Raw genomic sequence first — 57,671 nt, forward strand, 5'->3', positions numbered from 1 at the left:
CAGAAGTGAAACGCCGTAGCGCCGATGGTAGTGTGGGGTCTCCCCATGCGAGAGTAGGGAACTGCCAGGCATCAAATAAAGCAAAAGGCCCAGTCGAAAGACTGGGCCTTTTGCTTTTCTACTGCAGCACCAAGCATGACGGTCGCACTCAAATCATTTTCCCCTGATGCGTAGTCCTTTGAGCATCAATAAGCTTAAGCACCATAGAACGTGAAAGGTAGCGATCAAGCCGTTCCTCTTCAAAAGCCAGACATCAAGCTCACTAACTTAGAAGTGAAAAGCGTAGCGCCGATGGTAGCATGGGGGTCTCCACCTGCGAGGGGCTGTAACTTCGGGCAAACAAGCAAGTACATAAGAAGCAAAGAACCGCTCGCATGTAAGCCAGTATTAGCTGGCGTGTCCCGGAATTTTTTAAGAAGCGCGCTCAGCCAGCTCAGTGATATCGGTAGCCAAAGAAATAAAGTCGGAAATGAACCTTTTGATAAGCATACTTCAGGACGTGCTTCTGCTTCGGCAATAAAAAAGGCCACCCGTATGAAGTGGCCTGTAATAATCATATAGAGATCAATGAATAACCTGCGACAAAAACGCGCGGGTACGTTCTGATTTCGGATTCGCGAAGAACTCTTCCGGCGGTGCTTGTTCAACGATTTCACCCCGATCCATAAAGATCACGCGATCGGCAACGGTACGCGCAAAACCCATTTCGTGGGTGACACACAACATCGTCATGCCGGACTGCGCCAGCCCAATCATGGTATCCAGCACCTCTTTTACCATCTCCGGATCCAGCGCTGAAGTTGGCTCATCGAACAGCATGATTTTAGGCTTCATACATAATGAACGGGCGATCGCCACACGTTGCTGCTGACCACCGGAAATCTGCCCCGGAAACTTATGCGCATGCTCGGCAATGCGCACACGTTCAAGGTAATGCATTGCCAGCGCTTCAGCCTCCTTTTTGGGCATCTTACGTACCCAAATCGGTGCCAGCGTGCAGTTTTGCAAGACCGTCAGATGCGGGAATAAATTAAAGTGCTGGAACACCATTCCCACTTCCTGGCGGATCTTTTCGATATTACGGATATCTTCATTTAACTCAATACCGTCAACGACAATGCGCCCTTGTTGATGCTCTTCCAGATGGTTAATGCAGCGGATTGTTGTCGATTTTCCAGAACCGGACGGGCCACAAAGCACAATGCGCTCGCCCTGTTTCACATTGAGATTAATATCTTTTAGTACATGGAACTGCCCGTACCACTTATTCACATTTTCGAGCGTAATCATCGCGTCGCCAGATTGCATAGTTGTATTACTCATGGGGATCCTCAGTGCGGTGTACGCCCGGTGTTAAAGCGCTTCTCCAGATGCTGGCTGTAGCGCGACATGCTAAAACAGAAAACCCAGTAAACTAAGGCAGCAAAAACATAGCCTTCGGTGGACATCCCCAGCCATGCAGGGTCGACCGTGGCTTGCTGTACGCTGCTGAACAGATCAAACAGGCCGATGATGATCACCAGACTCGTATCTTTGAACAGGGCAATGATGGTGTTCACAAGTCCCGGGATCACCAGCTTCAGCGCCTGCGGTAAAATCACCAGCCCTTGTGTTTTCCAGTATCCCAGCGCCAGAGACTCCGCCGCTTCATATTGTCCCTTTGGCAGCGCCTGCAAGCCGCCACGCACCACTTCCGCCACGTAAGCGGACTGAAACAAGATCACGCCAACCAGCGCACGGATCAGCTTATCGATACTGGTGCCTTCCGACATAAACAGCGGCAGCATTACCGAGGACATAAACAGCACGGTGATTAAAGGAACGCCGCGCCAGAACTCAATGAAAATGACCGATAACACGCGAACCACCGGCATTTTCGAACGGCGTCCCAACGCGAGCAAAATCCCCAGTGGCAATGCGCCAGCAATACCAACAGAGGCGATGATCAATGTCAGGGTCAAACCGCCCCACTGGCGGGTTTCAACACGTTCCAGCCCCAGGAAACCGCCAAACAACAACCACCACACGACAAGCGGATAAATCACCGCCCAGCAAGCGATATAGCGCCCGCGACGCGGCAGCGCCTTCCAGAACATCGGTGCGATAGAGAGCAGGCCAACGAGCAGCGCTACATTAATTCGCCAGCGTTGATCATGCGGGTAGAGGCCATACATAAACTGGCCAAAACGCTCGTGGATAAACACCCAGCACGCACCCGCTTTCGTACAATCAGCGCGCGTCGAACCAAACCAGTTCGCCTGAAATAGCGCCCAGTCCAGCAAAGGGGGAATCAACTCCCACATTAACCACAGACACAGAAGCGTCAGCAGCGAGTTTGACCAACTGGAGAACAGATTTTTACGTACCCACACTATCGCGCCATTGCTTCCGGCGGGTGTCTGGCGCGTGGAGGGAGACAGGATTGCTTTTGTCATCAAGGTTCCTTAGCGCTCAATCAGGGCAATACGGCGGTTATAGATGTTCATCAGCAACGAAATCGACAGGCTGATGAGCAAGTAAACCGACATGGTAATAGCGATAGTTTCAATCGCTTGCCCGGTCTGATTCAGCACCGTACCGGCAAACAGCGACACCATATCCGGATAACCAATTGCCGCTGCCAGCGAGGAGTTTTTTGCGATATTCAGATACTGGCTGGTCAGTGGAGGAATAATCACGCGCAGCGCCTGTGGAATAATCACCTGACGTAATGTCACTGGATTAGGCAAGCCGAGCGAACGTGCCGCTTCGTGCTGCCCATAGGGCACTGACTGAATACCTGAACGGATAATCTCAGCGATGAATGCGGAGGTGTAGACCGACAGCGCAATGGTGAGCGCGGCGAGTTCGGGGATCAGCACCATACCGCCCTGGAAGTTGAAGCCGCGCAGGTGCGGAACGTCCCAGTGCAGCGCTGCGCCAAACACCCAGTGCGCTACCAGCAGCAGCAGAATAATCAACCCCAGCGCGGCAGGCCATGTCCGGCGCAGCTGCCCGGTTTTGATTTGATGCATTTTATTAAAGCGAAACAGACCGACGGCGATAGCCACCGCCACGATTATCGCGCCCAAGAACGCCAGCATGCCCTCGCCCATTTGCGGGGAAGGGATATACAAGCCCCGGTTGCTCAGAAACACCAGCTCCATCGCGTTGACCGCCTGGCGCGGGCCGGGTAGGTTACGCAGCACGGCGAAGTACCAGAAAAAGATCTGCAACAGCGGCGGGATATTACGGAACGTTTCGATATAAATGGTCGATAGCTTCCGCAGTAGCCAGTTTTCCGACAGGCGGGCGAGACCAAGGAAAAAACCGAGGAACGAGGCGAACACAATACACAGCGCTGAAACCAGCAGCGTATTAAGTAAGCCCACAAGAAATACACGGCCGTAGGTGTCACCTTGTTCATAATCAATAAGATGCTGAACAATACCAAAACCGGCGGCGCGATCCAGAAAGGCAAAACCGGAAGTGATACCGCGGTTATTCAGGTTAGTAACGGTGTTGTGTATCAAATAAATGGCGACAACGACCACGGCGACAATCGCAAGGATTTGAAACAGCCAGGCGCGAACCGCAGGGTTAGAAAGGGAGATGGCACCTTTCACGGTTGGGCGGCGATGGGACATAGGAAAACCTCAGTAACCATGACTCTGGGCTGGGCGCCACGTAAGCGTAGCGCCCGTTACAGCACTTACGTATTAGCGCACTGGCGGAGCGTACTGAATACCACCGTTGTTCCAGAGGTTGTTCTGGCCGCGTTTGATTTTCAACGGGCTTTCAGAACCGACGTTACGTTCAAAGATCTCTGAATAGTTACCGACTTTCTTAATGATGTTGTAAGCCCATTTGTTATCCAGCTTCAGATCTTTACCGAAGTCGCCTTCTTTACCTAACAGGTGCGCCATATCCGGTGTTGCTGGGTTAGCGGCTTTCTCATCAACGTTTTTCGAGTTAACACCCATCTCTTCCGCGTTCAGCATGGCGAACAGCGTCCAGCGAACAATCGAGAACCAGTCATCATCACCACGGCGAACCACCGGCCCCAGCGGCTCTTTCGAGATCACTTCCGGCAACACGATCCACTCTGCCGGGTTGCTCAGTTTGATCCGCAATGCATACAGCTGCGACTGGTCGGAAGCGAGCGTGTCGCAACGGCCCGATTCCAGCGCTTTCGCGGATTCATCGGAACGGTCGAATGTCACCGGCGTATATTTCATTTTGTTGGATTTAAAGTAATCCGCCACGTTCAGTTCAGTATCGGTGCCTGCCTGAATACAAACGGTTGCGCCGTCCAGCTCTTTAGCGCTTTTCAGGCCCGCTTTGTTATGGGTCAGGAAGCCGATACCGTCGTAATAGGTGACGCCAGTGAATGACAGGCCCATGCCGCCATCGCGGGAAGAGGTCCAGGTGGTATTACGGGAGAGCATATCCACTTCGCCAGATTGCAGGGCGGTGAAACGCTCTTTGGCCGTCAGCGGGGTATATTTAACTTTCGTGTCGTCACCGAATACGGCGGCGGCAACGCCGCGGCAAACGTCCACGTCGATACCGGTGAATTTACCGCTCGCGTCCGCGTAGGAAAAGCCAGGCAGACCGTCGCTGATACCGCATTGTACGAAACCTTTCTTTTTAACGGCATCCAGCGTTGCGCCCGCATGTGCCTGATTTGCGACAGCAAATAGTACACCGGCAGCGGCCAGGCTGGCGATCATCATCTTTTTCATAATGCATCCTGTGTGGCGAAAATTTATCGTTATATAAGGCGTTCGGGAAACGCCTGAACCTGTCTGTGGCGATGGCCATACTCTTTAAAGCAAAGGTAGTGCCAGTTTTGCGCGTGGCGTTATTTGGCTAGCGCAGGCGCAATATTGAGAGTGTAGACAGGAAAAAATAAAACCATTGCCCCGTTGTGGTGCAAAAATACAACCTGCGCCACAAAACAGAGCAAAAAGGGGAGCCGCTAAGAGGTTAATAACAGATAAGTTTCTTGCGTGAATATAAGCAATATATTGATTGGTATCGCTTTGTGAAATGGGTCACGCAAAAATAGACAAAAAAAGATAAGCGGGGAAACCTGTCGGCTCAGATGAAATGATATTCGTGCTTATTTTTTAATTTCTGCCTGCTAATGGGGCTGAAAATTTACTTATGCAAAATTAACTGCACCTTAATAAAGCAAAAGCGCGGCGAACCGCGCTTTTTATAAGTATTTGCCTTTTTAAAACTATTTAGTCAACGCTACGATACCGAGCGTCAGACCGGCAATCGCCGCTGCGCCACCGGCAATGGCTCCGGCTGTTTCCCAGTTATCCTGTGTTGTGCCTTTCATACAGGTATTGGTATGTACCAGACGACCTTGATCGTCATACACCGGTACACAAGGAGAATCGTGGGCACAGCCTGCCAGGAATGTCGCCAGTAATGCCACGGAAATGAATTTTTTCATAATATTACCTCGAAATAATCACGATCCCCGATATCAATAATAGCGATACCTGTCCAGAACCGATAAGCCATATTTTACCATTCGCGTGCGCGAATTCCCCGGTGCAATAATCTCAAATTATGTGCTTTGTAAAAATCATGAAGATAAAACCGCGTCGCGGGTTAAATAGTGCAGAAAAGATGAAGGGTGAAATAAAAAATTCTGATGCAATGCGTAAGCGCTTGATTAAATAGAGATGTCCATGACATTATTTTTATAAGAATAATCTAGTTTGCGACTTTGGTAAAACAAAAGCGCCTGCTGGCGCTTTATTTAAATCAATCTGACTTCAGGAAAGCGTCTCGGGCGGAGGAAGTTTATTTCCGTAAGAAGTAATAGATTCTGCACTCACCGGTTTACCTAATAAATACCCCTGCAGCGTATTGCAGCCCAGCTCGGTAAGGAATTTTTGTTGTTCTTCCGTTTCCACGCCTTCTGCCACAACTTTTAAATTCAGTGTCCTGGCTAACGCCACGATGGCGGAGACGATGGTGGCATCTTCACCTTCCCGGCTTAACTCGCGAACAAATGCACGATCGATTTTTAATTCGCAGGCCGGAAGACGCTTCAGATATAACAGGCTTGAGTAGCCTGTACCAAAATCATCGATTGAGGCTTGAACGCCTGCATCTGTCAGCTCCGTCAACACGCGCACACTCTCATCCGGGTTGCTCATTGCGGTGGTTTCGGTCACTTCCAGGATTAATTTTTGCGGTGGCACATCATGCTTTTTCAGCGTCTCCATAATCGTTTCCACCAGGGTACTCTGCTCAAACTGCAGGGTGGAAAGATTCACCGCCACTGACCACTCAAGGTGCCCTATTTTGCGCCATTCGCCAAGCTGACGGCAGGCTTCATCCACTACCCAGTTACCGAGCGGCACAATCAGGCCGGTTTTCTCCGCCAGCGGCAAAAAAACATCCGGTGTGAGCACGCCCTGGTAGGGATGGTGCCAGCGCAGCAGCGCTTCGAATCCAATAACTGGCCCCGCAGGCGCTTTAAATTTGGGCTGGTAAACCAGCCGGAACTCCTGGCGCTCCAGTGCCATCCACAGATCATTAAGTAACTGCAACTGTGTTTGTGCCAACGTGTTCATCGACGGCTGAAAGAAGTGGTAACCGTTACGGCCCATATGTTTGGTGTGATACATCGCCGCATCGGCGTTGAACATCAGTTCCCGTTCGTTCTTGCCATCGTGTGGATAAAGCGCAATACCGACGCTCAACGTCACCATCACATCATAGGGATCGATAGTGAAAGGTTTATCAATCACGCGAACCAACGAACTGGCAAGCGTTGCCGCTTCATCTGGCGCGCTGACTTCCGCCAGCAGAACAAATTCGTCACCACCAATGCGTGCCAGCGTGTATTGCCCTTTTAATTTTTGCGTCAGGCGATCGGTCACCGCGACCAGCAATTTATCGCCAACATCGTGACCCCAGGCATCGTTGACAGTTTTGAAACCATCGAGATCCATAAACATCAGTGCGAAGAAAGAGCCTTCGCGTTTGGCTTTGTTGATGGCCTGTTCAAGGCGATCTTCCAGCAAAACGCGGTTAGGCAAACGCGTTAAGGTATCGTGCAACGCCAGCCGCGCCAGTTCACGGTTCGCAGCCGCCAGTGAGGTCGCCAACAGCGAAGTTCGCGCTTGCAGACGCGCATCGAACATCGACACCAGTAGCGTAATACCCAGCACTGAGAAAGCCATCATGCCGACCAATACGGCTAACCAGTTATTGTTAAAACCGTTATGGCCCATAACGTGCTGATGAGGGATTTGAGCCGCCATCATGCCGGTGTAATGCATACCAGCAATGGCGATACCCATTAAAATTGCCGCACCAAAACGCATCAACGCAACCTGGGCCGCTTCATGACGTAAATGGAAGGTGAGCCACAGTGCGGCGAAAGAGGCGACCAGCGCGATCACTAAAGATAAGGCGACCCAATTCAGATTCCAGATGATTGCCGGGGAGACCTGCAGCGCCGCCATGCCGGTATAGTGCATCGCTGCAATACCCAGGCCCATGACAATTGCGCCAGGGATCAGGCGACGCAGATGCAGATACGGGGCGCTCACCAGCCACAGCGCGAATAACGAAGAGCCAATCGCGATTACCATTGAGAGAGCAGTAAGAATCGGTTCGTAGCGCATATTCATCGACATGTTCATTGCCAGCATGCCGATAAAGTGCATCGCCCAGATGCCTATTCCCATCGCTACGCCGCCGCCGCTGAGCCAGATCCATGACGATCCCTGGCTGCTGGTGGAAACACGGCCTGCCATATTCAGGGCGGTATAAGAGGCCAAAATGGCTACGATAAAAGAAACAACAACAAGGATATAGTCGTATTGGCTATCCAGCATGGTGTCATCAACTCATTCACTAAGGGCGTTACGCATTACTACGATCGGACTGGCGAAAAGGGCTGAGACATTAGCATCGTATGGAGATGGCTCAAAATGATTTAAATCCCTGCGTTAATCAGGGTGATGGCTGCATTTTCGCGAATTTTCGCTACAAGCAACCACTTACAGATTATTGCAGTTAACCAGTTTGAGCGGATTTACGGAATTCATATTGCGGCACTTATCGATCTCGGTGGTCATATACTCAACCCAGTACATGATTAAGCTATCCAGCATGAGGATCGACAGGGCGAAAGCCACCAGCCACCAATACTTGCGAATCATTCCGTATCTCCCTTTCTTGCAACCATTTGTTGAAATATACACGAATCCGCAACCCCGGAATGACAGGGAAAGCGGGGTTTTTAGCGCTATTTCAGGCAATAAAAAAGGCGCTTTCCCATGCCGGTTAGCGCCTTTTTATCAATACAACTCACTGATTAAAAATCAGTTCATGCCGTATTTTTTCAGTTTTTTACGCAGCGTACCGCGGTTGATGCCCATCATCAGCGCCGCGCGGGTCTGATTACCACGGGTGTATTGCATCACCATGTCCAACAGTGGCTGTTCTACTTCAGCCAGTACCAGCTCATACAGGTCATTAACATCCTGACCATTCAGTTGAGCAAAATAGTTCTTCAGTGCCTGTTTTACCGAGTCACGGAGCGGTTTTTGGGTTACCTGATCCTGAGAGTTAACGGTAGAAACGGTCAGTACGTCAGAATTTACGCGTTGTTCGAACATAGTTCTGTCAGCTCTTTATTTCTGTTTACGCAAAATTTTCGAAGTATGCCTCCAACGCCTCCAGCTGTTCGCTGGCATTCTCAATGGCGTTGAATGTGCGCCGAAACTGGTCATTCGGAGCGTGCTCCTGGAGATACCAGGAGACGTGTTTGCGTGCGATTCGGTAACCTTTTGCCTGACCGTAAAAGTCATGCAGTTCCCGAACGTGCGCGCAAAGCAAGCGCTTAACCTCTGCCAAAGGCAGCGGGGCCAGCAGCTCCCCAGTGTCCAGATAATGCTGGATTTCCCGGAAGATCCAGGGTCTTCCCTGAGCTGCGCGGCCTATCATCAGGGCATCCGCCCCTGTATAGTCGAGCACAGCTCTGGCTTTAAGCGGGTCAGTAATGTCGCCATTCGCGATAACCGGAATGGAAACTTTCTGCTTAACTGCCCGAATACTGTCGTACTCAGCGTCTCCGTTGAACAAACAGGCGCGGGTGCGTCCATGAATGGTCAGAGCCTGAATACCACACTCTTCAGCCAGTTGGGCAATTTCTACGCAGTTACGGTGTTCTGGAGCCCAACCCGTGCGAATCTTCAGAGTGACAGGAACATCCACTGCATTAACTACCGAGGTCAGGATCGACTTCACCAGATCCGGGTATTGCAGCAGGGCGGAACCTGCAAGCTTGCGATTCACTTTTTTAGCCGGGCACCCCATATTGATATCAATAATCTGGGCGCCGCTTTCCACGTTAATACGTGCGGCTTCCGCCATTTCATCCGGGTCGCTGCCGGCAATTTGCACGGTGCGAATACCGGGTTCATCAATGTGCACCATCCGCAGTCGGGACTTGTCGCTTTCCCACACTTGCGGGTTAGAAGACATCATCTCGGATACGGTTAAACCGGCTCCCATCTCGTAGCACAACGTCCGGAATGGTCTGTCAGTAATGCCAGCCATGGGCGCTGCGATCAGGCGATTTCTGAGCTGGTGGTGTCCGATGCGCATGAGTTAAGAAATGACCATACTGTGACTGCAAGGCGGCGTATATTACGCATTTTTTGCACGAGATGAAAGGCCAAACTTTGAGCAATCCTCTGTTGTAGATCAAGGAATAGCCAGTCCACCGGGGCAATAAGCGTATTAAATCATGTTTTTCATAGGGTTATGCAAAAGATAAAAATTTCACATAACGCATAAATTCGCACAAGTTATCGTTTTTTCACGGGTGATATGCGGCTGAACTGCTGTTTTTTCAGACAAAAATGACGATTTTTGCGAAGCTGCTCGCAGTTTTCTCATCGGCATTTTGGCTGCTTTTTTCGACAGTTCAGCGCACTGGCTCCGCGAAACGTGGCCCGCAGGCCGCGTTCAGTTTTACCTTTTTTGTCCCGTGATACGGCACCACTCTTCTTTCTCGACCACCGGGTCAAGAGTAAAGAGCTCTGTATAGGCTTCGCATACGCTGTCTGCCTGGCTGGCAAGGATACCTGAGAGCCCCAGCAAACCGCCCTCGACGGGCAATACGCTGATTAACGGCGCCAGTTCACGCAACGGGCCAGCCAGGATATTGGCGACCACCACATCGGCTTTCATCGCGTCTGGCTGGTCTTTCGGCAGGTACAACTCGAGACGCTCGGAAACACCGTTGCGCTCGGCGTTATCACGGCTTGCCTGGATCGCTTGCGGATCGATATCAATACCGATCGCTTTTGCCGCACCCAGTTTCAGGGCGGCGATCGCAAGGATCCCGGAGCCGCAGCCAAAATCGATCACCGTTTTGCCGACAAGATCCAGACCATCGAGCCATTGCAGGCACAAAGAGGTGGTTGGGTGTGTGCCAGTGCCGAATGCCAGACCCGGATCGAGCATCACATTCACCGCATTGGCATCCGGAACGTCGCGCCAGCTCGGGCAGATCCACAGGCGCTCGCCAAAGCGCATCGGGTGGAAGTTATCCATCCATTCGCGCTCCCAGTCCTTATCTTCCAGTTGCTCAATTTTGTGGGCGAAACCTTCACCGAGCAGCGGGTGAAAAGCGAGTTGGGCAACAACTTCTGCCATCTCGGTTTCCGCGTCGAACAGGCCGATAACGTCGGTATCTCCCCACAGCCGGGTTTCACCCGGCAGCGGTTCAAATACGGGCGTGTCGTGCGTGTCCTGGAAGGTAATGGACACTGCGCCCGCTTCCATCAGAGCATCGCTCAGATCTTCCGCATTCGCGCCGGTGGTGTTCAGTTTCAGTTGGATCCAAGGCATGGCATAACTCTTTATTCATTAACAGAAATAGTCGGGGTTTGCTGTGCGGGTTGACCGAAACGGTTACCGACAATGAAGGCCAGCAAACTTAACAGCAGCGAGGGCACAATCGGATGGAAGCCCAGGTACTGAATATTAAAGGTGGCGAGCACGGCATACAGCGCACCGCCAACAATCATGGCGCTGAGCGCGCCGGTGGAATTAGCGCGATCCCAGTAAAGACCCAGCACCAATGGCCACAGAAATACCGCTTCAAGCCCGCCAAACGCCAGCAGGTTCAGCCAGATGATCATCTCTGGCGGACGCCATGCGGCCAGCATCATCAAAATACCGAGTACCAGCGTTGTAATGGTGGAAATGCGTTTTAAGCGTGGCTCATGACGAATTTTAGTCGGCTGCGCGCTTAACCACAGATCTTTGATGATCGTCGCGGAAGCCTGCAACAGATGCGCGTTGACGTTGGACATGATCGCGGCCATTGGTGCGGCAAGGAACAACCCTGCGGCCCACGGTGGCAACACTTCGACCATCAGTGTGGGAATGACCTGATCCGGCACCGACAGATTCGGCAGCACAGCACGACCCAGCGCACCTGCCAGGTGCATTCCCAGCATCAACAGCGCGATGACGATGGTGCCGATAATGATCCCACGGTGTACCGATTTGCTGTCTTTATACGAAATACAGCGCACAGCAGTATGCGGCAGACCGATAACGCCAAAACACACCAGCACCCAAAACGAGGTCATAAACGCCGGGGAAAGGATGTCGTGTGCGCCCTGCGGGCTAACCAGTTTCGGATCGATATGCTGCAAGGTGTCGACTGCGTTATGTAAACCGCCCGCCGCATGGATCACGCCGACCAGCAACACCAGCGTACCGATCAACATCACCATGCCTTGCATGGTGTCGTTCAGGACACTGGCGCGAAAACCACCAAACGCCGTATACAACGCGATGGTAATGCCGAAGATCAGCAGGCCCGATTCGTATTTGATGCCAGCCGCGGTCTCCAGCAGACGCGCGCCGCCGATAAACTGCACGGCAATCGCACCGACAAATGCCACAAGCAGGCTGACGCTGGCAATCCACACGACTGCGCGGCTCTGGTAGCGCGCCATCAGCATGTCGTTGAGCGTAATCGCATTGTAGCGACGCGCCAGAATCGCGAATTTCTTGCCGAGGATGCCCAGCGACAGCCAAATGGTGGGAACCTGGATCATCGCCAGCAGTACCCAACCAAGGCCAAATTTGTACGCGGCTCCCGGCCCGCCAATAAACGAACTGGCGCTGACATAGGTTGCGGTCAGCGTCATCGCCAGCACAAATCCGCCCATAGAACGGCTGCCAAGGAAGTACTCGCTCAGGAAAGTACCGCTGCTACGCTGGCGCATCGCATAGAAAGAGAGGCCGAAGACGACGATCAGGTAGATTATCAGCACGGCGATAATTTCAGTTTGCATCGTTATCCTCCAGAGAGATATCGCGGAAGATAAAGCGCACCATCGCCCAGCAAAGTAAAACAAATACCAGCGGCGTAAGCAGGCAGGCCAGTTCAAACCAACGCGGCAGTCCGGTGAAGCCCTGCTCTGTACCCGGTAGGTAAGCGCACACTAACCAGGCGGCAAGATAAAGAAGGGTCAGCCACAGCGCCCAGCGGGCTTCTTTGTGAGCCTGAACAAAACGGTTGTCCATTTTTGTCCCTTGTAAATGAAGAAAGCGGGGATTGTACCCTATGGGCAAGTTCTGGGGAGAGAAAAACAAAAAAGGCCGGAAGATCCGGCCTTTTGCGCTGATTGCAGATTATTTTTCCTGCAAACCGAGTTTTTTCTCCAGATAGTGGATGTTGGTGCCACCATGCTGGAAGTTCTCGTCGCTCATAATACGCATCTGCAGATCAACGTTGGTTTTGATACCGTCGATAATCAGCTCCTGCAACGCATTTTTCATGCGCGCAATCGCCACATCGCGGCTCTCGCCGTAGCAGATAAGCTTGCCAATCATTGAATCGTAATACGGCGGTACGGTGTAACCGGCGTAAATATGCGATTCCCAGCGCACACCAAACCCACCAGGGGCATGGAAACGGGTGATTTTGCCCGGGCTAGGCAGGAAGGTGTTCGGATCTTCGGCGTTAATACGGCATTCCACCGCATGGCCTTTCACCACAACTTCTTCTTGCTTAATAGACAGCGGCTGACCGGCTGCGATACGCAGCTGTTCTTTGATCAGGTCTACGCCGGTAATCATTTCGGTAACCGGATGTTCAACCTGAATACGGGTGTTCATCTCAATGAAGTAGAACTCGCCGTTTTCGAACAGGAACTCAAACGTACCCGCTCCGCGATAGCCGATATCGACACAGGCTTTCGCACAACGCTCACCGATATAGCGACGTAGTTCCGGCGTGATGCCCGGTGCCGGTGCTTCTTCGACCACTTTCTGGTGACGGCGCTGCATGGAGCAGTCGCGCTCTGCCAGATAGATAGCGTTGCCCTGACCATCGGCCAGCACCTGGATCTCGACGTGGCGAGGGTTTTCCAGGTATTTTTCCATGTACACCATGTCGTTGTTGAAAGCGGCTTTCGCTTCCGCACGCGTCATGCTGATGGACTGCGCCAGGTCGGCGTCTTTGCGTACAACGCGCATACCGCGACCGCCGCCGCCGCCGGAGGCTTTGATGATAACCGGGTAACCGATGCGTTTAGCATGGGCGCGGTTTGCATCCATATCGTCGCCCAGCGGGCCGTCTGAACCCGGTACGGTCGGTACGCCGGCTTTCTTCATGGCGGTGATTGCCGACACTTTGTCGCCCATCAGGCGGATGGTGTCAGCTTTCGGGCCGATGAAAATAAAGCCAGAGCGCTCAACCTGCTCAGCGAAGTTGGCGTTCTCAGAGAGGAAGCCATAACCCGGGTGAATTGCCACAGCGCCGGTGATTTCGGCTGCGGAGATAATTGCCGGGATATTCAGATAGCTTTTTACTGATGGCGCAGGACCGATACACACAGTCTCGTCTGCCAGCAGTACGTGTTTTAAATCGCGATCCGCAGTGGAGTGCACAGCGACAGTCTTGATGCCCAGTTCTTTACAGGCACGAAGAATACGCAGTGCAATCTCGCCGCGGTTGGCGATAACAATTTTATCCAGCATGTGCGCCTCGTTTACTCGATGACGACCAGCGGCTCGTCAAATTCAACCGGTTGGCCACTTTCAACCAGAATGGCTTTCACCACGCCTGATTTATCGGCTTCGATCTGGTTCATCATTTTCATGGCTTCAACGATGCACAGGGTATCGCCCACGTTGACTTTCTGGCCGATTTCGATAAACGCTTTCGCGTCCGGGCTCGGGGTGCGATAGAAGGTTCCGACCATCGGGGAACGTACGATGTGGCCACTGATTTCCGCTGCGGCTGCAGGGGCTTCCGGCGCTGCGGCAGGTGCGACAGCGTTAGACAGGGCTGGTTGCTGTTGCATCATCGGCGCAGCATATTGCTGCATAACCGGGAAGCCAGCATTCGGCGCGCTGCGGCTGATGCGCACAGACTCTTCGCCTTCAGAAATTTCCAGTTCGGAGATGCCTGATTCTTCAACCAGCTCGATCAGTTTCTTAATCTTACGAATATCCATGAGTGGGTTCCGTACTCTTGTTTAGTGTGATTGTGACAGGCGTTTTACCGCCGTCTGTAAAGCGTATGAATAACCTTCCGCACCCAGCCCGCAAATAACGCCCTCGGCGATATCTGACAGATACGAGTGGTGACGGAATGGCTCCCGCGCATGCACATTGGTCAGGTGGATCTCGATAAACGGGATGCCGACCGCCAGCAGTGCGTCGCGGATAGCAACACTGGTGTGCGTAAACGCGGCCGGATTGATCAGGATGAAGTCCATAATGTCTTTAGCCTGATGAATACGGTCGATGATTGCGTACTCCGCGTTTGACTGAAAATGCGCCAGTTCCACATCAAGCGATGCCGCTTCGGTGCTCAAACCGTTAACAATCTCGCTGAGCGTAAGCGTGCCGTACTTATCCGGCTCACGGGTGCCAAGCATGTTCAGGTTCGGTCCGTTCAAAACTAATATGTGGAACTTGCCAGCCATTGTGCCGCTATCTCCTGCGATTCTCGGGTAAAAAACAAAATATACCTTCGATTCGCGATTGTCACCTTTTCAGAGGCTAAAAACCCCTGTCAGGAAAACCAAAGTCGCACATTATAACGATTTCGTAGCAATTGGCAGCTAAATACTGGTCTTATCAGGGAAGATTATCAACCACCGCCCGGAATCTGGCGGCGAATGATAGTAGATCTGCGGAGAACTGCACACAATGAGAGTGTTAACGCCACCATTGGCGAAACTTCTTATAACGCCACGCTAACAGCCCAATCGCGGCGGCAGCGTAAAGGATCGGCTGCGGTGACAAGATTTTCACCGACCAAAGGTAGTGAATCGGTGCGAGGATCGCCACCAGATAGACGAAATTGTGTAGTTGTTGCCAGCGTTTGCCCAGCTTACGCTGCGCCCATTGCGTTGAGGTCAACGCTAATGCCAGCAAAATCAGCCAACTTACGGCGCCCAGCGTTAAGTAAGGGCGCGTTACCAGCTCTTGCCCTAATAATGAAAGATTATTGATACCCAGTTCCAGCAAGGTGTAGCTGGTCAGATGTAGTGTCGCCCAGGCAAAGCACCACAGCCCCAGCAAACGCCGGGTTCTGATCAATAGCGGTTGTTTCGCGTAGCGTGCGAGCGGTGCTATCAGCAAACTGGCGAGCAGGAATTTTAGCGCCATCCTGCCCGTAAAATGCTGGATGTCTTTCGCCGGATCGGCGCTGAAATAGCCCTGGTTCGCCGCCCAGAAAAGCCAAAGTAAAGGAAGCAGACCCGCCAGATGCAATGCGACTTTTAACCACGTCACCTGTTTTGCCGTTAAACGCACTCAGAAATTCTCCCGCAGATCTAACCCGTGATAAAGCGAAGCCACTTCTTCAGCGTAGCCATTAAATAGCAGCGTTGGCTGACGTTTTACATCCAGCGCGCCGCCGGATCCAATAAAACGTTCCGTCGCTTGTGACCAGCGTGGGTGATCAACGTGCGGGTTCACATTGGCGTAGAAACCATATTCCTCGGGTGCGGCCAGGTTCCAGGTTGTCGGTGGCCGTTTACTGGTCAGCTTGATACTGACTATCGATTTGATGCCTTTAAAGCCATATTTCCACGGTACAGTCAGGCGGATTGGCGCGCCGTTTTGCGGCGGCAGCGCTTTGCCATATACACCGACAGTAAGCAGCGTAAGCGGGTGCATCGCTTCATCTATACGTAACGCTTCAACATACGGGTATTTGAGGCCCCCACCGATAAATCGGTCTTTTTGTCCCGGCATCTGATCCGGTGCGTAAAGTGTCTGGAACGCGACATATTTGGCGTTGCTGGTGGGTTCAACTAACGCCAGCAGTTTATGCAGCGGGAAGCCGATCCACGGCACCACCATCGACCAGGCTTCAACGCAGCGCATCCGATAGATTCGCTCTTCCAGCGGGAAACGCGTGGTTAGCGCCGCGTGGTCGAGGGTTAATGGTTTCGCCACTTCACCATCAATGGTCAATGTCCAGGGATCGGTTTTCATTCCTCCGGCGTTCGCGGCAGGATCGGCTTTATCGAGGCCAAATTCATAGAAGTTGTTATAACCGGTGACTTTCTCTTCCGGCGTCAGCGGGAGAGAGGCTTTCCACTGCGCAGGTTGCGTGAAATCGAGCGGTTTTCCTGACGGCGCTTTTGGCCGGTCATTGCCTTTAAACCAGTCCAACAGATCGGCCCGCGCACCGGGTGCCAGGGTCAATGCCGAGGCGCTAATTCCCAGCATTTTCAGCACCTGGCGGCGCTGTAACATAAAAACGGATTCCGCAGTGACATCGGCCTCGGTTAGTTTTTTCTTCATCACATCCTCCGTTAGTCTCTCGTCAAGCATGGTGTAAGCGTAGCGTGAGCGCGAGCACGAGTGTGTTACCAAACATTGTAAATAGTCAGGTTAAGACATTTTTCAGGCTTATTGATTGTTGGCAAAAAATTTCTGAGGTCTATACTCGCAGATATGAAACGCGGTGCCAGTTTTCCCTGCCGCCTGCACGCTATCCCGGGACGCGGGTAGACATCAAAGTTAGTACTTACTTCAATGACGTAACCCTGAGCGGTATCGTTTCGTTCTTTATACAAGCGGAGTTAACACAAGGATGCGATTAACGACGAAATTTTCAGCTTTTGTGACGCTACTGACAGGGCTGGCGTTTTTCGTCACCCTGATTGGGTGTTCACTGAGCTTCTATAACGCGATTCAAAACAAGGTTGCCAATCGTGTGGAAGCGGTGGCAGCGATTGTCGATACACGCTTGATCTCCACGCCGCTTTCCCGGCTGTTGCCGCAGCTCGATGAACTGATGGTGCCGGTAGACATTATTGAGATTCAGATTAAGCAAGGCCGGCGCACGGTGCTCAGCTATTCGCATAACGGAAGTTATCGCCCGGCGGGCAGCAACTATCAATATCGTGAACTGCATATTCCCTCCCTGAAAAATCCCGGTTTCACCTTCACGCTGGTTTACCAGGATCCCATGGCGAACTACTTTCGTTCGTTGTTAACCACCGCGCCGCTGACGGTGGCGATCGCTTTTATGATAGTGATCCTCTTTCTTTCCGTACGCTGGCTACGGCGACAGCTTTCCGGGCAGGAATTGCTGGAGACACGCGCGACGCGGATCCTCAATGGCGAGCGCGGGCCGCAGGTTCGCGGCAGCATTTATGAATGGCCATCGCGCACCAGCAGCGCGCTGGATGTGCTGCTGACCGATATTCAGTTTGCCAGCGATCAACGTAGCCGTTTGGATACGCTAATTCGCTCCTACGCCGCGCAGGACACGCGCACCGGCCTGAATAACCGCCTGTTTTTTGATAACCAGCTCGCCACGCTGCTGGAAGATCAGGAAAAAGTGGGCTCGCACGGCGTGGTGATGATGATCCGTTTGCCGGACTTTGATCTGCTGCGAGATAGCGGCGGAACCACCACCGAAGAGTATCTCTTCACGCTCATTAACCTGCTTTCTACCTTTATTATGCGTTATCCTGGCGCGTTACTGGCGCGCTACCATCGCAGCGACTTCGCCGTGCTGCTGCCGCATCGCACATTAAAGGAAGCGGAGAGCATTGCCGGGCAGATCCTAAAAGCAGTGGAAGGGTTACCCCCGAACAAAACGCTGACCCGCGAAGACATTATGCATATTGGGATTTGTGCCTGGCGCAGCGGACAACCCGGCGTGCAAGTCATGGAGCATGCCGAAGCCGCAGCGCGCAACGCAGTGCTGCAGGGCGGAAACAGTTGGTCAGTGTATGACGCCACATTGCCGGAGCAAGGGCGCGGAAATGTACGCTGGCGGACGCTGATTGAGCAGATGCTGAGTCGCGGCGGGCCGCGCGTTTATCAGAAACCAGCGATTAACCGTGACGGCCAGGTTCACCACCGTGAACTGATGTGCCGCATATTCGACGGTGAACAAGAAGTGATTGCCGAAGAGTATATGCCCATGGTGCAGCAGTTTGGCCTGGCTGAAGAGTATGACCGCCTGCAGGTGACGCGTCTGATTCCGTTTATGGGTTTTTGGCCGGAAGAAAACCTCGCCATGCAAATAACAGTGGAATCATTGATCCGCCCCCGTTTTCAACGCTGGCTACGCGATATATTAATGCAGTGCGAAAAATCTCAACGTAAACGGATTATTTTTGAACTTGCTGAGGCGGATGTTTGTCAACATATCAGCCGGTTACAGTCGGTGGTGCGTTTAATCAACGCATTAGGCGCCCGCGTAGTGGTCAATCAGGCGGGTCTGACGTTGGTGAGCACCAGTTGGATTAAAGCGTTGGATGTTGAGTTATTAAAGCTGCATCCTGGGCTGGTCAGGAACATTGAAAAGCGCACCGAAAACCAGCTTCTGGTGCAGAGCCTCGTGGAAGCGTGCAAAGGCACGCGAACGCGAGTTTTCGCGACCGGCGTGCGCTCTCGTGGCGAATGGCAGACGCTGGTGGAACGGGGTGTTGCGGGTGGGCAGGGCGATTTCATCGCGGCTTCCCAACCGCTCGATACCAATGTGAAAAAATATTCGCAAAGATACTCGGTTTGAACTGCTGTTTAAGTCGTTTTCACGTAGAATAACGCGCGCTGCCATGTTTGGGGGTGTGCGTGCCTGCCCGCCGGATTATCGCAGTGAACAAAGCCGGTTTGTCCTTATGAAAAACTGCAAACGCAACAGGCTGGAAGATGGGCTTTTTTACTTCCAGGCAGATTCATGTCGTTTTGCAACAAAGGAAACAAACTGCACTAATTTTCACCGTAGCAGATGATTCTTATGCCTTGTCGCTGCTACGTGTGGTTGGTAAAGTAAGCGGATTTTGTTTCCGCCCCAGCTTTCAGGATTATCCCTTAGTATGTTGAAAAAATTTCGTGGCATGTTTTCCAATGACCTGTCCATTGACCTGGGTACCGCGAATACCCTGATTTATGTAAAAGGACAAGGCATCGTACTGAATGAGCCTTCCGTGGTGGCCATTCGCCAGGATCGTGCCGGTTCACCGAAAAGTGTGGCCGCAGTCGGTCATGAAGCGAAACAGATGCTTGGTCGTACGCCGGGCAATATCGCTGCCATCCGCCCGATGAAAGACGGCGTAATCGCCGACTTCTTCGTGACCGAAAAAATGCTTCAGCACTTTATCAAACAAGTGCACAGCAACAGCTTTATGCGTCCGAGCCCGCGCGTTCTGGTTTGTGTGCCGGTTGGCGCCACCCAGGTTGAACGCCGCGCTATTCGTGAATCCGCGCAGGGTGCTGGTGCTCGTGAAGTGTTCCTGATTGAAGAACCGATGGCGGCCGCAATCGGCGCTGGCTTACCGGTTTCTGAAGCGACCGGTTCAATGGTGGTGGATATCGGTGGTGGTACCACTGAAGTTGCCGTTATCTCCCTGAATGGCGTGGTTTACTCCTCTTCTGTTCGTATCGGCGGCGACCGCTTCGATGAAGCGATCATTAATTACGTGCGCCGTAACTACGGCTCCCTGATTGGTGAAGCGACCGCAGAACGTATCAAACACGAAATTGGCTCTGCGTATCCGGGCGATGAAGTGCGTGAAATCGAAGTGCGTGGCCGTAACCTGGCTGAAGGTGTTCCGCGTGGTTTCACCCTGAATTCCAACGAAATTCTGGAAGCGCTGCAGGAACCGCTGACCGGCATCGTGAGCGCAGTTATGGTTGCGCTGGAACAGTGCCCGCCGGAACTGGCTTCTGATATCTCCGAGCGCGGTATGGTATTGACCGGTGGTGGCGCGCTGCTGCGTAACCTTGATCGCCTGTTGATGGAAGAAACGGGTATTCCAGTTGTAGTTGCAGAAGATCCACTGACTTGCGTAGCGCGCGGCGGCGGCAAGGCGCTGGAAATGATCGACATGCACGGCGGCGACTTGTTCAGCGAAGAATAGTCCGCGTCAGATGCGAAGCGAATTGTCGCTTCGCATCTGTCTGGCCTGAGAATACGCAAAGCCTATGAAGCCAATTTTTAGCCGTGGCCCGTCACTGCAGATTCGCCTTTTTCTGGCGGTTTTGGTGGCGCTCGGAGTCATTATTGCCGACAGCCGCCTCGGTACGTTCAGTCAAATCAGAACGTACATGGATACTGCCGTCAGTCCTTTCTATTTTATTTCCAATGGTCCCCGCGAATTATTAGATAACGTTTCCCAGACGTTGGCGTCGCGCGACCAGCTTGAGCTTGAAAACCGGGCATTGCGTCAGGAACTGCTGCTAAAAAACAGTGAGCTGCTGATGTTAGGGCAGTACAAGCAGGAGAACGCGCGTTTGCGTGAACTGCTGGGTTCGCCGCTGCGTCAGGATGAGCAGAAAATGGTGACCCAGGTTATCTCGACGGTTAACGATCCTTACAGCGACCAGGTAGTTATCGACAAAGGCAGCGCGAACGGCGTCTATGAAGGCCAGCCGGTGATCAGCGATAAAGGCGTGGTCGGCCAGGTTGTCGCGGTAGCGAAGCTGACTAGCCGCGTATTGTTAATTTGCGATGCCACTCATGCGCTGCCGATTCAGGTGCTGCGTAACGATATCCGCGTGATTGCCGCCGGTAACGGCTGCACAGACGATCTGCAACTCGAACATTTACCGGCGAATACGGATATTCGCGTTGGCGATGTGCTGGTGACGTCAGGTCTGGGCGGGCGTTTCCCGGAAGGGTATCCGGTTGCGGTGGTTTCGTCGGTTAAGCTGGATACGCAGCGTGCCTACACTGTGATTCAGGCGCGTCCAACCGCAGGTCTGCAACGTTTGCGTTATCTGCTGCTGCTGTGGGGTGCGGATCGTAACGGTACTAACCCAAGAACACCGGAAGATGTGCATCGTGTGGCGAACGAACGTCTGCTGCAGATGATGCCGCAGGTGCTTCCTTCTCCTGATGCGATGGGGCCGCCTGCGCCAATGCCCGCTCCGGCGACTGGCATTACGCAGCCGCCGCCGCAAGTCTCTCCGGGAGGGCAATAGTGGCAAGTTATCGTAGCCAGGGACGCTGGGTTATCTGGCTCTCGTTTTTAATTGCACTGTTGCTTCAAATCATGCCCTGGCCGGATGACATCATTGTCTACCGGCCAAACTGGGTATTGCTCATTTTGCTTTACTGGATCCTCGCGCTGCCGCACCGCGTAAATGTTGGCACGGGTTTCGCGATGGGTGCCATACTGGATCTGATTAGCGGATCCACCCTCGGTGTACGCGCGCTTTCGTTAAGTATTGTCGCCTACCTGGTCGCACTGAAATTTCAGTTGTTCCGTAATCTGGCGCTCTGGCAACAGGCGCTGGTGGTGATGCTGTTGTCACTGGCGACAGAAGTTATTGTCTTCTGGGCGGAGTTTCTGGTTATTAACGTTTCGTTTAAACCAGAAATTTTCTGGAGCAGCCTGGTCAATGGCGTGCTCTGGCCGTGGCTCTTCCTGTTAATGCGTAAGATCCGCCAGCAGTTTGCGGTGCAATAAGGCGTTTATGACTGATATCTGGCTTGCTTCCGGTTCTCCTCGTCGCCAGGAGTTGCTCACACAACTGGGCGTCACTTTCGCGCGGATTGTTCCCGGCATTGAGGAACAGCGTCAGGTGCAGGAGAGCGCCCGCCAGTATGTGTTGCGCCTCGCGCGTGAAAAAGCGCAGGCCGGTATGGCGATGGCCACAAGCGATCTGCCTGTGCTGGGCGCGGACACGATCGTCATATTTAATGGTGAAGTGCTTGAAAAACCAAAAGACTCCTCGCATGCTGCCAGTATGCTGCGCCTGCTTTCCGGGCAAACGCATCAGGTGATGACGGCAGTTGCGTTGGCAGATAGCCAGCATGTGCTCGATTGTCTGGTGGAAACAGAAGTGACTTTCAGAGTGTTATCGGAAAAGGATATCGCCGATTACGTCGCCAGCGGGGAACCGCTGGATAAAGCCGGTGCTTATGGCATTCAGGGGCTGGGTGGCTGTTTCGTGAGAAAAATAAACGGTAGTTATCATGCCGTTGTGGGTTTACCGCTGGTGGAAACCTGGGAATTGCTGAGCAATTTTAACGCACTGCGCGAGGGAAAAGATAATCATGACGGCTGAATTGTTGGTCAACGTTACTCCATCGGAAACACGCGTCGCTTATATTGACGGCGGCATCCTGCAGGAAATTCACATCGAGCGCGAAGCACGGCGCGGGATAGTAGGCAATATCTACAAAGGTCGGGTCAGCCGGGTTTTGCCGGGCATGCAGGCGGCTTTTGTAGATATTGGTCTGGAAAAGGCGGCGTTTCTTCACGCCTCCGACATTATGCCGCATACCGAATGCGTTGCCGGGGAAGAGCAGAAAAACTTCACCGTGCGCGACATCTCCGAGCTTGTCCGTCAGGGGCAGGATTTAATGGTACAGGTGGTGAAAGATCCGCTGGGAACTAAAGGCGCGCGCCTGACCACGGATATCACCCTGCCATCCCGTTACCTGGTCTTTATGCCGGGCGCTTCCCATGTTGGCGTTTCCCAGCGTATCGAGAGTGAAGCCGAGCGTGAACGCCTGAAACAGGTTGTTGCGGCGTATTGCGACGAGCAGGGCGGTTTTATCATTCGCACTGCGGCTGAAGGCGTATGCGAAGAGGATCTCGCATCCGATGCGGCGTACCTCAAGCGCGTCTGGACGAAGGTGATGGAGCGCAAAAAGCGCCAACAAAGCCGCTGTAAACTCTACGGCGAACTGGCGCTGGCGCAGCGTGTGCTGCGTGATTTCGCCGACGCTCACCTGGATCGTATCCGTGTGGATTCGCGTCTGACGTTTGAAGCGCTGCTGGAGTTCACGGCGGAATACATTCCTGAGATGACCAGCAAGCTCGAACACTACAGCGGCCGCCAGCCGATTTTCGATCTTTACGATGTGGAGAACGAAATTCAGCGTGCGCTGGAGCGCAAAGTGGAGCTGAAGTCCGGCGGCTATCTGATCATCGATCAAACCGAAGCGATGACCACCGTTGATATCAACACCGGTGCGTTTGTCGGTCATCGCAATCTCGATGACACCATCTTCAACACCAACATTGAAGCCACGCAGGCCATTGCCCGCCAGCTGCGCTTACGCAATCTGGGCGGCATTATCATCATCGATTTTATCGATATGAATAATGACGATCATCGCCGTCGCGTGTTGCACTCGCTGGAGCAGGCGCTGAGCAAAGATCGGGTCAAGACCAGCATTAACGGTTTCTCCCAGCTTGGTCTGGTCGAGATGACGCGCAAACGCACGCGCGAAAGCGTGGAACATGTCCTCTGCAATGAATGCCCCACCTGTCATGGCCGCGGCACCGTCAAAACGGTGGAAACCGTGTGCTATGAAATCATGCGCGAGATCGTTCGCGTGCATCATGCTTATGATTCCGATCGTTTCCTGGTCTACGCTTCCCCGGCGGTGGCGGAAGCCCTGAAAGGTGAAGAGTCGCACGCGCTGGCGGAGGTGGAAATCTTCGTTGGCAAGCAGGTAAAAGTGCAAATTGAGCCGCTCTATAATCAGGAGCAGTTTGACGTAGTAATGATGTAATTCGCAGCGTGCTGCGACATGAGCGAGTCTGGGTTTGGTTGACAAGGAGAGAGGCGTGAGGCGACTGCCGGGGATATTGCTGCTTACAGGCGCGACGCTGATTGTTATCGCGGCGCTGCTGGTAAGTGGGCTGCGCCTTGTGCTGCCCCATCTGGACAGCTGGCGTGAGCCCATTCTGGCGCGTATCACCGCGCAAACCGGCGTTCCTGTCTCGGCCAGCCAGATACAGGCGCGCTGGGAAAATTTCGGTCCTGAACTGGACGTGCGCGACATTAACGCGACGCTGCCCGATGGCGGCGAGCTGTCGGTCAAACGCGTGACGCTGGCGCTGGATGTCTGGCAAAGCCTGCTGCACATGCGCTGGCAGTTTCGTAATCTCACCTTTTATCAGCTGGCCGCGCAGAGCAATACTCCGCTACAACGCAATGACACCGGCGAACCTATCACCACGGATCGCATCAGCGATCTGTTTTTGCGCCAGTTCGATCACTTTGATCTGCGCGACAGCCGCATCAGTTTCTTAACGCTCTCCGGGCAGCGCGCTGAGCTGGCGATCCCGCAACTTACCTGGCTTAACGGCAACGATCGTCACCGTGCGGAAGGGCAAGTCAGCCTGTCGAGCCTCACCGGTCAGCACGGCATTATGCAGGTGCGCATGGATCTGCGTGACGACAACGGCCTGTTGAACAATGGGCGGGTGTGGTTGCAGGCGGACGACATTGATGTCAAACCCTGGCTCGCCAAATGGATGCAGGATAAGGTCGCGCTGGATACCGCGCGCTTCAGCCTTGAAGGCTGGATGACATTAAGCAAAGGCGTGGTGGAGAGCGGCGACGTATGGCTAAAAAAAGGCGGTGCCAGCTGGCAGGGCAATAATACGCAGCACCGCATGACGGTCGATAACCTTACCGCCCATGTCTCTCGTCAGCAGCAGGGCTGGCAGTTTGATGTACCGGTAACGCGTATCGCAATTGATGACCATCCGTGGCCGCAGGGCGCGTTGAGTTTTGCCTGGGTTCCGGCGCAGGAAGTGGGCGGTACCAGCAGTGTGCGTAGCGATGAACTGCGCGTTCGTGCCAGTAACCTTGAACTCAGTGGCTTAGAAGGGCTGCTGCCGATTGCGCAGAAAATCTCCCCGGAGCTGTACGACATCTGGCATACCATGCAGCCTCGCGGCAAGCTGGAACAGCTGGCGCTGGATATCCCTTTGCAGGCGACCGAAAAAACGCGTTTCCACGCCCAGTGGCAGGATATTGCCTGGCAACAGTGGGAATTACTGCCCGGTGTTGAACACCTGAGTGGAACGCTTGCCGGCAGCGTGGAGAATGGGCGCTTAACCGCCGATATCGCGCAGGCGAAGATGCCGTATAAGACGGTGTTCCCCGCGCCGCTGGAGATTGAAAAAGGCGTTGCCACACTGAACTGGCTGAATAACGAACACGGCTTCCAGTTGGATGGGCGCAATATCGACGTACAGGCCAATGCCCTTCGCGCGCGCGGTGATTTCCGTTATCTCCAGCTACAAGGTGATGAGCCCTGGTTAGGTATCCTGGCCGGCATCAATGTGACGGATGCCGGGCAAGCTTGGCGCTACTTCCCGGAAAATTTGATGGGTAAAGAGCTGGTAGCGTACCTGAGTTCGTCGATCAAAGGCGGGCAGACGCAAGATGCCACGCTGCTGTTTGGCGGTAATCCGAAGCTCTTCCCGTTTAAGCACAACGAAGGCCAGTTTGAAGTCTCAGTGCCGCTTCGCAACGCGACCTTTGCTTTCCAGCCTGACTGGCCGGCGCTGCAAAACCTCGATATCGATCTCGACTTCCTCAACGACGGCTTGTGGATGAAAAGCAGTAAAGTGGCGCTGGGCGGTGTAACGGCCAGCAACCTGACTGCCAACATCCCGGATTACGTCAAAGAGAAGCTACTGATTGACGCGGACATTAACGGGCCGGGCAAAGCCGTTGGGCCCTATTTCAAAGAGACGCCGCTGCACGATACGCTGGGCAGCGCGCTGGATGAGCTGCAAATCGATGGCGATGTAAGCGCTCGCTTACATCTTGATATTCCGCTGGACGGGGAGCAGACCGTCGCCAGAGGTGACGTGGCGCTGAACAACAACAGCCTGTTTATCAAGCCGCTTAACAGCACACTGAAGAACCTCAGCGGTAAATTCAGCTTCGAGAACGGTACGCTGAAAAGCGAACCACTACAGGCAACGTGGTTTAACCAACCGGTGAACCTCGATTTCTCCACCACCGAAGGGGATAAAGCCTATCAGGTGGCGGTGAATCTCAACGGAAACTGGCAACCGGCAAAAACCGGCGTTTTACCTCCACAGCTTAATGATGCGCTGCACGGCAGCATCGCATGGAAAGGCGATGTTGGCGTTGAGTTGCCGCACCGTGGCGGCACCACTTATAAGGTCAATATTGATGGTGACTTGGGCAATCTTGCCAGCACGTTACCGTCGCCGCTGGATAAACCCGCAGGCAAGGCATTGCCGTTGAAGATGAAGGTAGAAGGGAACCTGCACAGTTTCGATTTAACCGGTAATGCCGGTGGCAACAACCATTTCAATAGCCGCTGGTTGCTGAATAATAAGCTGACGCTCGATCGCGGCATCTGGACCTCGGACAGCCGTACACTGCCGCCGCTGCCGGAGCAGGCCGGGCTTGAACTCAACTTGCCGGCAATGAACGGCGCGCAGTGGTTGGGTCTGTTCAGACAGGGCGTGGCAAATAATGTCAGCAGTGCCACCACCTTCCCGCAGAGCATTACGCTGCGTACGCCAGCTCTGACGCTGGGCGGGCAGCAGTGGAATAACCTCAGCATTGTTTCGCAGCCGCAAGATTCAGGTTCGACCATCGAAGCGCAGGGGCGCGAAATCAGCGGTACGTTGACGATCCATGATAATGCGCCGTGGCAGGCCGCGATCCGCTACCTCTACTACAACCCGTCGAACGCGCCACCGGACGATAACGACATCTCTTCCCCTTCAACGCTGTTGCGCGGCCAGACGCGAGTGGATTTTACCGGCTGGCCGGATTTGCAGTTGCGCTGTGCGGAGTGCTGGCTGTGGGGGCAAAAATATGGACGCATCGATGGCGATTTCGCCATTCAGGGCGATACGCTGACACTGGCAAACGGCCTGGTGGACAGCGGTACTGCGCGGCTTACCGCCGACGGTGAATGGGTCAATCGTGAAGGCGCGGAGCGCACCTCACTGAAAGGTGTGTTGCGCGGCGAGAAAATTGATTCAGCGATGGGCTTCTTTGGCGTACCAACGCCGGTGCGTGATTCGTCGTTTGATATTAATTATGACCTGCACTGGCGCAGCACGCCGTGGCAACCGCAGGAAGAGTCGCTCAATGGCATCCTGCGTACGCGTCTTGGCAAAGGCAAAATTACCGATATCAGCACTGGTCATGCCGGGCAGTTGCTGCGCCTGTTCAGTGTCGATTCGCTGTGGCGTAAATTGCGTTTTGACTTCAGCGATACCTTCAGCAGCGAGGGGTTCTGGTTTGATTCCATTCGCAGCACCGCGTGGATCAAAGACGGTGTGCTGCATACCGACGATACGCTGGTGGACGGTCTGGAAGCGGATATCGCCATGAAAGGCTCGGTGAACCTGGTGCGCCGCGAGCTGGATATGGAAGCGGTGGTAGCGCCAGAAATTTCCGCGACTGTCGGTGTGGCGGCGGCCTTTGCCGTTAACCCGATTGTCGGTGCGGCGGTGTTTGCCGCCAGCAAAGTGCTGGGGCCACTGTGGAACAAAGTCTCGATTCTGCGCTACCGCATTACCGGCCCGGTCGATCAGCCGCAAATCAACGAAGTCCTGCGCCAGCCGCGTACGGACAAAAAGCAATGATTTGACGGCATCGGCGAATTGCCTCAAGCTCCTTATATCGCACTTTTTATTGCCCGCTGTGGCGGCAACGACGAGAAAAAATGATGAGTCTTAATCTGGTAAGTGAACAACTTCTGGCAGCAAACGGCCTGAGCCATCAGGATCTGTTTGCTATTCTCGGTCAACTGACCGCGCGTCGTCTTGATTACGGCGATCTCTATTTCCAGTCGAGCTATCACGAATCCTGGGTTTTAGAAGACAGCATCATTAAAGATGGCTCTTATAATATCGACCAGGGCGTGGGTGTGCGCGCCGTCAGCGGTGAGAAAACCGGTTTTGCGTATGCGGACCAAATCAGCCTGCTGGCGCTGGAACAGAGCGCACAGGCTGCGCGTACCATCGTGCGGGAAGAGGGCGATGGCAAAGTGAAAACGCTGGGCGCGGTTGAGCATAAAAGCCTTTATACCAGCATCGATCCGCTGCAAAGCATGAGCCGTGAAGAGAAGCTCGATATTCTGCGTCGCGTGGATAAAGCGGCGCGAGCGGCGGATAAACGCGTGCAGGAAGTGACTGCCAGCCTGACTGGCGTTTATGAACTCATTCTGGTGGCGGCGACCGACGGTACGCTGGCGGCGGATGTTCGCCCGCTGGTACGCCTTTCCGTGAGTGTACAGGTTGAAGACGACGGCAAACGCGAGCGCGGTTCCAGCGGCGGCGGCGGTCGTTTTGGTTATGACTGGTTCTTGCAGGATGTGGATGGCGACGTTCGCGCGGATGCGTGGGCGAAAGAAGCCGTGCGTATGGCGCTGGTAAATCTTTCTGCTGTTGCCGCACCTGCGGGCACGCTGCCGGTGGTACTGGGCGCGGGCTGGCCGGGCGTGCTGCTGCACGAAGCGGTTGGTCACGGGCTGGAAGGCGACTTCAACCGCCGTGGAACCTCTGTATTTAGCGGTCAAATGGGACAACTGGTGGCATCAGAACTGTGTACCGTTGTGGACGATGGCACCATCGCCGATCGTCGCGGCTCGGTGGCGATTGATGATGAAGGAACGCCCGGCCAGTACAACGTGCTTATCGAAAACGGCGTGTTGAAAGGCTATATGCAGGACAAGCTGAACGCGCGTCTTATGGGTGTTAAGCCGACCGGTAACGGGCGTCGCGAATCATACGCGCATCTGCCGATGCCGCGTATGACCAACACCTATATGCTGGCGGGCAAATCAACTCCGCAGGAGATTATCGAATCTGTCGACTACGGCATCTACGCCCCGAATTTTGGCGGCGGCCAGGTCGATATCACTTCCGGTAAATTTGTCTTCTCCACTTCTGAAGCGTACCTGATTGAAAAAGGTAAGGTTACCAAAGCGGTGAAAGGCGCAACGCTGATTGGCTCCGGTATCGAAGCGATGCAGCAGATCTCCATGGTGGGTAACGATCTGAAACTGGATAACGGCGTTGGCGTCTGCGGTAAAGAGGGGCAGAGCCTGCCGGTGGGTGTGGGCCAACCGACGCTGAAAGTCGATAACCTGACCGTCGGCGGTACGGCTTAACGCTCTTCTCACCCTCTTCGTACGAAGAGGGTGAATTTCTCATACGCTACGTCCCTGCATTCCCTGATACACTTTCGCCACTTCAATAAAGTAATCCGTCAGATAGTTAATGCACACCTGCACTTTCAGCGGCAGCTTATCTTTTTCGGTATAGAGCGCGTAAACCGGGCGCGGATCCGACTGGTAGCGCGGCAGCAGGATCTCAAGTTGACCGCTGTTGATCTCGTCGATCACCCACATTAACGGCACGAATGCGATCCCGGCGCCGGCCGTCAGCCAGCGCGTGAGCGTCATCGGATCGTTAGTGACAAAACGCCCTTGCGGGATAAGCCGCGTGGCGATCCCTTCTGGCGCCACCAGCTCAAATTCGTTATCCGGACGCACGCTGTATTCCAGCCATGAGTGGTTAACCATGTCCGCAGGCTTTTCAGGAATACCGTACTGGGCAAGGTAACTTTTTGCCGCGCAAACCACCATTGGCATCGCGCCAAGACGGCGGGAAAAGAGGCTGGAATCCTGCAACGCGCCGACGCGGATCACCAGATCCAGACCGTCAGCAATCAGATCTGGTGCCGGGATACCCGTGACGAGATTTACCGACAAACCCGGATGCTCTTTGAGCATATCGGCGGTCATTTTTGCCAGCACATTTTGCGCCATGGTTGAAGAACTGCCAATGCGCAGCGTACCGATTGGGGTGTTGTTAAAGGCGTAAAGCTGTTCGTGAACGTCCTGCACTTCATGCAGCATCCGGCGGCAGCCCTGATAGTAAATCTTCCCCGCTTCGGTGAGCCCCAGGCTGCGCGTGCTGCGGTTCAGCAGCTTTACCTGCAACTCATCTTCCAGTTTGGCGACGGTCTGGCTGATGGAGGAAACACTCATTTGTAGCTGTCGGGCGGCGGCGGTAAATGAACCTAACTCCACCACTTTGGCAAACACCGACATGCGTTTTAGTCGTTCCATTATTCACTCTGAGTTAAAAGTGATTTAGATCACATAATATAGATAACAGCATAACAGTTACGTTAATATACTATCTATTAAGAATATTCACGTCACTCTCGCCTGGCTCTCCTTGCCCTTACTCCTGCGGTGACGTTAGAACGAATTGTCACCTGCACGCTGTTTAATCAAGGTCAACATGAGTCTGTTTCCCGTCATCGTGGTGTTCGGTTTGTCGTTCCCACCGATTTTTTTCGAATTAATTTTGTCACTGGCGATCTTCTGGCTGGTGCGCCGGGTGCTGGTCCCTACCGGGATCTATGACTTTGTCTGGCACCCGGCGCTGTTTAACACTGCGCTGTATTGCTGCCTTTTTTACCTGCTGTCGCGCCTGTTTGTTTGAGGTAGAAGTGAAAACACTAACAAGAAATATCTCTCGCACCGCTATCACTATGGTGCTGGTAATCCTGGCGTTCATCGCGATTTTCCGCGCCTGGGTTTATTACACCGAATCGCCCTGGACGCGCGACGCGCGCTTTAGTGCCGATGTTGTCGCTATCGCGCCGGATGTCACCGGGCTTGTCACCGCCGTCAATGTGCATGACAACCAACTGGTGAAAGAGGGCCAGGTGCTGTTCACCATCGATCAACCGCGTTACCAAAAAGCGCTGGCGGAAGATGAAGCCGATGTCGCCTACTACGAAGCGCTGGTGGCGGAGAAACGCCGCGAAGCCGGCCGGCGTAATCAGTTGGGTGTTCAGGCCATGTCGCGCGAAGAGATCGACCAGGCCAACAACACTCTGCAAACTGAGCTGCATCAGTTGGCCAAAGCTCAGGCAACCCGCGATCTGGCGAAGCTGGATCTGGAGCGCACGATCATTCGTGCACCGGCCGATGGTTGGGTCACCAACCTGAATGTGTACGCCGGTGAATTTATTACCCGAGGCTCCACCGCGGTGGCGCTGGTGAAACAACACACCTTCTATGTTCTGGCGTACATGGAAGAGACCAAGCTGGAAGGCGTACGTCCGGGTTATCGCGCGGAGATCACCCCGCTTGGCAGCAACCTGGTACTGAAAGGTACGGTGGATAGCATCGCCGCAGGCGTCACGAACGCCAGCAGCAGCAATGACAGCAAAGGCATGGCGACCATCGATTCCAACCTTGAATGGGTGCGGCTGGCGCAGCGTGTGCCGGTACGTATTCGTCTCGACAAACAACAAGGCAACCTGTGGCCAGCGGGAACGACCGCAACGGTGGTGGTGACGGGTAAATCCGATCGTGATGAAAGCCAAGATTCGTTCTTTCGCAAAATGGCGCATCGCCTGCGTGAGCTGGGTTAATCGCTATGGGGCTGTTATCCATTGCCAGCCAGCATTTGCGTTTTGCTTTCAAGCTGGCCTTTGCCGTCGTACTGGCACTGTTTGTTGGCTTTCACTTTCAGCTTGAAACCCCGCGCTGGGCGGTGTTGACTGCGGCGATTGTCGCGGCGGGCCCGGCATTCGCCGCCGGTGGCGAACCCTATTCCGGTGCGATTCGCTACCGGGGGATGTTGCGTATTGTCGGCACCTTTATCGGCTGTATTGCCGGGCTGGCCATCATCATCGTGCTGATCCGCACCCCGCTTCTGATGTTAATGGTGTGCTGTGTCTGGGCCGGGTTTTGTACCTGGCTCTCGTCGCTGGTGCGCGTTGAAAACTCTTATGCCTGGGGGCTGGCGGGTTACACCGCGTTAATTATTGTCGTCACTATTCAGACGGAACCACTGCTGGCACCGCAATTTGCCGTTGAGCGATGCAGTGAAATTGTGGTGGGCATTCTCTGTGCGATTGTTGCCGATCTGCTCTTTTCTCCGCGCTCCGTCAAACAGGAAATTGACCGCGAGCTCGATAGCCTGCTGCTGGCCCACTATCAACTGATGCAGTTGTGCATCAAGCATGGCGATAGCGAAGAGGTGGACAAAGCCTGGGCTGCGCTGGTGCGTCGTACCAATGCCCTTGAAGGGATGCGCAGCAATCTGAATATTGAGTCTTCCCGCTGGGGGCGCGCTAACCGCCGCCTGAAAGTGATCAACACCTTGTCGCTGACGCTGATTACCCAGGCGTGTGAAACCTATCTGATTCAGAACACCCGCCCGGAGCTTATCACCGACACGTTTCGTGAGCTGTTTGCCGAGCCGGTCGACAACGTGCAGGAGATGCACAAGCAGTTAAAAAGAATGCGCCGGGTCATTGCCTGGACCGGTGAGCGGGAAACTCCCGTCACCATTTATAGCTGGGTGGGTGCGGCGACTCGCTATCTGCTGCTGAAACGCGGTGTGATTGGCAACGCGAAAATCAGCGCCGTCGAAGAAGAGGTGTTACAGGGCGAAGTGGTGGTGAAAGCGGAATCAGCCGAACGCCACCATGCGATGGTGAACTTCTGGCGCACCACGCTTTCTTGCATGCTGGGCACCTTGTTCTGGCTGTGGACCGGCTGGACATCTGGCAGCGGCTCAATGGTAATGATCGCGGTGGTCACGTCGCTGGCGATGCGTCTGCCGAACCCGAAAATGGTGGCGAAAGATTTTATCTACGGCATGTTATGGGCGCTGCCGATTGGCTCGTTCTATTACCTGGTTATCCTGCCATCGACGCAACAAAGCATGCTGTTGCTGTGTATTAGTCTGGCGGTGCTGGCGTTCTTTATTGGTATTGAAGTGCAAAAAAGGCGGCTGGGTTCAATGGCGACGCTGGCGGGCACCATTAATATTCTGGTGCTTGATAACCCGATGACCTTTAAATTCAGCCAGTTTCTTGATAACGCGTTGGGGCAGCTGGTTGGCGTGGTTCTGGCAATGGTTGTGCTTTTGCTGGTGCGCGATAACTCCCAGGCGCGCACCGGGCGCATGCTGTTGAACCAGTTTGTTTCCGCTGCCGTTTCGGCAATGACCACGAATACCGCGCGTCGCAAAGAGAACCACTTGCCCGCGCTGTATCAACAGCTTTTTTTGCTGCTGAATAAATTTCCTGGTGATATCGCGAAATTCCGCCTCGCGTTGACATTGATTATTGCGCACCAGCGCCTGCGGGATGCGCCGGTGCCGATCAATGATGATCTTTCGGCGTTTCATCGGCAGTTACGGCGTACGGCATCACAAGTGATATCGGCGGGCAGCGACACGAAACGTCGCCGTTATTTCACCCAGTTGCTGGAAGAACTGGATATTTACCAGCACAAGCTACATCACTGGAACGCGCCACCGCAGGTTACCGAGCCGGTACACCGACTAACAGGTATGTTGCATAAATACCAACATGCGCTGACCAGCAGTTAATGCCAAACCGACGCCAAAAGCGTCGGTTTTTTTATGGCTATACTTTCTAATAGTTTTTATAAACCGCAGATCAGGAGGACAAATGACAACGCAGTCACTGCAGGACAATGCGCTTTTTCAGACCGGCTATCTGGTGGATGGTGTCTGGAAAACGCTGGGTACCACATTTGACGTTCTGAATCCGGCTACGGGCGAAACTATCGCGAAAGTCGCCAAAGCAGGCAAGAAAGAGACAGAAGAAGCCATTGCTGCCGCAACGCGCGCCTTTCCCGCATGGCGGGCGAAAACCGCGAAAGAGCGCTCGACCATTTTGTATCGCTGGTATGAATTGATCATTGAAAACAAAAGCTGGCTTGGCAGATTAATGACCACTGAGCAGGGCAAACCATTGAAAGAAGCGGAAGGTGAAGTCGACTATGCCGCCAGCTTTATTCAGTGGTTTGCTGAGCAGGCGAAACGCGCCAACGGTGAAATTATCCCGCCCATCAAACCCGGCTCACGCATTCTGGCGACGCGAGAACCCATTGGCGTGGTGGCCGCGATTACGCCGTGGAATTTCCCGATGGCGATGCTGACCCGTAAGCTTGGGCCCGCCCTGGCGGCAGGTTGTACCGGCGTTATCAAACCGGCAAATAACACGCCGCTTAGCGCTTTTGCGTTGCTGGCGCTGGCGAAAAAAGCCGGTGTACCGGATGGCGTGCTGAACGCCGTTGCCGGGAATACGTCTGAAATCAGCGATGCGATTATGGCCAGCCATGAGGTGCGCAAAATCTCGTTTACCGGCTCGACGGCGGTGGGGAAAACGCTGGTGCGCAACGCGGCTGAAACCATGAAAAAAGTATCGATGGAGCTGGGAGGGAATGCGCCTTATATCGTGTTTGAGGATGCCGACATTGACGCGGCGGTGCAGGGCGCTATCGCCAATAAATTCCGTAATGCGGGGCAGGTGTGCGTCAGCGTCAACCGCTTCTACATCCATGAATCTGTCTACGATACCTTTACGCAAAAACTGACAGAGGCTGTTAATGCACTAAAAGTGGGTAATGGTCTGGATGAGGGGGTGGTCGTCGGGCCACTGATTGAACGCGCTGCGGTGGACAAAGTGCGCGAGCATGTCGACGATGCCGTCGCCAAAGGCGCGAAAGTATTGGCCGGCGGTAAACCGCACAGCCTCGGCGGGAACTTCTGGCAGCCAACGGTGCTGGGTGATTGCAGCGATGGCATGAAACTGGCGCAGGAAGAGACGTTTGGTCCGGTAGCTGCCTGTTTCCGTTTCACCAGTGAAGAGGAGGTGGTGCAACGTGCCAACGCAACACCGTTTGGTCTGGCCGCCTATTTCTATACGCAGAACCTGCAGCGGGTATTCCGCGTTTCGCAGGCGATCGAAAGCGGCATGATCGGCATTAACGAATGTGCGGTGTCAACGGAGCTGGGGCCATTTGGCGGGGTGAAAGAGTCCGGTCTTGGCCGGGAAGGTTCGGTGCTGGGGCTGGAAGAGTTTCTGGAAGTGAAAACTCTGCACCTTGGGGGATTGTAATCATGTGGGCGGCGTTTGCCGCCCTGTTGGGCTGATGGCGGAAAATGAATATCTACACTTTCGATTTTAAACATATCGACGATCAAAGTGCTTTCTACCGCGAGTTTAGCCGCCTGTTCGCTATTGAGCGCGAGAAAGTTCACGATCTCGATTCCCTGTGGGACACGGTGATGGATGGTGCGCTGCCTTTGCCGCTGGAAATTGAATTTATTCATCTGCCGGAAAAACAGCGCCGCCGTTTTGGCGCGTTGATCCTGCTATTTGATGAAGCGGAAGAGGAGCTGGAAGGCGAACTGCGTTTTAATGTGCGGTGAGCGAGGTAAAAAAAAGCCCCTGACAGGCAGGGGCAAGTCGTCGGACAAGACGACGAGGGTTTATTTATACAGTTCAGCCGTAACGTGGGTGCTATCACCCGTACGCGCTTCAATAATACGGTAGCTGCTCGCGCCAGCCTGATCGGCTTTAGCAGAGAGCTCCTGGCGAATGTCCATCGGGACGCCCGCTCTTTGGGAAATAGAAACACTGCCGATAGATTGCAGGTTGCTGGCTTGATCGCTGTTAACTAGCGTTGCGGCGCTCGCGCCGAATGAGATCAGGGATGCGAGGCCAAGGGATGCGATGATGAGATTACGTTTCATTGTCTGTCTCCTTAAAAGAGACTCAACGGCGAGAAGGATTAAACTGCTTTTTTTGTGCCTGGTGCCGTTGAGTGACGGTTAGATAGGGTTATCGGTAAAACTTATTTATACAGCTCTGCGGTTGCGTGCCACTGGTCGCCGCTACGTGCTTCAATGATGCGGTAAGCTGAAGCACCTTGTTCTTCCGCTTTTTTACTCAGTTGCGCGTTCATATCCATCGGAGACGCTGTGACAGAACCGATGGAAACAGTACCCAGCGACTGGCGAGATTGCGCCTGTTCCGCGTTGATGGAATCCGCCGCGAAAGCGCCAAATGACAGGGCTGAAAGGATGCTCAATGTTGCAACGGTTGATTTGATATTCATGTCTCTTACCTCGTCGTATTCTTTTCTTTAAATTTTTCGCAGGGTCTTGTTTCGTGACCCTCATCACAAAATCAAGTATACACTAGTCACGCGAATAATTAATATCAAGCTAATTATAACTATGATGAATGGGAATAAGATTTGCAGTTTTATATTGCAGAAAAGCATAAAAACTAGCGCTCAGGTAAAAATTTAGTTAACGATAGTTAAGAAAATCATATGGATAGATGAATTTGATTTTTTGTGCGGTGGTATACGCTGGGAAAGGGGATTGAAACCATAAATCGCACTAACTGCTAAGTTAGCGGTAGGGGAAAAGTCGAGTTGTGGGGCAAAAAGCCGAACATTCCCCCGCGAACGAAGCCGGGGGAGAGGCACTAATTACAGTTCTTGTTCGAACAGGACCAGAATCGCTTCGTAGAGATCTTTAACCGTGAAGCCTTTGGCTGGCGTGGTGAAAATCGTGTCATCCCCGGCGATGGTGCCAAGAATGCCTTCCGCTTTACCCAGAGAGTCCAGCAGACGCGCAATCAGCTGCGCAGCGCCGGGGCTGGTGTGGATCACCACGACGGCATCGTTGTAATCGATATCCAGCACCAGGTTTTTCAGCGGGCTGGAGGTCGTGGGTACACCCAGTTCGATTGGCAGGCAGTAGACCATTTCCATCTTCGCGTTGCGTGTGCGCACCGCGCCGAATTTGGTCAGCATGCGAGAGACTTTTGACTGATTGATATTGTCGAAGCCCTCTTCTTGCAGAGCCTGAACAATTTCTCCCTGAGAACTGAATTTCTCTTCTTTAAGAAGCGCCTTAAACGCTTTAACTAATTCTTCTTGTTTTGCCGAGCTTCGCATAAGTCACCCGTAATATGGCCGTGAAAACAACATTATTATGCATATTGATGAATTTTTATGCAAATATTCTCGCGAGGGAATTTCTGAAAACTGCTGAGAAGGCGCGAAGTTTATCAAATCCTGTGATGAAGCACAGCCACATGTGTCTTACGTCGCAAATAAGATTAAAAAGTAAATTAAATGTTATAAAGTTGATGTTATTTTGGTGAATACCGCAGCTATATTATAAACTCTGAGTGTTAGTTGCTTAGATTGCCGATCTGACGGTCATATCCATCCTTATATAAGATCTTAACAGTGGGCTGCGCCGCACTATTTTGGCGCGTTTATTGTCATAATTACCAGGGTGGATTAAGGTCGCCGCAACGGAGTAACAAAATATTTAGCTAACCATAATAAGGAGTTTAGGATGAAAGTCGCAGTCCTCGGCGCGGCCGGCGGTATCGGTCAAGCGCTCGCCCTACTACTGAAAACACAACTGCCTTCAGGTTCAGAACTCTCTCTGTATGATATTGCACCTGTCACCCCTGGGGTTGCCGTTGACCTCAGTCATATTCCTACCGCTGTTACCATTAAAGGCTTCTCCGGCGAAGATGCGACGCCTGCGCTGGAAGGTGCCGATGTGGTACTGATTTCCGCAGGTGTGGCGCGTAAACCGGGTATGGATCGCTCCGACCTGTTTAACGTCAACGCCGGTATCGTGAAAAACCTGGTCGCTCAGGTGGCGAAAACCGCGCCGAAAGCCTGTATTGGCATCATCACTAACCCGGTGAATACCACAGTCGCTATTGCCGCTGAAGTGCTGAAAAAAGCCGGTGTTTACGATAAGAACAAGCTGTTTGGCGTGACCACGCTGGACATCATCCGTTCCAACACCTTCGTGGCAGAGTTGAAAGGCAAACAGCCGACGGATATCGAAGTCCCGGTTATCGGTGGACACTCTGGCGTGACAATCCTTCCGCTGTTGTCGCAAATCCCGGGCGTAAGCTTCAGCGAGCAGGAAGTGGCCGATTTGACAAAACGCATTCAGAACGCCGGTACCGAAGTGGTAGAAGCGAAAGCGGGTGGCGGTTCAGCAACACTTTCTATGGGCCAGGCCGCCGCACGTTTTGGTTTGTCGCTGGTGCGCGCGCTGCAGGGCGAGCAAGGCGTGGTTGAGTGTGCTTATGTGGAAGGTGACGGTGAGCACGCGCGTTTCTTCTCACAGCCGCTGCTGCTGGGCAAAAACGGTATCGAGGAGCGTCACGCTATCGGTAAGCTCAGCGCGTTTGAACAGCAGTCGCTGGAAGGCATGCTGGATACGCTGAAAAAAGATATTCAGCTTGGCGTCGATTTCGTTAATCGTTAAGCCTCGTTGTCCTGCACCTGCGGGAAGAAAAAACCGGAGCCTGTTGCTCCGGTTTTTTTATGGCACTCAGTTGGTCGCCGGGTATTCCTGAATCGTGACCTTGAAGGTGAGTTTCTTGTCGTCGCGCATGACCTCGACCGGAATTTCCGAGCCAGGACGGATTTCTGCCACTTGATCCATGGTTTCGAGGGCGGAAACAGCCGGTTTTCCGTTCACCGAGGTGATCACATCATTGACCTGAATCCCCGCGCGCGCCGCCGGACCATCCGGCGAAACTTCGTTGACAACAATCCCCTGGATCGGATCGATACCGCCGCCCTGAGTATGCAACGGCGCGATCTCCCGGCCGCCAATGCCGATATAGCCACGGATCACGCGGCCATCGCGGATCAACTTATCCATGATTTTGGCCGCCAGTTGGAAGGGAATGGCGAACCCGATGCCTTCCGGCGTTTCGCCGTCATTACTTTTATCAAACGACAGGGTGTTGATACCCATCAGTTCGCCCAGCGAATTCACCAGCGCACCGCCGGAGTTACCGTGGTTAATGGACGCGTCGGTCTGCAAAAAGTTTTGTCGCCCGCTGGGATTCAAACCAATACGACCTGTGGCGCTGATAATTCCCTGAGTCGTTGTTTGACCAAGGTTATACGGGTTGCCGATCGCCAGCACCACATCGCCGATATGCGGCGTGCGCTTTGTATTGATGGGGATCACTGGCAAGCCGCCGTTCGCATTAATCTTCAATACCGCCAGATCGGTCAACGTATCCGAGCCCACCAGTAACGCTTCAAACACCCGACCATCCTGCAGCGCGACAATGATTTGGTCCGCATCGTTGATCACATGCTTGTTGGTGATGATATAGCCGCGTTGATCCATGATGACGCCGGAACCGAGCGTACGAATTTCGAGGCGATCATGGGTGGAGCTATTCAGGCTACGGTTATAGACGTTCACGACTGCAGGCGCTGCGCGACGAACTGCCGGGTTATAGCTGGCAGGCGTTTCATCGGCGCTGTCGATTTGCGGCGTCGCGAGCGGAATGTTTTTACGCAGCGAAGGCATGGCGGCGATGATCAGACCACCGACGACCAAACCGATTGCCACGGAACGCAAAAGCTTCACATACATGATGGGATAGTCATTAAAAGGAGAACGGCAGCAGCATAACATGAGTTATCCGGACATCACACGCGGGCGGTGATGTCCGGCGGCAGAATGACTTAGCGCAGCAGCAGATAGATACTGTCGTTGCCCCGCACGATATGCAGTGCCATAACGGAAGGTTTCGCTTCCAGCACTTTGCGCATTTCCGCAATCGACTGTACACGATCGCGGTTCACGCCAATGATCACATCATCTTTGTGCAGGCCAGCCTGCGCAGCGGCGCTGCCTTTTTCCACATTACCAACGGTGATGCCTTTGGTGCCATCTTTCAACTGACCATCGCTCAGCTCCGCGCCTTGCAGCGACGGGGAGATCAGCTCGGCGCTGGCGGAAGATGAGGTGCTTTTATCAAGCGTCACTTCGACATCCAGTGGTTTGCCATCGCGTAACAGGCCCAGTTTCACTTTGGCACCCGGTTCGGTGGTCGCAATACGTGAACGCAGTTCAGCGAAGCTGCTCAACGGCTTACCGTTCAGGCTAACAATCACATCACCCGATTTGATCCCTGCTTTCGCCGAACCCGAATTCGGCAGCACTTCACTGACAAATGCGCCTCGCTGCACGTTCAGGTTAAAGGCTTTGGCGATATCCGCGCTCATTTCGGTGCCTTTAATGCCCAGCAGGCCGCGTTTGATTTCACCAAACTGAATCAACTGGCGAGAGAGGGTTTGCGCCATGTTGCTTGGAATCGCAAAGCCGATGCCGACGCTACCGCCGCCCGGTGCGAGTATCGCCGTGTTAATACCGATAAGTTCGCCGTTCAGGTTGAGCAGCGCGCCGCCGGAGTTGCCACGGTTAATGGAAGCATCGGTCTGGATAAAGTTTTCCAGCCCTTCAAGGTTCAGGCCGCTGCGACCCAGCGCAGAAACAATCCCGGACGTGGCGGTTTGTCCCAGGCCGAAGGGGTTGCCGACGGCAATAACGAAATCACCGACGCGCAGTTGATCGGAATCGGCGATGGCAATTTGCGTCAGATTGCTCGCATTTTGTAATTGCAGCAGCGCGATGTCGCTCTGATCGTCCCCGCCAATCAATTTGGCTTCGAATTCACGTCCATCATTCAACTGTACGTTGATTTTTTGTGCCTGGTTAATCACGTGGTTATTGGTCAGCACGTAACCTTTGGCGGCGTCGATAATCACCCCGGAGCCAAGGCCTTCGAACGGCTGCGGTTGCTGCTGTGGTTGATCCGGCATCTCTTCGCCGAAATATTTTTTCAGTTCTTCAGGGACTTTCTGGCCTTGTACCGCCGTACCTTCTACCTGCACGCTGACAACCGCCGGCAGAACTTTTTCCAGCACCGGCGCGAGGCTGGGTAATGCTCCCTGACCAGGGACTTGTGACGGCATGGCCGCAAAGGTCTGAAAGGGTGCCGAGAGAGTTAACCCGACACTTAACGCAAATGCACTCAACAGCTGGGTTTGTTTCTTCATTGATGCTGGCTCTCGTAACCTGAAGTGGAAGGAATGACGCCCCAAAACAGTTTGATGTTATTGAAATTTCAACCGGGTAACAATGAGGTGAATGACTAAATAATAGCTGTGATGTGCAAGAAGGGACGGGCGCAAGGAGCGCGCCCGCAAATATTTAAGATGTGTTCGATTACTTACGGCTGGCGCCGCCGCGCAGCAGGCCGGAAGCACCTTCAGAATAGTCGCGCGGGATCTGCACCGGCGCCTGATCGTTGCTGGCTTCGGACTCGGCCAGACGGTTGCGGAACGGGTTCTCTTCCGCGGACATTTCCGGCAGCAGGCTGGACGAACTTTTCGCCATATGCTGATAAAGCTGGCGGTAATCGTGCGCCATGTTATCCAGCAGCTCAGCGCTGCGGGCAAAGTGGCTTACCAGCTCTTCGCGGTACTCTTCGAGTTCCGCTTTGTTTTTTTCCAGCTCGTACTGCAAGGCCTGTTGTTGGCGCAATTTGCGGTTTCCGAAACGCATACCCACGGCACCAATAATAATGCCGACAACCAACCCAATTAGCGCATATTCCCAGGTCATGAACTTCTCCCGTTGTTTTTTGATTCCGTAGGGTGTGGGCTGCAAGCTCCTGCCTGCGCCTGATTGTGCCACTATAACCGCTAATCGTGCAGAAGTGGAATCCTGACGCAGCATCGCGTAGTGTAGAACGGCCTTTTTTTCGTCAACCCTGTGGGGGCGGATCGATTTTCAAGGAATAACAACAACACCATGCAGAGCCTTTCCCCAACATCGCGATATTTAAATGCCCTGAACGAGGGTAGTCATCAACCGGATGATGTGCAAAAAGAAGCCGTCTCGCGGCTGGATGCCATTTACCAGGCATTAATTAACCGCAGCGCACCCGCCGCGCCGCAAAGTGGCGGTTTGATGGCGAAGTTTGGCAAGTTGCTCGGCAAACGTGAGCTTAAAGAAGCCGCACCTGTGCGTGGTCTCTATATGTGGGGCGGCGTCGGGCGGGGGAAAACCTGGCTGATGGACATGTTCTATCAAAGCCTGCCCGGCGAGCGTAAACAGCGTCTGCACTTTCACCGCTTTATGCTGCGTGTCCATGAAGAGCTGACTTCGCTACAGGGGCAAAGCGATCCGCTGGAAATCGTGGCTGACCGCTTTAAAGCCGAAACCGATGTGTTGTGCTTTGACGAATTTTTTGTGTCGGATATCACCGATGCAATGCTGCTTGGCGGGCTGATGAAAGCGCTGTTCGCGCGCGGTATCACGCTGGTAGCGACATCGAATATTCCGCCGGATGAGCTGTACCGTAACGGTTTACAGCGGGCGCGGTTTTTACCTGCCATCGACGCTATTAAGCAGTTTTGCGACATCATGAATGTCGACGCGGGTGTGGATTACCGCCTGCGGACACTGACGCAGGCGCACCTGTGGTTAACGCCGTTAGATGCCAGTACCGCTCAGCAGATGGACAAATTGTGGCTGGCGTTGGCGGGTGCGGCACGACAAAACGCACCGGAATTAGAGATTAATCATCGACCATTACCCACGCTGGGTGTGGAAAACCAGACGCTGGCGGTGTCGTTTTCTACCCTCTGCGTGGATGCCCGCAGCCAGCATGACTACATTGCGCTTTCACGGCTCTTTCATACGGTGATGTTATTTGATGTGCCGGTGATGACGCCGCTGATGGAGAGCGAAGCGCGCCGGTTTATCGCGCTGGTGGATGAATTCTACGAGCGCCACGTGAAGCTGGTGGTTAGCGCCGCGGCAGCGTTGCATGACATTTACCAGGGGGAGCGGCTGAAGTTTGAGTTCCAGCGTTGTTTATCTCGTTTGCAAGAGATGCAGAGCGAAGAATATCTGAAACGCGCGCATATGCCCTGAGGCGGCCTTGCCTTCATTTATTGCCAGAGGGCGACAAAACCTGCGTCAAATCACGAAAAGGGGTCGATCTTTGACCCCGACTTCTCTATAATCCTGCGACCCCACGTTACAAGAAGGTTTTTTTCCCGAAACTTTCTCTGCGCCGGCATAGGCTATTCGAAGGGGTAGGTTTGCTGGACAATGTCGTGTGAACCTCAACTGACTAAACGTTTGGGTGTTCACCAACGTGTAACTAATTATTTGGGTAAGCTTTTAATGAAAACTTTTACAGCTAAACCAGAAACCGTAAAACGCGACTGGTATGTTGTTGACGCGACCGGTAAAACTCTGGGCCGTCTGGCTTCCGAACTGGCTCGTCGCCTGCGCGGTAAGCATAAAGCGGAATACACTCCGCACGTTGATACGGGTGATTACATCATCGTTCTGAACGCAGAAAAAGTTGCTGTAACCGGCAACAAGCGCGAAGACAAAATGTATTACCATCACACCGGCCACATCGGTGGTATCAAAGAAGCGACCTTTGAAGAGATGATTGCTCGCCGTCCTGAGCGTGTGATTGAAATCGCGGTTAAAGGCATGCTGCCAAAAGGCCCGCTGGGTCGTGCTATGTACCGTAAGCTGAAAGTTTACGCTGGCAACGAGCACAACCACGCGGCACAGCAACCGCAAGTTCTTGACATCTAATCGGGATTATAGGCAATGGCTGAAAATCAATACTACGGCACTGGTCGCCGCAAAAGCTCCGCCGCTCGCGTGTTTATCAAACCGGGCAACGGTAAAATCGTAATCAACCAGCGTTCGCTGGAACAGTACTTTGGTCGTGAAACTGCCCGCATGGTAGTTCGTCAGCCGTTGGAACTGGTCGACATGGTTGAAAAATTGGACCTGTACATCACCGTTAAAGGTGGTGGTATCTCCGGTCAGGCTGGTGCGATCCGTCACGGTATCACCCGCGCTCTGATGGAGTACGACGAGTCCCTGCGTTCCGAACTGCGTAAAGCTGGCTTCGTCACTCGTGACGCGCGTCAGGTTGAACGTAAAAAAGTCGGTCTGCGCAAAGCACGTCGTCGTCCGCAGTTCTCCAAACGTTAATTGGTTTCTGCTTCGGCAGAACGATTGGCGAAAAAACCCGGTGCGAACCGGGTTTTTTTATGGATAAAGATCGTGTTATCCACAGCAATCCATTGATTATCTCTTCTTTTTCAGCATTTCCAGAATCCCCTCACCACAAAGCCCGCAAAATCTGGTAAACTATCATCCAATTTTCTGCCCAAATGGCTGGGATTGTTCATTTTTTGTTTGCCTTACAACGAGAGTGACAGTACGCGCGGGTAGTTAACTCAACATCTGACCGGTCGATTAAGTCCGGTAGCAGTAAATTCTGAATATATACCTGGAGGTTTTCATGGCTGTCGCTGCCAACAAACGTTCGGTAATGACGCTGTTTTCTGGTCCTGTGGACATCTATAGCCATCAGGTCCGTATCGTGCTGGCCGAAAAAGGTGTCAGCTTCGAAATTGAGCACGTGGAAAAGGATAATCCTCCTCAGGATCTGATTGACCTCAACCCGAATCAAAGCGTACCGACACTTGTAGATCGTGAACTCACCCTGTGGGAATCACGCATCATTATGGAATATCTGGACGAGCGTTTCCCGCACCCGCCGTTAATGCCGGTTTACCCGGTGGCGCGCGGTGAGAGCCGTCTGTACATGCATCGTATTGAGAAGGACTGGTATTCGCTGATGAATACCATCCAGAACAGCAGTGGCGCACAGGCGGATGCGGCGCGTAAACAGCTGCGTGAAGAGCTGTTGGCGATTGGCCCGCTGTTCACCCAGAAACCTTACTTCCTGAACGACGAGTTCAGCCTGGTTGACTGCTACCTCGCACCGCTGCTGTGGCGTCTGCCGGTACTGGGTATCGAACTGAGCGGTGCCGGTGCGAAAGAGCTGAAAGGGTATATGACGCGCGTTTTCGAACGTGATTCCTTCCTTGCCTCTCTGACAGAAGCCGAGCGCGAAATGCGCCTGGGCCGGGGTTAATTGAATGGATTTGTCACAACTGTCTCCACGCCGTCCGTATTTACTGCGGGCCTTCTACGAATGGCTGCTGGATAACCAGCTTACGCCGCATCTGGTTGTTGATGTGACGTTGCCGGGCGTACGCGTGCCGATGGAGTATGCGCGTGACGGGCAAATCGTGTTGAACATTGCGCCGCGTGCGGTCGGCAACCTGGAACTGGCGAATGACGAAGTGCGTTTTAACGCGCGCTTCGGCGGCGTTCCGCGTCAGGTTGAGGTGCCAATGGCTGCCGTGCTGGCGGTTTATGCCCGTGAAAACGGTGCCGGAACGATGTTTGAACCGGAAGCCGCGTACGATGAAGAGGTCGTCAGCCTGAACGATGACGACAATACTTCTGCGCAGGAAAACGAGACGGTGATGTCGGTTATCGACGGTGATAAACCCGATCACGAAGAAGATCACGATAACAGCCCTGATGACGATCCGCCGCCGCGCGGTGGGCGTCCATCGCTGCGTGTGGTGAAGTAACCAGGAAAGCAGAACCTGACGGTTCTGCTTTTTTTTGCGTTAAAAATGCGCATAAAAAAGGAGGCCGAAGCCTCCTTTTTGGTCGCTACATGGATATTACACTTCGAGGTAGTTCAGGATGCCGTCTGCCGCCTTACGGCCTTCGGCAATCGCCGTTACCACCAAATCGGAGCCACGCACGATATCGCCACCAGCAAAGATTTTTGGATTGCTGGTCTGGAACGCATTTTCGCTGCCTTCTGGCGCAATCACACGGCCCTGCGAATCCAGCTCAACGCTGTGTTTCGCCAGCCACTCCATGCTGTGCGGGCGGAAACCAAACGCCATGACAACCGCGTCGGCCGGAACCACATGTTCAGAACCGGCAACAATTTCCGCACGACGACGGCCTTTTGCATCCGGCGCGCCCATTTCGGTGCGTGCCATCTTCACGCCACATACTTTACCGTTGGCATTGATTTCAACGCCCAGCGGCTGCACGTTAAACTGGAATTCGACGCCTTCTTCACGCGCGTTTTTCACTTCGCGTTTCGAACCTGGCATGTTCTCTTCGTCACGGCGATAGGCACAGATAACGTGCGTCGCGCCCTGGCGCACTGACGTACGCACACAGTCCATCGCGGTATCGCCACCGCCAAGCACCACAACACGTTTGCCTTCCATGCTGACATACGGTTCTTCCGGCGTTTCACCGAAGCCCATAATCTGCTTGGTGTTGGCGATGAGGAACGGCAGTGCATCGAATACGCCGTTTGCGTCTTCATTTTCCAGCCCGCCGCGCATCGACTGATAAGTCCCGACGCCAAGGAACACCGCATCGTACTCTTGCAGCAGCTCGTCAATCTGCACGTCGCGACCCACTTCGGTGTTGAGTTTGAACTCAATACCCATGCCGGTGAAAATTTCACGACGACGGGTCATCACCTCTTTTTCCAGCTTAAAGGCCGGAATACCGAAGGTCAGCAGGCCGCCGATCTCCGGGTGACGATCGAACACCACCGCTTTCACGCCGTTACGGGTCAGTACATCGGCACAGGCCAGGCCTGCCGGGCCTGCACCAATAATCGCCACGCGTTTATCGGTCTGTTTCACGCCGGTCAAATCCGGGCGCCAGCCCATTTCGAACGCTTTATCATTGATATAGCGTTCAATGTTGCCGATGGTTACAGCGCCAAACTCGTCGTTTAGCGTACAGGAGCCTTCACACAACCGATCTTGTGGGCAAACGCGGCCACACACTTCCGGCAGGGTGTTGGTCTGATGCGACAGCTCAGCCGCTTCAAAAATACGCCCCTCATTTGCCAGTTTCAGCCAGTTCGGGATGTAGTTATGGACCGGGCATTTCCACTCACAGTAAGGGTTGCCGCAGGAGAGGCAGCGATCCGCCTGTGCTTTGGCCTGGCCTTCTGAAAACGGCTCATAGATTTCAACAAATTCAATTTTACGGATCTTCAGCGCTTTTTTCGGCGGATCAACGCGCTGCAAGTCGATAAACTGGTATACGTTCTGACTCATTGCTACCCCTTACTGCGCCTGCACACGCAGCTCTGCTGCGCTACGACTACGGTGACCCAACAGTGCTTTCACATCGCTGGACTTCGGCTTAACCAGCGCGAATTTGCTGGAGAAGGCTGGCCAGTTCGCCAGGATCTCTTCGCCGCGCTGCGAACCGGTATGCTGCACATGCTCGGTGATAAGACCGCGCAGATGCTCTTCATGGATGGCGAGGTCATCGACGCTCAGCACTTCCACCAGCTCCGGGTTCACGCGTTTACGGAATTCACCATCTTCATCCAGCACATAGGCGAAGCCGCCTGTCATCCCCGCACCAAAGTTAACGCCGGTTCTACCTAACACGCAGACGATGCCGCCGGTCATGTATTCACAGCCGTTATCGCCGATACCTTCCACCACGGTGATAGCGCCGGAGTTACGTACCGCGAAACGCTCGCCCGCACGGCCTGCAGCGTACAGACGACCGCCGGTTGCGCCATACAGGCAGGTGTTACCAATAATGCTCGCTTCGTGGCTGCGGAAAGCAGAACCAACCGGTGGACGTACCGCCAGCAAGCCGCCAGCCATACCTTTACCCACGTAGTCGTTGGCGTCGCCCGTCAGATACAGCTCAACGCCACCTGCGTTCCAGACGCCGAAGCTCTGGCCTGCGGTGCCGCTAAAGTGCGCTTTGATCGGATCTGCCGCCAGCCCCTGGTCGCCATGTGATTGCGCGATATAACCTGATAACAACGCGCCGACGGAGCGGTCGGTATTGCGAATATCGAACCAGAAGGTTTTGCTCTGCTTCTCATCGACAAACGGTTTCGCCTGTTGCAGCAACTGCGCATTTAGCACGCCATTATCAAACGGCGGGTTGTGCTCGGTGCAGTACAGCGCTTTGCCCGGATGCGGTTCTGCCGTCTCCAGCAGTTTCGACAGATCCAGTTTTTGCTGCTTGGCGGTAAAGCCATCCAGCTCTTTGAGCAGATCGGTGCGGCCAATCAAATCCACCAGACGTTTCACGCCCAGTTGCGCCATCAGCTCGCGGGTTTCACGGGCGATAAATTCAAAGTAGTTAGTCACTTTGAACGGCAGACCGTGATAATGGTTTTTACGCAGCTTTTCATCCTGGGTTGCAACACCCGTCGCGCAGTTGTTCAGGTGACAAATTCGCAGATATTTACAGCCCAGCGCCACCATCGGGCCGGTACCGAAACCAAAGCTTTCCGCACCCAGAATCGCCGCTTTGATAATGTCCTGGCCGGTTTTCAGACCGCCATCCACCTGCAAACGGATTTTATGACGCAGGCCATTAGCCACCAGCGCCTGTTGGGTTTCTACCAGGCCAAGCTCCCACGGACAACCGGCATATTTCACCGAAGAGAGCGGGCTTGCGCCGGTACCACCGTCATAACCGGCGATAGTGATAAGGTCAGCGTAGGCTTTCGCCACGCCGGTCGCGATAGTGCCAACGCCCGGTTCGGAAACCAGTTTGACGGAGATCATCGCTTTCGGGTTGACCTGTTTCAGGTCGAAAATCAGCTGCGCCAGATCCTCAATTGAGTAAATATCGTGGTGTGGCGGCGGAGAGATCAGCGTAACGCCAGGCACGGAATAACGCAGTTTAGCGATGTACGGCGTGACTTTATCACCCGGTAACTGACCGCCTTCGCCCGGTTTTGCCCCCTGAGCCACTTTGATCTGAATAACATCCGCATTGACCAGGTACGCAGGCGTGACGCCGAAACGACCAGAGGCCACCTGTTTAATGCGCGACACTTTATTGGTGCCGTAACGCGCCGGATCTTCGCCGCCTTCACCGGAGTTGGAGAAGCCGCCGAGGCTGTTCATCGCTTCCGCCAGCGCTTCGTGCGCTTCCGGGCTCAGTGCGCCGATGGACATTGCCGCAGTATCGAAGCGTTTAAACAGCTCCGTCGCCGGTTCAACATCTTTCAGGCTCACCGCTTCGCCATTCGGCGTAATCGCCAGCAGATCGCGCAGCGTTGCCGCCGGGCGCTCGTTCACCAGCTTCGCGTATTGCTGATAATCGCTGTATTCGCCGCTTTGTACCGCTTGTTGCAGCGTGCGCACCACATCCGGGTTGTACGCATGGTACTCACCGCCGTGGACATATTTCAGCAAACCGCCTTGCTCCAGCGGCTTACGCGCCAGCCATGCGCGTTTTGAGAGGTTCAGCAGATCCTGCTGGAAGTCAGCAAATCCGGCTCCGCCGATACGGCTGACCACGCCCTGGAAGCACAGCCCGGAGACGTCATCGTGCAGGCCGACGGCTTCAAACAGTTTTGAACAGCGGTAAGAGGCGATAGTTGAAATGCCCATTTTGGACATGATCTTATACAGCCCTTTGTTGATGCCGTTACGGTAGTTCAGCATCACCGTGCGGTAATTTTTCTCGATGGCTTTGCTGTCCACCAGTTTCGCCAGCGTTTCATAAGCCAGATACGGGTAGATTGCCGTCGCGCCGAAGCCCAGCAGCACCGCGAAGTGGTGCGGATCACGCGCGCTTGCGGTTTCAACAATAATGTTGGCGTCGCAGCGTAGGCTCTTATCCACCAGGCGGGTCTGAATCGCGCCAACGGCCATCGGTGCCGGCACTGGCAGACGGTTTTTGGCGATATTACGGTCAGAGAGCACCAGCAGAACCGTGCCGTTACGCACCATCTGCTCGGCTTTATCGCACAGCGCTTTGATGGTTTCTTCCAGCGTGGTTTCGGTGACATCGAAAGTGATATCGAGCGTATCGGCGCGGTAGTGTTCCTCTTTCATCGTCGTCAGCTGTTTGAAATCAGAGAACAGCAGGATCGGCGATTTAAAGCTCAAACGGTGCGCCTGGCCTTCCGCTTCGCAGAAGACATTCATCTCGCGGCCAATGCTGGTCGCCAACGACATCACGTGCGCTTCACGCAGCGGATCGATAGGCGGGTTGGTAACCTGCGCGAACTGCTGGCGGAAGTAGTCATAAATGATGCGCGGCTGGCTGGAGAGCACGGCAAATGGCGTGTCATCGCCCATTGAGCCGACCGCTTCCTGGCCGTTTTCGCCCAGCACACGAATCACTGAATCGAGCTCTTCGAAGCTGTAATTAAACTGTTTCTGGTAGCTTGTCAGCAGGTCATCGTCCATTTCGCGCGTGCCGACTTCTTCATCCGGCAGATCTTCGAATGGCACCAGGCGGCGGACGTTTTTCTCCATCCACTCTTTGTACGGGTGGCGGCTTTTTAGATCGTCATCGGTTTCGGCGGAGTGCAGAATGCGCCCGCCGCGAGTATCGATAACCATCAGCTCGCCAGGGCCTACACGGCCTTTTTCGACCACTTCATCCGGCTGGTAATCCCAAATCCCCACTTCAGAGGCGCAGGTGATCAGCTTGTCTTTGGTGATGACATAGCGCGCCGGGCGCAGGCCGTTGCGGTCGAGGTTACATGCGGCGAAACGCCCATCGGACATCACGATGCCCGCCGGGCCGTCCCACGGCTCCATATGCATGGAGTTAAAGTCAAAGAAGCTGCGCAGATCCGGATCCATCTCCGGGTTGTTCTGCCATGCTGGCGGCACCAGTAAACGCATGGCGCGCACAATATCCATCCCGCCTGCCAGCAGCAGTTCGAGCATGTTATCCATGGAACTGGAGTCGGAGCCGGTTTCGTTGACGAATGGCGCGGCATCATGCAGATCGGGGATCAACGGCGTCTGGAATTTGTAAGTACGTGCACGCGCCCATTGGCGGTTACCGGTAATGGTGTTGATTTCTCCGTTATGTGCCAGGTAGCGGAATGGTTGTGCCAGCGGCCAGCGCGGTACGGTGTTGGTGGAGAAGCGTTGGTGGAACAGGCAAATGGCTGATTCAAGACGCAGATCCGCCAGATCCAGGTAGAAGCGCGGCAGATCCGCCGGCATACACAGACCTTTATAGATGTTCACCAGATTCGAGAGGCTACATACGTAGAACTCTTTATCTTCCTGCAGGCGCTTTTCGATGCGGCGACGGGCGATAAACAGACGGCGCTCCATATCGCGCGGACGCCAGCCCGCAGGGGCGTTAACAAAAATTTGCTCAATACGAGGCAGCGAGGAGAGGGCGATTTCACCGAGTACCCCTTCGTTGGTTGGCACATCGCGCCAGCCGACAATCGACAGGGTTTCACGTTGAAGTTCTTCTTCTACAATACGGCGCGACGCGCTGGCTTTTTCGGGATCCTGGTTCAGGAACAACATACCAACGGCGTAGTTTTTGGCTAAGCGCCAGCCGCGTTCTTCCGCAACGATACGGAAAAAACGATCGGGTTTTTGCAGCAGCAGGCCACAACCGTCACCGGTTTTACCATCGGCGAGGATCGCGCCGCGGTGCTGCATTCGGGCCAGTGCGTGAATAGCGGTACGCACTACCTTGTGGCTAGGTTCGCCTTCTATGTGGGCGATCAGGCCGAAACCACAGTTATCTCTCTCAAGAGATTTATCGTACAACATATCAGTGAACCTCCCCAGGCTCTACGAGAGCCCCTCCAGAACGTTACGCACAGGCACAAAAAGAGCATGGCGACGGGGCAATTGCCTCGCATGTCGCCCTCTTTAATTTCCTTTTCGCATCGATACACAAGTGTTGAGGACTTGCTTAAGAGGGAATCTCAATTACTGCATAAATATGATGAGCAGACTGCTCATCCAGAAAGCTTCCAGCGGATTCCCAAGTTATCGGGAATCCGTACACAGGTCAAATGCCGAGCTTATTTATACAAAAATGTGCTAAACAGTGTTTATCTCATTGATAATTAAAATTATTTAAGGAGTTTTACATTCAATGAACGCGCTACTAAGCGGCAGCAGAGTGTGATCTGACTCACTATCTAAAAGCGCTGTTTCTGATGTTCTATTCTGAGTAGGGTTTTAATGGCAGATTTTTATTCTGATATGCGCGGCAGAGTTGCATGAACGCACTGTTTTTCACGCGTGATAGTATTTCTGCAAAATAACGCAGCGACATAAGGAAAAGTAATCGTCTTTAGGATGAATGAAATTGCGATTATATTGACTGATTATGCAATGAATAAAAGCCTTCCAGGGCGATTGATCCAGGTCATCGCCGACGAAAGCTAAAAGTGGCAGGCTACGCCCTTTTATTCGGGCGGCCTCTCAGATTATGCAGTTACAGAAATTAGTCAATATGTTTGGTGGGGATCTTGCCCGCCGCTATGGCGAAAAAGTCCATAAACTGACATTGCATGGCGGATTTAGCTGTCCTAACCGTGATGGCACCATTGGTCGCGGCGGTTGCACTTTCTGTAATGTCGCCTCTTTTGCCGATGAAGCGCAGCAGCATCAATCCATTGCCGCACAGCTTGCTCACCAGGCGCAGTTGGTGAACCGCGCCCGGCGTTATCTCGCCTATTTTCAGGCGTACACCAGCACCTGGGCAGAAGTGCAGGTGCTGCGCGCGATGTACCAGCAGGCGGTCAGCCAGGCGAATATTGTCGGCTTGTGTGTGGGAACACGCCCGGACTGCGTACCGGAAGCCGTGCTGGATTTGTTGTGTGAATACCGCGAGCAAGGTTATGAAGTGTGGCTGGAGCTGGGTTTGCAGACCGCGCATGATAAAACGTTGCATCGTATCAATCGTGGGCACGACTTCGCCTGTTATCAACACACGACGCAGCAAGCCCGCGAACGCGGCCTGAAAGTCTGCGCTCATCTTATCGTCGGATTACCCGGCGAGCGCCACGTGGAGTGCCTGGAGACGATACAGCGCGTTGTAGAGACCGGCGTCGACGGCATCAAGTTACATCCTTTACATATCGTGAAAGGCAGCATTATGGCGAAGGCGTGGGAAGCGGGGCGCCTGAATGGAATAGAACTGGAAGAGTACACCGTGATTGCCGGAGAAATGATTCGCCATACGCCGCCGGAGGTGATTTTCCACCGAGTTTCCGCCAGCGCACGCCGCCCGACGTTGCTTGCCCCGCTGTGGTGTGAAAACCGCTGGACGGGAATGGTCGAGCTGGATCGCTACCTCAAAGAGCAGGGCGGGCAAGGTTCTGCGCTGGGGTGTTGCTGGCAATTACCTATCTGATCTCATCGCGAAACGCTAATCACCTCTGCATTTTTCGCACAAGCTTCAACGCCTTGCTCAGAATTGAGTATTATTGAGCGGAATTGTTCGAGGAAATCTCTATGAAGCAAATCCGTTTACTGGCGCAATATTACGTCGACCTGATGATGAAGCTGGGTCTGGTGCGTTTTTCCATGCTGCTTGCTTTGGCGTTAGTGGTGCTGGCAATCGTGGTGCAGATGGCTGTTACCATGGTGTTGCAGGGGCAAGTGGAGAGCATTGATGTTATCCGCTCCATCTTTTTTGGCTTGCTGATCACGCCATGGGCTGTCTATTTCTTATCAGTGGTGGTTGAGCAGCTCGAAGAGTCGCGCCAGCGTTTGTCGCGGCTGGTTGAGAAACTGGAAGAGATGCGCGATCGCGACCTGAAGCTCAATGTGCAGTTGAAAGATAATATTGCCAAGCTTAACCAGGAGATCAGCGATCGCGAGAAAGCGGAAGCTGAGCGCCAGGAAACCTTTGAAAAACTCAAAATAGAGATGCAGGAGCGTGAGCAGACGCAAATCCAGCTCGAACAGCAATCTTCTTTTCTGCGTTCCTTCCTCGACGCCTCGCCGGATCTGGTGTTCTATCGCAATGAAGACAAAGAGTTCTCCGGCTGTAACCGGGCGATGGAGCTGCTGACCGGTAAGAGCGAGAAACAGCTTATTCACCTCAAACCGCAGGACGTTTACTCGCCGGAAGCAGCAGAAAAAGTGATCGAGACCGACGAAAAAGTTTTCCGTCACAACGTCTCTTTAACCTACGAACAGTGGCTGGATTACCCGGACGGCCGCAAAGCCTGTTTCGAGATCCGCAAAGTCCCGTATTACGATCGCGTCGGTAAACGCCATGGGCTGATGGGCTTTGGTCGCGATATCACCGAGCGTAAACGCTACCAGGACGCGCTGGAGCGCGCCAGCCGGGATAAAACCACCTTTATTTCCACCATCAGCCACGAGCTGCGTACGCCGCTGAATGGCATTGTTGGGTTAAGCCGTATTCTGCTGGATACCGATTTAACGCAAGAGCAGGAAAAATACCTGAAAACTATCCATGTCTCTGCCGTAACGCTCGGCAATATTTTCAACGATATTATCGACATGGATAAGATGGAGCGGCGCAAAGTCCAGTTGGATAATCAACCGCTTGATTTCACCAGTTTCCTGGCCGATCTGGAAAACCTCTCTGCCCTGCAGGCGCACCAGAAAGGGTTGCGCTTTGTCCTTGATCCAACGTTGCCGCTGCCGCATCAGGTGGTTACGGACGGTACGCGTTTGCGCCAGATCCTGTGGAACCTTATCAGCAACGCGGTCAAATTTACCCGTGAAGGGCAGGTCGTGGTGCGTGTGCGTTATGACGAAGGCGATATGCTGCACTTTGAAGTGCAGGATTCCGGGATCGGTATTCCCCGCGATGAGCAGGATAAAATTTTCGCCATGTATTACCAGGTGAAAGATAGCCACGGCGGTAAACCGGCGACAGGAACCGGCATTGGCCTGGCCGTTTCGCGCCGCCTGGCGAAGAACATGGGCGGCGACATTACCGTCAGCAGTGAGCCTGGGGCGGGTTCGATATTTACCTTGACCATTCACGCTCCGGCTGTGGCGGAAGAAGTTGAAGACGCGTTTGAAGATGATGATATGCCGCTTCCGGCGTTGCATGTGCTGCTGGTGGAAGATATCGAGCTGAACGTGATTGTCGCGCGCTCGGTGCTGGAAAAACTGGGCAGCAGCGTGGATGTCGCCATGACCGGCACTGCTGCGCTGGAGATGTTCACGCCGGGTGAATACGATTTGGTGTTGCTGGATATTCAGTTGCCGGATATGACCGGGCTGGATATTTCGCGAGAGTTGACCCGCCGTTACGCGCGTGAGGATTTACCGCCGCTGGTGGCGCTTACCGCCAACGTGCTGAAAGATAAACAGGAATACCTCGATGCGGGCATGGATGATGTATTAAGCAAACCGCTGGCAGTCCCGGCATTAACTGCCATGATTAAAAAGTTCTGGGACGCGAGTGAAAGTGAGGAGGAGCCAGTGACAACCATGGACAACAGTAAAGTACAAACGCTGCTTGATACCGCCATGCTTGAGCAGTATATCGAGCTGGTCGGGCCGAAATTGATCACTGACGGGCTGGACGTATTTGAAAAAATGATGCCGGGCTATTTGAGCGTGCTTGAATCAAACCTGACCGCGCGCGACCAAAAAGGAATTGTGGAAGAGGGCCATAAAATTAAAGGCGCCGCAGGTTCTGTCGGGCTGCGCCATCTGCAACAGCTTGGCCAGCAGATTCAGTCTCCCGATCTTCCTGCCTGGTGGGACAATGTTGGCGACTGGGTGGAAGAGATGAAGCAGGAGTGGCGCAACGATGTGGCGGTGTTAAAAGCCTGGGTGGCGGACGCTGGAAAAAAATGACCCCGGATTAACCGGGGTGCGCGAATACTGCGCCAACACCAGGGAAATCGTGGCTGCGCCGTAATTGAGTTATTGTTATTTTTTGCAAGGGCGTAGCCTGAAAAAATTCGACCACACGCACATAAGATAGCAAATCTTAAATGATTTGTTACATCAATCAGTGAAATGTGTGAAGCAAGGCTCCCTTATCAAAATTTTTAATTATCGTCAGTACGTTGCATAAAGGATGAGCAAAATGAAAAAAGTCGGCGTGATTCTCAGTGGCGCAGGTGTGTATGACGGTTCGGAGATTCATGAAGCGGTGATTACGCTGCTAGCAATTGCCCGTCATGGTGCGCAGGCGGTCTGTTTCGCTCCCGATAAATGGCAAAGCGATGTGGTAAACCATTTGACGGGCGAGATGCTGGCTGAGCGCCGTAATGTACTGATTGAATCCGCCCGTATTGCCCGTGGCAATGTCCAGCCGTTATCGCAGGCATCTGCAAACGATCTGGATGCGCTGATTGTTCCGGGTGGTTTTGGCGCGGCGAAAAACCTCAGTGATTTTGCCAGCCTCGGCAGTGAATGCACCGTTGACAGCAGCCTGAAAACGCTGGCGCTGGAGATGCATAAGGCGGGTAAACCGCTCGGTTTTATGTGCATCGCACCGGCGATGTTGCCGAAAATTTTCGATTTTCCCCTACGCCTGACAATCGGCACGGATATTGATACCGCCGAAGTGCTGGAAGAGATGGGCGCTGAGCATGTGCCTTGTCCGGTCGACGATATTGTTGTCGATGAGGAGCACAAAGTGGTGACGACGCCGGCGTATATGCTGGCGGAGGACATCGCGCAGGCCGCCTCCGGTATCGAAAAGCTGGTGGAGCGCGTACTGGTGCTGGCCGAATGAGGAAGTGGTTTCGTGGCCCGCTGAAAGCCACCTTAAAGCGCATTGCTCTGCGGATTCTGTGCGTGCTGGCGCTCTTCTGGGGAGGCGGCATTGTGCTGTTCAGTTTCCTGCCAGTGCCTTTTTCCGCCGTGATGGTTGAACGCCAACTGAGCGCGTGGTTTAGCGGTGACTTTGGCTACGTCGCGCACTCCGACTGGGTTGGTATGGATGATATTTCGCCGTGGATGGCGCTGGCGGTGGTGGCCGCTGAAGATCAGCGTTTTCCCGATCACTGGGGGCTGGATTTTAGCGCCATTGAAAAAGCGCTCTCGCATAACGAGCGCCATGAGAACCGTATTCGCGGTGCATCGACGATTTCACAGCAGACGGTGAAAAATCTGTTGCTGTGGGATGGAAAAAGTTGGGTGCGCAAAGGGCTCGAAGCAGGGCTGACGCTTGGGATGGAAACGGTGTGGACCAAACGGCGGATCCTGACGGTTTATCTTAATATTGCGGAATTTGGCGATGGAGTGTTCGGCGTCGAGGAAGCATCGCAGCGCTATTTCCATAAACCGGCGAGCCGCTTAACCATGTCGGAAGCGGCGCTACTGGCCGCCGTATTGCCAAACCCGATCCGTTTTCAGGCCGCCGCGCCATCTGGCTATGTACGCAGTCGTCAGGCATGGATCCTGCGCCAGATGCGGCAGCTAGGCGGGGAAGATTTCCTGGAGCGCAACAAGCTGTACTGAATTAATCTTCATCAAACCCGGCGTTAAACAGCGCAATCACTGCCGCCAGCGCTTCTTCTTCCTGCGGGCCGCTGGCCTCTACTTCAATTTGCCGACCTTTTGCAGAATCGAGCATCAGCAGCGCAATCACGCTGCTGGCTTCGGCTTCGGTGCCTTCATCGTTGCGCAGCAGCACTTCCGCATCGAAGCCCTGTACCAGTTCAAACAGTTTCATGGCCGGGCGCGCATGCATTCCCAGCTTATTGGTGATCTCAACGGTTTGTTTTACGGTCATGTTTTGCGTTTTTCCAGCGTACGGTGACGGGATTGAACGTTCTTACCGCGCGAGCGGAAATAATCCGCCAGTTGTTCGGCGACATAGACGGAGCGGTGTTTACCACCGGTACAACCGATGGCTACGGTCAGATAACTACGGTTGTTGGTCTCGAGCATCGGTAGCCACAACTCGAGATAACTACGCGTCTGATAGATAAAATTGTGCACTTCCGTATGTCTGTCGAGGAACGCCGCGACGGGTTTATCGAGGCCGGTCATCGGGCGCAATTTAGGATCCCAGTGCGGGTTCGGCAGGAAACGAACGTCAAAGACGTAA

The 57,671-nt window shown here is 53.7% G+C and carries 52 protein-coding genes (1 of these 52 running past the window's edge); 23 read left to right on the forward strand and 29 right to left on the reverse strand.

Translation table 11 applies throughout. The annotated features are described in order from the left end of the window. Window positions 1-239: 239 nt before the first annotated feature. From ACFX4U_RS09060 to msrP, 18 genes are all read right to left on the reverse strand, one after another. Entirely contained in the window at window positions 240-557 is a 318-nt protein-coding gene (locus ACFX4U_RS09060) for a hypothetical protein (RefSeq protein ID WP_349350400.1), read from the reverse strand. Between the two features lie 7 nt (window positions 558-564). Continuing rightward, entirely contained in the window at window positions 565-1,323 is a 759-nt protein-coding gene (locus ACFX4U_RS09065) for an amino acid ABC transporter ATP-binding protein (RefSeq protein ID WP_044489506.1), read from the reverse strand. Between the two features lie 8 nt (window positions 1,324-1,331). Continuing rightward, the gene (locus ACFX4U_RS09070) at window positions 1,332-2,435 is read right to left on the reverse strand and encodes an amino acid ABC transporter permease (RefSeq protein ID WP_017457272.1); all 1,104 of its coding nucleotides are present in this window, start codon (window positions 2,433-2,435) and stop codon (window positions 1,332-1,334) included. A gap of 9 nt (window positions 2,436-2,444) precedes the next feature. Beyond that, window positions 2,445-3,626: an amino acid ABC transporter permease gene (locus ACFX4U_RS09075; protein WP_313509320.1), complete on the reverse strand. Its 1,182-nt coding sequence runs from the start codon at window positions 3,624-3,626 to the stop codon at window positions 2,445-2,447. 72 nt (window positions 3,627-3,698) lie between these two features. Beyond that, the gene (locus ACFX4U_RS09080) at window positions 3,699-4,724 is read right to left on the reverse strand and encodes an amino acid ABC transporter substrate-binding protein (RefSeq protein WP_020455478.1); all 1,026 of its coding nucleotides are present in this window, start codon (window positions 4,722-4,724) and stop codon (window positions 3,699-3,701) included. 500 nt (window positions 4,725-5,224) lie between these two features. Continuing rightward, the gene (locus ACFX4U_RS09085; protein ID WP_017457276.1) at window positions 5,225-5,446 is read right to left on the reverse strand and encodes a lipoprotein; all 222 of its coding nucleotides are present in this window, start codon (window positions 5,444-5,446) and stop codon (window positions 5,225-5,227) included. A gap of 328 nt (window positions 5,447-5,774) precedes the next feature. Next, complete coding sequence (locus ACFX4U_RS09090) at window positions 5,775-7,853, reverse strand: bifunctional diguanylate cyclase/phosphodiesterase (RefSeq protein WP_313509317.1); 2,079 nt, start codon at window positions 7,851-7,853, stop codon at window positions 5,775-5,777. 165 nt (window positions 7,854-8,018) lie between these two features. Continuing rightward, a complete protein-coding gene (locus tag ACFX4U_RS09095; protein WP_020455476.1) occupies window positions 8,019-8,180 on the reverse strand; it encodes a DUF2556 family protein in 162 nt (53 codons plus the stop codon). A 162-nt stretch (window positions 8,181-8,342) separates the two neighbouring features. Next, window positions 8,343-8,639 (reverse strand): DNA-binding transcriptional regulator Fis, encoded by a 297-nt coding sequence (gene fis / locus ACFX4U_RS09100; RefSeq protein ID WP_000462905.1) that lies wholly within the window; start codon window positions 8,637-8,639, stop codon window positions 8,343-8,345. A gap of 25 nt (window positions 8,640-8,664) precedes the next feature. After that, window positions 8,665-9,630 carry a tRNA dihydrouridine synthase DusB gene (gene dusB, locus ACFX4U_RS09105; protein WP_044489505.1) on the reverse strand — a complete coding sequence of 322 codons (966 nt, stop codon included), beginning with the start codon at window positions 9,628-9,630 and terminating at the stop codon, window positions 8,665-8,667. A 369-nt stretch (window positions 9,631-9,999) separates the two neighbouring features. Continuing rightward, window positions 10,000-10,881 (reverse strand): 50S ribosomal protein L11 methyltransferase, encoded by an 882-nt coding sequence (gene prmA, locus ACFX4U_RS09110; protein WP_200552384.1) that lies wholly within the window; start codon window positions 10,879-10,881, stop codon window positions 10,000-10,002. Between the two features lie 11 nt (window positions 10,882-10,892). Further along, entirely contained in the window at window positions 10,893-12,344 is a 1,452-nt protein-coding gene (gene panF / locus ACFX4U_RS09115; RefSeq protein WP_313509310.1) for a sodium/pantothenate symporter, read from the reverse strand. Continuing rightward, window positions 12,334-12,576, reverse strand: a complete 243-nt coding sequence (locus tag ACFX4U_RS09120) for a YhdT family protein (protein ID WP_017457282.1) — start codon at window positions 12,574-12,576, stop codon at window positions 12,334-12,336. The genes panF and ACFX4U_RS09120 overlap by 11 nt, the downstream gene beginning before the upstream one ends. Before the next feature lie 108 nt (window positions 12,577-12,684). Then, the gene (gene accC, locus ACFX4U_RS09125) at window positions 12,685-14,034 is read right to left on the reverse strand and encodes an acetyl-CoA carboxylase biotin carboxylase subunit (RefSeq protein WP_017457283.1); all 1,350 of its coding nucleotides are present in this window, start codon (window positions 14,032-14,034) and stop codon (window positions 12,685-12,687) included. Window positions 14,035-14,045: 11 nt separating this feature from the next. After that, window positions 14,046-14,513, reverse strand: a complete 468-nt coding sequence (gene accB, locus ACFX4U_RS09130; RefSeq protein WP_131407871.1) for an acetyl-CoA carboxylase biotin carboxyl carrier protein — start codon at window positions 14,511-14,513, stop codon at window positions 14,046-14,048. 21 nt (window positions 14,514-14,534) lie between these two features. Beyond that, on the reverse strand, window positions 14,535-14,987 hold the full coding sequence (gene aroQ, locus ACFX4U_RS09135; RefSeq protein WP_200552381.1) for a type II 3-dehydroquinate dehydratase: 453 nt from the start codon (window positions 14,985-14,987) through the stop codon (window positions 14,535-14,537). A 235-nt stretch (window positions 14,988-15,222) separates the two neighbouring features. Next, window positions 15,223-15,822 carry a protein-methionine-sulfoxide reductase heme-binding subunit MsrQ gene (gene msrQ / locus ACFX4U_RS09140; protein ID WP_017457286.1) on the reverse strand — a complete coding sequence of 200 codons (600 nt, stop codon included), beginning with the start codon at window positions 15,820-15,822 and terminating at the stop codon, window positions 15,223-15,225. Further along, window positions 15,823-16,824 (reverse strand): protein-methionine-sulfoxide reductase catalytic subunit MsrP, encoded by a 1,002-nt coding sequence (gene msrP / locus ACFX4U_RS09145; RefSeq protein WP_313509304.1) that lies wholly within the window; start codon window positions 16,822-16,824, stop codon window positions 15,823-15,825. Window positions 16,825-17,113: 289 nt separating this feature from the next. On the opposite strand from msrP, the gene csrD reads away from it, so the two are divergent. The 8 genes from csrD (at window position 17,114) to tldD (ending at window position 29,404) form a co-directional block, all read left to right on the forward strand. Beyond that, the gene (csrD, locus tag ACFX4U_RS09150) at window positions 17,114-19,051 is read left to right on the forward strand and encodes an RNase E specificity factor CsrD (protein ID WP_313509301.1); all 1,938 of its coding nucleotides are present in this window, start codon (window positions 17,114-17,116) and stop codon (window positions 19,049-19,051) included. Between the two features lie 304 nt (window positions 19,052-19,355). After that, entirely contained in the window at window positions 19,356-20,399 is a 1,044-nt protein-coding gene (gene mreB / locus ACFX4U_RS09155; RefSeq protein WP_006818047.1) for a rod shape-determining protein MreB, read from the forward strand. A gap of 64 nt (window positions 20,400-20,463) precedes the next feature. Next, window positions 20,464-21,462, forward strand: a complete 999-nt coding sequence (gene mreC / locus ACFX4U_RS09160; protein ID WP_131407861.1) for a rod shape-determining protein MreC — start codon at window positions 20,464-20,466, stop codon at window positions 21,460-21,462. After that, window positions 21,462-21,950 (forward strand): rod shape-determining protein MreD, encoded by a 489-nt coding sequence (mreD, locus tag ACFX4U_RS09165; RefSeq protein ID WP_020455466.1) that lies wholly within the window; start codon window positions 21,462-21,464, stop codon window positions 21,948-21,950. The genes mreC and mreD overlap by 1 nt, the downstream gene beginning before the upstream one ends. Before the next feature lie 7 nt (window positions 21,951-21,957). After that, the gene (locus ACFX4U_RS09170) at window positions 21,958-22,551 is read left to right on the forward strand and encodes a nucleoside triphosphate pyrophosphatase (protein WP_305734866.1); all 594 of its coding nucleotides are present in this window, start codon (window positions 21,958-21,960) and stop codon (window positions 22,549-22,551) included. Continuing rightward, window positions 22,541-24,010 carry a ribonuclease G gene (rng, locus tag ACFX4U_RS09175; protein ID WP_017457292.1) on the forward strand — a complete coding sequence of 490 codons (1,470 nt, stop codon included), beginning with the start codon at window positions 22,541-22,543 and terminating at the stop codon, window positions 24,008-24,010. Before ACFX4U_RS09170 ends, rng begins: the two co-directional genes overlap by 11 nt. Before the next feature lie 55 nt (window positions 24,011-24,065). Next, complete coding sequence (gene yhdP / locus ACFX4U_RS09180; protein WP_313509289.1) at window positions 24,066-27,875, forward strand: AsmA2 domain-containing protein YhdP; 3,810 nt, start codon at window positions 24,066-24,068, stop codon at window positions 27,873-27,875. An 83-nt stretch (window positions 27,876-27,958) separates the two neighbouring features. Beyond that, entirely contained in the window at window positions 27,959-29,404 is a 1,446-nt protein-coding gene (tldD, locus tag ACFX4U_RS09185) for a metalloprotease TldD (protein ID WP_200552395.1), read from the forward strand. A 39-nt stretch (window positions 29,405-29,443) separates the two neighbouring features. Here tldD and aaeR read toward each other — a convergent pair whose 3' ends face one another. Further along, window positions 29,444-30,367 (reverse strand): HTH-type transcriptional activator AaeR, encoded by a 924-nt coding sequence (aaeR, locus tag ACFX4U_RS09190; protein ID WP_044489502.1) that lies wholly within the window; start codon window positions 30,365-30,367, stop codon window positions 29,444-29,446. Window positions 30,368-30,545: 178 nt separating this feature from the next. Here aaeR and aaeX point away from each other — a divergent pair, with 178 nt between their 5' ends. From aaeX to ACFX4U_RS09215, 5 genes are all read left to right on the forward strand, one after another. After that, window positions 30,546-30,749, forward strand: coding sequence for a p-hydroxybenzoic acid efflux pump operon protein AaeX (aaeX, locus tag ACFX4U_RS09195; RefSeq protein WP_061492969.1), 204 nt, complete (start codon window positions 30,546-30,548; stop codon window positions 30,747-30,749). Window positions 30,750-30,756: 7 nt separating this feature from the next. Next, on the forward strand, window positions 30,757-31,689 hold the full coding sequence (aaeA, locus tag ACFX4U_RS09200) for a p-hydroxybenzoic acid efflux pump subunit AaeA (RefSeq protein ID WP_305734868.1): 933 nt from the start codon (window positions 30,757-30,759) through the stop codon (window positions 31,687-31,689). A gap of 5 nt (window positions 31,690-31,694) precedes the next feature. Next, on the forward strand, window positions 31,695-33,662 hold the full coding sequence (gene aaeB / locus ACFX4U_RS09205; protein ID WP_305734869.1) for a p-hydroxybenzoic acid efflux pump subunit AaeB: 1,968 nt from the start codon (window positions 31,695-31,697) through the stop codon (window positions 33,660-33,662). A gap of 82 nt (window positions 33,663-33,744) precedes the next feature. Then, on the forward strand, window positions 33,745-35,199 hold the full coding sequence (locus ACFX4U_RS09210; protein WP_313509283.1) for an NAD-dependent succinate-semialdehyde dehydrogenase: 1,455 nt from the start codon (window positions 33,745-33,747) through the stop codon (window positions 35,197-35,199). Between the two features lie 44 nt (window positions 35,200-35,243). Beyond that, on the forward strand, window positions 35,244-35,513 hold the full coding sequence (locus ACFX4U_RS09215; protein WP_200552371.1) for a hypothetical protein: 270 nt from the start codon (window positions 35,244-35,246) through the stop codon (window positions 35,511-35,513). Between the two features lie 60 nt (window positions 35,514-35,573). Here the strand turns inward: ACFX4U_RS09215 and yhcN (ACFX4U_RS09220) are convergent, their stop codons facing one another. The 3 genes from yhcN (ACFX4U_RS09220) to argR all read right to left on the reverse strand — a co-directional run bounded on the left by yhcN (ACFX4U_RS09220) (window position 35,574) and on the right by argR (window position 37,054). Beyond that, window positions 35,574-35,837 (reverse strand): peroxide/acid stress response protein YhcN, encoded by a 264-nt coding sequence (gene yhcN / locus ACFX4U_RS09220; RefSeq protein WP_017457301.1) that lies wholly within the window; start codon window positions 35,835-35,837, stop codon window positions 35,574-35,576. Window positions 35,838-35,938: 101 nt separating this feature from the next. Next, a complete protein-coding gene (gene yhcN, locus ACFX4U_RS09225; RefSeq protein WP_017457302.1) occupies window positions 35,939-36,202 on the reverse strand; it encodes a peroxide/acid stress response protein YhcN in 264 nt (87 codons plus the stop codon). 381 nt (window positions 36,203-36,583) lie between these two features. Next, window positions 36,584-37,054, reverse strand: a complete 471-nt coding sequence (gene argR, locus ACFX4U_RS09230; protein ID WP_017457303.1) for a transcriptional regulator ArgR — start codon at window positions 37,052-37,054, stop codon at window positions 36,584-36,586. A 409-nt stretch (window positions 37,055-37,463) separates the two neighbouring features. On the opposite strand from argR, the gene mdh reads away from it, so the two are divergent. Continuing rightward, the gene (mdh, locus tag ACFX4U_RS09235; protein WP_305734872.1) at window positions 37,464-38,402 is read left to right on the forward strand and encodes a malate dehydrogenase; all 939 of its coding nucleotides are present in this window, start codon (window positions 37,464-37,466) and stop codon (window positions 38,400-38,402) included. Window positions 38,403-38,468: 66 nt separating this feature from the next. Here mdh and degS read toward each other — a convergent pair whose 3' ends face one another. The 3 genes from degS to zapG all read right to left on the reverse strand — a co-directional run bounded on the left by degS (window position 38,469) and on the right by zapG (window position 41,573). Further along, window positions 38,469-39,536, reverse strand: coding sequence for an outer membrane-stress sensor serine endopeptidase DegS (degS, locus tag ACFX4U_RS09240; protein ID WP_313509275.1), 1,068 nt, complete (start codon window positions 39,534-39,536; stop codon window positions 38,469-38,471). A 92-nt stretch (window positions 39,537-39,628) separates the two neighbouring features. Beyond that, a complete protein-coding gene (gene degQ / locus ACFX4U_RS09245; RefSeq protein WP_175273262.1) occupies window positions 39,629-41,005 on the reverse strand; it encodes a serine endoprotease DegQ in 1,377 nt (458 codons plus the stop codon). A gap of 169 nt (window positions 41,006-41,174) precedes the next feature. Next, window positions 41,175-41,573, reverse strand: a complete 399-nt coding sequence (gene zapG, locus ACFX4U_RS09250) for a Z-ring associated protein ZapG (RefSeq protein ID WP_017457307.1) — start codon at window positions 41,571-41,573, stop codon at window positions 41,175-41,177. 189 nt (window positions 41,574-41,762) lie between these two features. Here zapG and zapE point away from each other — a divergent pair, with 189 nt between their 5' ends. From zapE to sspB, 5 genes are all read left to right on the forward strand, one after another. Further along, complete coding sequence (zapE, locus tag ACFX4U_RS09255; protein WP_313509269.1) at window positions 41,763-42,890, forward strand: cell division protein ZapE; 1,128 nt, start codon at window positions 41,763-41,765, stop codon at window positions 42,888-42,890. 255 nt (window positions 42,891-43,145) lie between these two features. Next, window positions 43,146-43,574, forward strand: a complete 429-nt coding sequence (gene rplM / locus ACFX4U_RS09260; protein ID WP_004868222.1) for a 50S ribosomal protein L13 — start codon at window positions 43,146-43,148, stop codon at window positions 43,572-43,574. A gap of 15 nt (window positions 43,575-43,589) precedes the next feature. After that, complete coding sequence (gene rpsI, locus ACFX4U_RS09265) at window positions 43,590-43,982, forward strand: 30S ribosomal protein S9 (protein ID WP_000829818.1); 393 nt, start codon at window positions 43,590-43,592, stop codon at window positions 43,980-43,982. Window positions 43,983-44,295: 313 nt separating this feature from the next. Further along, complete coding sequence (sspA, locus tag ACFX4U_RS09270; RefSeq protein ID WP_017457310.1) at window positions 44,296-44,934, forward strand: stringent starvation protein SspA; 639 nt, start codon at window positions 44,296-44,298, stop codon at window positions 44,932-44,934. A 4-nt stretch (window positions 44,935-44,938) separates the two neighbouring features. After that, on the forward strand, window positions 44,939-45,442 hold the full coding sequence (sspB, locus tag ACFX4U_RS09275) for a ClpXP protease specificity-enhancing factor (RefSeq protein ID WP_313511161.1): 504 nt from the start codon (window positions 44,939-44,941) through the stop codon (window positions 45,440-45,442). 96 nt (window positions 45,443-45,538) lie between these two features. On the opposite strand, the gene ACFX4U_RS09280 is transcribed toward sspB, so the two are convergent. Both ACFX4U_RS09280 and gltB read right to left on the reverse strand, forming a co-directional pair. Beyond that, window positions 45,539-46,957: a glutamate synthase small subunit gene (locus ACFX4U_RS09280; RefSeq protein ID WP_200552365.1), complete on the reverse strand. Its 1,419-nt coding sequence runs from the start codon at window positions 46,955-46,957 to the stop codon at window positions 45,539-45,541. 9 nt (window positions 46,958-46,966) lie between these two features. Then, window positions 46,967-51,427 (reverse strand): glutamate synthase large subunit, encoded by a 4,461-nt coding sequence (gene gltB, locus ACFX4U_RS09285; RefSeq protein ID WP_349350401.1) that lies wholly within the window; start codon window positions 51,425-51,427, stop codon window positions 46,967-46,969. A gap of 670 nt (window positions 51,428-52,097) precedes the next feature. On the opposite strand from gltB, the gene ACFX4U_RS09290 reads away from it, so the two are divergent. The 4 genes from ACFX4U_RS09290 to mtgA all read left to right on the forward strand — a co-directional run bounded on the left by ACFX4U_RS09290 (window position 52,098) and on the right by mtgA (window position 57,079). Continuing rightward, window positions 52,098-53,024, forward strand: a complete 927-nt coding sequence (locus ACFX4U_RS09290) for a TIGR01212 family radical SAM protein (RefSeq protein ID WP_313510498.1) — start codon at window positions 52,098-52,100, stop codon at window positions 53,022-53,024. Window positions 53,025-53,125: 101 nt separating this feature from the next. Beyond that, complete coding sequence (arcB, locus tag ACFX4U_RS09295; RefSeq protein WP_305734878.1) at window positions 53,126-55,462, forward strand: aerobic respiration two-component sensor histidine kinase ArcB; 2,337 nt, start codon at window positions 53,126-53,128, stop codon at window positions 55,460-55,462. Between the two features lie 235 nt (window positions 55,463-55,697). Then, complete coding sequence (elbB, locus tag ACFX4U_RS09300; protein WP_313510496.1) at window positions 55,698-56,351, forward strand: isoprenoid biosynthesis glyoxalase ElbB; 654 nt, start codon at window positions 55,698-55,700, stop codon at window positions 56,349-56,351. Further along, complete coding sequence (mtgA, locus tag ACFX4U_RS09305) at window positions 56,348-57,079, forward strand: monofunctional biosynthetic peptidoglycan transglycosylase (protein ID WP_313510494.1); 732 nt, start codon at window positions 56,348-56,350, stop codon at window positions 57,077-57,079. The genes elbB and mtgA overlap by 4 nt, the downstream gene beginning before the upstream one ends. A 1-nt stretch (window position 57,080) precedes the next feature. Here the strand turns inward: mtgA and npr are convergent, their stop codons facing one another. Continuing rightward, window positions 57,081-57,353 carry a PTS phosphocarrier protein NPr gene (npr, locus tag ACFX4U_RS09310; RefSeq protein WP_007369893.1) on the reverse strand — a complete coding sequence of 91 codons (273 nt, stop codon included), beginning with the start codon at window positions 57,351-57,353 and terminating at the stop codon, window positions 57,081-57,083. Further along, window positions 57,350-57,671: the final stretch of an RNase adapter RapZ gene (gene rapZ, locus ACFX4U_RS09315; RefSeq protein WP_017457318.1), read on the reverse strand. It continues 533 nt past the right edge of the window; 322 of the gene's 855 nt are visible here — the last part of the coding sequence; its start codon lies off the right edge, out of view; its stop codon occupies window positions 57,350-57,352. The genes npr and rapZ overlap by 4 nt, the downstream gene beginning before the upstream one ends.

It is taken from the genome of Kosakonia sp. YIM B13588 (genome assembly GCF_042788165.1).
In the GTDB taxonomy this organism is placed as follows: domain Bacteria; phylum Pseudomonadota; class Gammaproteobacteria; order Enterobacterales; family Enterobacteriaceae; genus Kosakonia; species Kosakonia sacchari.

What these genes read in the sequence shown, in the direction of transcription:
- accC (WP_017457283.1), bottom strand. Translation starts at nt 14,034, where the DNA reads ATGCTGGATAAAATTGTTATCGCCAACCGCGGCGAGATTGCACTGCGT.
- degQ (WP_175273262.1), bottom strand. Translation starts at nt 41,005, where the DNA reads ATGAAGAAACAAACCCAGCTGTTGAGTGCATTTGCGTTAAGTGTCGGG.
- ACFX4U_RS09095 (WP_020455476.1), bottom strand. Translation starts at nt 8,180, where the DNA reads ATGATTCGCAAGTATTGGTGGCTGGTGGCTTTCGCCCTGTCGATCCTC.
- ACFX4U_RS09065 (WP_044489506.1), bottom strand. Translation starts at nt 1,323, where the DNA reads ATGAGTAATACAACTATGCAATCTGGCGACGCGATGATTACGCTCGAA.
- ACFX4U_RS09215 (WP_200552371.1), top strand. Translation starts at nt 35,244, where the DNA reads ATGAATATCTACACTTTCGATTTTAAACATATCGACGATCAAAGTGCT.
- ACFX4U_RS09085 (WP_017457276.1), bottom strand. Translation starts at nt 5,446, where the DNA reads ATGAAAAAATTCATTTCCGTGGCATTACTGGCGACATTCCTGGCAGGC.
- gltB (WP_349350401.1), bottom strand. Translation starts at nt 51,427, where the DNA reads ATGTTGTACGATAAATCTCTTGAGAGAGATAACTGTGGTTTCGGCCTG.
- tldD (WP_200552395.1), top strand. Translation starts at nt 27,959, where the DNA reads ATGAGTCTTAATCTGGTAAGTGAACAACTTCTGGCAGCAAACGGCCTG.
- yhcN (WP_017457301.1), bottom strand. Translation starts at nt 35,837, where the DNA reads ATGAAACGTAATCTCATCATCGCATCCCTTGGCCTCGCATCCCTGATC.
- npr (WP_007369893.1), bottom strand. Translation starts at nt 57,353, where the DNA reads ATGACCGTAAAACAAACCGTTGAGATCACCAATAAGCTGGGAATGCAT.
- panF (WP_313509310.1), bottom strand. Translation starts at nt 12,344, where the DNA reads ATGCAAACTGAAATTATCGCCGTGCTGATAATCTACCTGATCGTCGTC.
- ACFX4U_RS09170 (WP_305734866.1), top strand. Translation starts at nt 21,958, where the DNA reads ATGACTGATATCTGGCTTGCTTCCGGTTCTCCTCGTCGCCAGGAGTTG.
- rpsI (WP_000829818.1), top strand. Translation starts at nt 43,590, where the DNA reads ATGGCTGAAAATCAATACTACGGCACTGGTCGCCGCAAAAGCTCCGCC.
- sspB (WP_313511161.1), top strand. Translation starts at nt 44,939, where the DNA reads ATGGATTTGTCACAACTGTCTCCACGCCGTCCGTATTTACTGCGGGCC.
- aaeX (WP_061492969.1), top strand. Translation starts at nt 30,546, where the DNA reads ATGAGTCTGTTTCCCGTCATCGTGGTGTTCGGTTTGTCGTTCCCACCG.
- aaeR (WP_044489502.1), bottom strand. Translation starts at nt 30,367, where the DNA reads ATGGAACGACTAAAACGCATGTCGGTGTTTGCCAAAGTGGTGGAGTTA.
- ACFX4U_RS09060 (WP_349350400.1), bottom strand. Translation starts at nt 557, where the DNA reads ATGATTATTACAGGCCACTTCATACGGGTGGCCTTTTTTATTGCCGAA.
- ACFX4U_RS09075 (WP_313509320.1), bottom strand. Translation starts at nt 3,626, where the DNA reads ATGTCCCATCGCCGCCCAACCGTGAAAGGTGCCATCTCCCTTTCTAAC.
- rng (WP_017457292.1), top strand. Translation starts at nt 22,541, where the DNA reads ATGACGGCTGAATTGTTGGTCAACGTTACTCCATCGGAAACACGCGTC.
- accB (WP_131407871.1), bottom strand. Translation starts at nt 14,513, where the DNA reads ATGGATATTCGTAAGATTAAGAAACTGATCGAGCTGGTTGAAGAATCA.
- zapG (WP_017457307.1), bottom strand. Translation starts at nt 41,573, where the DNA reads ATGACCTGGGAATATGCGCTAATTGGGTTGGTTGTCGGCATTATTATT.
- elbB (WP_313510496.1), top strand. Translation starts at nt 55,698, where the DNA reads ATGAAAAAAGTCGGCGTGATTCTCAGTGGCGCAGGTGTGTATGACGGT.
- mreC (WP_131407861.1), top strand. Translation starts at nt 20,464, where the DNA reads ATGAAGCCAATTTTTAGCCGTGGCCCGTCACTGCAGATTCGCCTTTTT.
- rplM (WP_004868222.1), top strand. Translation starts at nt 43,146, where the DNA reads ATGAAAACTTTTACAGCTAAACCAGAAACCGTAAAACGCGACTGGTAT.
- mreB (WP_006818047.1), top strand. Translation starts at nt 19,356, where the DNA reads ATGTTGAAAAAATTTCGTGGCATGTTTTCCAATGACCTGTCCATTGAC.
- ACFX4U_RS09080 (WP_020455478.1), bottom strand. Translation starts at nt 4,724, where the DNA reads ATGAAAAAGATGATGATCGCCAGCCTGGCCGCTGCCGGTGTACTATTT.
- aaeB (WP_305734869.1), top strand. Translation starts at nt 31,695, where the DNA reads ATGGGGCTGTTATCCATTGCCAGCCAGCATTTGCGTTTTGCTTTCAAG.
- degS (WP_313509275.1), bottom strand. Translation starts at nt 39,536, where the DNA reads ATGTATGTGAAGCTTTTGCGTTCCGTGGCAATCGGTTTGGTCGTCGGT.
- argR (WP_017457303.1), bottom strand. Translation starts at nt 37,054, where the DNA reads ATGCGAAGCTCGGCAAAACAAGAAGAATTAGTTAAAGCGTTTAAGGCG.
- aroQ (WP_200552381.1), bottom strand. Translation starts at nt 14,987, where the DNA reads ATGGCTGGCAAGTTCCACATATTAGTTTTGAACGGACCGAACCTGAAC.
- sspA (WP_017457310.1), top strand. Translation starts at nt 44,296, where the DNA reads ATGGCTGTCGCTGCCAACAAACGTTCGGTAATGACGCTGTTTTCTGGT.
- ACFX4U_RS09070 (WP_017457272.1), bottom strand. Translation starts at nt 2,435, where the DNA reads ATGACAAAAGCAATCCTGTCTCCCTCCACGCGCCAGACACCCGCCGGA.
- ACFX4U_RS09120 (WP_017457282.1), bottom strand. Translation starts at nt 12,576, where the DNA reads ATGGACAACCGTTTTGTTCAGGCTCACAAAGAAGCCCGCTGGGCGCTG.
- mdh (WP_305734872.1), top strand. Translation starts at nt 37,464, where the DNA reads ATGAAAGTCGCAGTCCTCGGCGCGGCCGGCGGTATCGGTCAAGCGCTC.
- csrD (WP_313509301.1), top strand. Translation starts at nt 17,114, where the DNA reads ATGCGATTAACGACGAAATTTTCAGCTTTTGTGACGCTACTGACAGGG.
- arcB (WP_305734878.1), top strand. Translation starts at nt 53,126, where the DNA reads ATGAAGCAAATCCGTTTACTGGCGCAATATTACGTCGACCTGATGATG.
- fis (WP_000462905.1), bottom strand. Translation starts at nt 8,639, where the DNA reads ATGTTCGAACAACGCGTAAATTCTGACGTACTGACCGTTTCTACCGTT.
- zapE (WP_313509269.1), top strand. Translation starts at nt 41,763, where the DNA reads ATGCAGAGCCTTTCCCCAACATCGCGATATTTAAATGCCCTGAACGAG.
- ACFX4U_RS09210 (WP_313509283.1), top strand. Translation starts at nt 33,745, where the DNA reads ATGACAACGCAGTCACTGCAGGACAATGCGCTTTTTCAGACCGGCTAT.
- yhcN (WP_017457302.1), bottom strand. Translation starts at nt 36,202, where the DNA reads ATGAATATCAAATCAACCGTTGCAACATTGAGCATCCTTTCAGCCCTG.
- ACFX4U_RS09290 (WP_313510498.1), top strand. Translation starts at nt 52,098, where the DNA reads ATGCAGTTACAGAAATTAGTCAATATGTTTGGTGGGGATCTTGCCCGC.
- prmA (WP_200552384.1), bottom strand. Translation starts at nt 10,881, where the DNA reads ATGCCTTGGATCCAACTGAAACTGAACACCACCGGCGCGAATGCGGAA.
- mtgA (WP_313510494.1), top strand. Translation starts at nt 56,348, where the DNA reads ATGAGGAAGTGGTTTCGTGGCCCGCTGAAAGCCACCTTAAAGCGCATT.
- dusB (WP_044489505.1), bottom strand. Translation starts at nt 9,630, where the DNA reads ATGCGCATCGGACACCACCAGCTCAGAAATCGCCTGATCGCAGCGCCC.
- ACFX4U_RS09090 (WP_313509317.1), bottom strand. Translation starts at nt 7,853, where the DNA reads ATGCTGGATAGCCAATACGACTATATCCTTGTTGTTGTTTCTTTTATC.
- ACFX4U_RS09280 (WP_200552365.1), bottom strand. Translation starts at nt 46,957, where the DNA reads ATGAGTCAGAACGTATACCAGTTTATCGACTTGCAGCGCGTTGATCCG.